The 46,139-nt window shown below is 69.6% G+C and carries 41 protein-coding genes and 2 tRNA genes; 15 read left to right on the top strand and 28 right to left on the bottom strand.

Translation table 11 applies throughout. From position 1 onward, the window contains the following. Positions 1 to 154: 154 nt before the first annotated feature. From AB0F29_RS39105 to AB0F29_RS39080, 6 genes are all read right to left on the bottom strand, one after another. The gene (locus AB0F29_RS39105; RefSeq protein WP_361883053.1) at positions 155 to 895 is read right to left on the bottom strand and encodes a class E sortase; all 741 of its coding nucleotides are present in this window, start codon (positions 893 to 895) and stop codon (positions 155 to 157) included. A gap of 25 nt (positions 896 to 920) precedes the next feature. After that, positions 921 to 2,372: a class E sortase gene (locus tag AB0F29_RS39100; protein ID WP_361883050.1), complete on the bottom strand. Its 1,452-nt coding sequence runs from the start codon at positions 2,370 to 2,372 to the stop codon at positions 921 to 923. Continuing rightward, a complete protein-coding gene (locus AB0F29_RS39095) occupies positions 2,369 to 3,007 on the bottom strand; it encodes an aminodeoxychorismate/anthranilate synthase component II (RefSeq protein ID WP_018957297.1) in 639 nt (212 codons plus the stop codon). The genes AB0F29_RS39100 and AB0F29_RS39095 overlap by 4 nt, the downstream gene beginning before the upstream one ends. Beyond that, entirely contained in the window at positions 3,004 to 3,192 is a 189-nt protein-coding gene (locus tag AB0F29_RS39090) for a hypothetical protein (RefSeq protein WP_003967905.1), read from the bottom strand. Before AB0F29_RS39090 ends, AB0F29_RS39095 begins: the two co-directional genes overlap by 4 nt. An 87-nt stretch (positions 3,193 to 3,279) precedes the next feature. Beyond that, a complete protein-coding gene (locus tag AB0F29_RS39085) occupies positions 3,280 to 4,032 on the bottom strand; it encodes a class E sortase (RefSeq protein ID WP_361883045.1) in 753 nt (250 codons plus the stop codon). A gap of 32 nt (positions 4,033 to 4,064) precedes the next feature. Further along, complete coding sequence (locus tag AB0F29_RS39080) at positions 4,065 to 4,832, bottom strand: DUF881 domain-containing protein (RefSeq protein WP_361883042.1); 768 nt, start codon at positions 4,830 to 4,832, stop codon at positions 4,065 to 4,067. Positions 4,833 to 4,973: 141 nt separating this feature from the next. Here AB0F29_RS39080 and crgA point away from each other — a divergent pair, with 141 nt between their 5' ends. Next, entirely contained in the window at positions 4,974 to 5,228 is a 255-nt protein-coding gene (crgA, locus tag AB0F29_RS39075; RefSeq protein ID WP_265600592.1) for a cell division protein CrgA, read from the top strand. A 281-nt stretch (positions 5,229 to 5,509) separates the two neighbouring features. Here the strand turns inward: crgA and AB0F29_RS39070 are convergent, their stop codons facing one another. Next, positions 5,510 to 6,412: a rhomboid family intramembrane serine protease gene (locus AB0F29_RS39070; protein ID WP_361883038.1), complete on the bottom strand. Its 903-nt coding sequence runs from the start codon at positions 6,410 to 6,412 to the stop codon at positions 5,510 to 5,512. A 129-nt stretch (positions 6,413 to 6,541) separates the two neighbouring features. After that, positions 6,542 to 7,069 (bottom strand): peptidylprolyl isomerase, encoded by a 528-nt coding sequence (locus AB0F29_RS39065; protein ID WP_050359820.1) that lies wholly within the window; start codon positions 7,067 to 7,069, stop codon positions 6,542 to 6,544. Between the two features lie 281 nt (positions 7,070 to 7,350). Between AB0F29_RS39065 and AB0F29_RS39060 the strand changes: the two genes are divergently transcribed. Next, positions 7,351 to 8,070 (top strand): DUF5324 family protein, encoded by a 720-nt coding sequence (locus AB0F29_RS39060; RefSeq protein WP_361883056.1) that lies wholly within the window; start codon positions 7,351 to 7,353, stop codon positions 8,068 to 8,070. Positions 8,071 to 8,219: 149 nt separating this feature from the next. On the opposite strand, the gene AB0F29_RS39055 is transcribed toward AB0F29_RS39060, so the two are convergent. After that, positions 8,220 to 8,804, bottom strand: a complete 585-nt coding sequence (locus AB0F29_RS39055; protein WP_018957304.1) for a TerD family protein — start codon at positions 8,802 to 8,804, stop codon at positions 8,220 to 8,222. A gap of 218 nt (positions 8,805 to 9,022) precedes the next feature. After that, positions 9,023 to 9,095, bottom strand: a tRNA-Ala gene (locus AB0F29_RS39050). Positions 9,096 to 9,273: 178 nt separating this feature from the next. Between AB0F29_RS39050 and AB0F29_RS39045 the strand changes: the two genes are divergently transcribed. Both AB0F29_RS39045 and AB0F29_RS39040 read left to right on the top strand, forming a co-directional pair. Then, positions 9,274 to 9,822, top strand: coding sequence for a transcriptional regulator (locus AB0F29_RS39045; protein WP_026290409.1), 549 nt, complete (start codon positions 9,274 to 9,276; stop codon positions 9,820 to 9,822). Between the two features lie 138 nt (positions 9,823 to 9,960). After that, entirely contained in the window at positions 9,961 to 11,400 is a 1,440-nt protein-coding gene (locus tag AB0F29_RS39040) for a protein kinase (protein WP_361883033.1), read from the top strand. A 20-nt stretch (positions 11,401 to 11,420) separates the two neighbouring features. Here AB0F29_RS39040 and AB0F29_RS39035 read toward each other — a convergent pair whose 3' ends face one another. Together AB0F29_RS39035 and AB0F29_RS39030 are read right to left on the bottom strand one after the other, a co-directional pair. Beyond that, the gene (locus AB0F29_RS39035) at positions 11,421 to 12,755 is read right to left on the bottom strand and encodes a hypothetical protein (protein WP_361883030.1); all 1,335 of its coding nucleotides are present in this window, start codon (positions 12,753 to 12,755) and stop codon (positions 11,421 to 11,423) included. A gap of 333 nt (positions 12,756 to 13,088) precedes the next feature. Beyond that, complete coding sequence (locus AB0F29_RS39030; protein ID WP_003958712.1) at positions 13,089 to 13,223, bottom strand: DLW-39 family protein; 135 nt, start codon at positions 13,221 to 13,223, stop codon at positions 13,089 to 13,091. A gap of 291 nt (positions 13,224 to 13,514) precedes the next feature. Between AB0F29_RS39030 and AB0F29_RS39025 the strand changes: the two genes are divergently transcribed. Beyond that, positions 13,515 to 13,892 (top strand): DUF6344 domain-containing protein, encoded by a 378-nt coding sequence (locus AB0F29_RS39025; protein WP_361883027.1) that lies wholly within the window; start codon positions 13,515 to 13,517, stop codon positions 13,890 to 13,892. A gap of 348 nt (positions 13,893 to 14,240) precedes the next feature. Here the strand turns inward: AB0F29_RS39025 and AB0F29_RS39020 are convergent. The 9 genes from AB0F29_RS39020 to dnaA form a co-directional block, all read right to left on the bottom strand. Beyond that, a tRNA-Ile gene (locus AB0F29_RS39020) sits at positions 14,241 to 14,314 on the bottom strand. Positions 14,315 to 14,385: 71 nt separating this feature from the next. Next, positions 14,386 to 14,976, bottom strand: a complete 591-nt coding sequence (locus AB0F29_RS39015; protein WP_026290410.1) for a DUF3566 domain-containing protein — start codon at positions 14,974 to 14,976, stop codon at positions 14,386 to 14,388. A 93-nt stretch (positions 14,977 to 15,069) separates the two neighbouring features. Beyond that, positions 15,070 to 17,709 (bottom strand): DNA gyrase subunit A, encoded by a 2,640-nt coding sequence (gyrA, locus tag AB0F29_RS39010; RefSeq protein ID WP_361883024.1) that lies wholly within the window; start codon positions 17,707 to 17,709, stop codon positions 15,070 to 15,072. Positions 17,710 to 17,756: 47 nt separating this feature from the next. Further along, positions 17,757 to 19,826 carry a DNA topoisomerase (ATP-hydrolyzing) subunit B gene (gyrB, locus tag AB0F29_RS39005; RefSeq protein WP_361883021.1) on the bottom strand — a complete coding sequence of 690 codons (2,070 nt, stop codon included), beginning with the start codon at positions 19,824 to 19,826 and terminating at the stop codon, positions 17,757 to 17,759. Between the two features lie 448 nt (positions 19,827 to 20,274). Beyond that, entirely contained in the window at positions 20,275 to 20,796 is a 522-nt protein-coding gene (locus tag AB0F29_RS39000; protein WP_361883018.1) for a DciA family protein, read from the bottom strand. Positions 20,797 to 20,990: 194 nt separating this feature from the next. After that, on the bottom strand, positions 20,991 to 22,121 hold the full coding sequence (gene recF / locus AB0F29_RS38995) for a DNA replication/repair protein RecF (RefSeq protein WP_361883015.1): 1,131 nt from the start codon (positions 22,119 to 22,121) through the stop codon (positions 20,991 to 20,993). A 67-nt stretch (positions 22,122 to 22,188) separates the two neighbouring features. Continuing rightward, positions 22,189 to 23,073, bottom strand: coding sequence for a phosphogluconate dehydrogenase (NAD(+)-dependent, decarboxylating) (gene gnd, locus AB0F29_RS38990; protein ID WP_018957318.1), 885 nt, complete (start codon positions 23,071 to 23,073; stop codon positions 22,189 to 22,191). A 161-nt stretch (positions 23,074 to 23,234) separates the two neighbouring features. Next, entirely contained in the window at positions 23,235 to 24,365 is a 1,131-nt protein-coding gene (dnaN, locus tag AB0F29_RS38985) for a DNA polymerase III subunit beta (protein ID WP_018957319.1), read from the bottom strand. Positions 24,366 to 25,346: 981 nt separating this feature from the next. Next, positions 25,347 to 27,218, bottom strand: coding sequence for a chromosomal replication initiator protein DnaA (dnaA, locus tag AB0F29_RS38980; RefSeq protein WP_361883011.1), 1,872 nt, complete (start codon positions 27,216 to 27,218; stop codon positions 25,347 to 25,349). Between the two features lie 381 nt (positions 27,219 to 27,599). Between dnaA and rpmH the strand changes: the two genes are divergently transcribed. From rpmH to AB0F29_RS38935, 9 genes are all read left to right on the top strand, one after another. Further along, on the top strand, positions 27,600 to 27,737 hold the full coding sequence (rpmH, locus tag AB0F29_RS38975; RefSeq protein WP_003967884.1) for a 50S ribosomal protein L34: 138 nt from the start codon (positions 27,600 to 27,602) through the stop codon (positions 27,735 to 27,737). 19 nt (positions 27,738 to 27,756) lie between these two features. Beyond that, positions 27,757 to 28,128: a ribonuclease P protein component gene (gene rnpA, locus AB0F29_RS38970; RefSeq protein WP_007447378.1), complete on the top strand. Its 372-nt coding sequence runs from the start codon at positions 27,757 to 27,759 to the stop codon at positions 28,126 to 28,128. Further along, positions 28,125 to 28,484, top strand: a complete 360-nt coding sequence (gene yidD, locus AB0F29_RS38965) for a membrane protein insertion efficiency factor YidD (RefSeq protein WP_078625761.1) — start codon at positions 28,125 to 28,127, stop codon at positions 28,482 to 28,484. The genes rnpA and yidD overlap by 4 nt, the downstream gene beginning before the upstream one ends. A 3-nt stretch (positions 28,485 to 28,487) precedes the next feature. Further along, positions 28,488 to 29,753 (top strand): membrane protein insertase YidC, encoded by a 1,266-nt coding sequence (gene yidC / locus AB0F29_RS38960; RefSeq protein ID WP_361883006.1) that lies wholly within the window; start codon positions 28,488 to 28,490, stop codon positions 29,751 to 29,753. A 14-nt stretch (positions 29,754 to 29,767) separates the two neighbouring features. Beyond that, a complete protein-coding gene (locus AB0F29_RS38955) occupies positions 29,768 to 30,283 on the top strand; it encodes a R3H domain-containing nucleic acid-binding protein (RefSeq protein WP_361883003.1) in 516 nt (171 codons plus the stop codon). Between the two features lie 109 nt (positions 30,284 to 30,392). After that, complete coding sequence (gene rsmG, locus AB0F29_RS38950) at positions 30,393 to 31,109, top strand: 16S rRNA (guanine(527)-N(7))-methyltransferase RsmG (RefSeq protein WP_026290411.1); 717 nt, start codon at positions 30,393 to 30,395, stop codon at positions 31,107 to 31,109. Positions 31,110 to 31,436: 327 nt separating this feature from the next. Further along, the gene (locus AB0F29_RS38945; RefSeq protein WP_078585112.1) at positions 31,437 to 32,513 is read left to right on the top strand and encodes an AAA family ATPase; all 1,077 of its coding nucleotides are present in this window, start codon (positions 31,437 to 31,439) and stop codon (positions 32,511 to 32,513) included. Next, the gene (locus AB0F29_RS38940; RefSeq protein ID WP_361882999.1) at positions 32,510 to 33,604 is read left to right on the top strand and encodes a ParB/RepB/Spo0J family partition protein; all 1,095 of its coding nucleotides are present in this window, start codon (positions 32,510 to 32,512) and stop codon (positions 33,602 to 33,604) included. Before AB0F29_RS38945 ends, AB0F29_RS38940 begins: the two co-directional genes overlap by 4 nt. A 304-nt stretch (positions 33,605 to 33,908) precedes the next feature. Beyond that, a complete protein-coding gene (locus tag AB0F29_RS38935) occupies positions 33,909 to 34,529 on the top strand; it encodes a GNAT family N-acetyltransferase (RefSeq protein WP_361882996.1) in 621 nt (206 codons plus the stop codon). Positions 34,530 to 34,629: 100 nt separating this feature from the next. Here the strand turns inward: AB0F29_RS38935 and trxA are convergent, their stop codons facing one another. The 7 genes from trxA to AB0F29_RS38900 all read right to left on the bottom strand — a co-directional run bounded on the left by trxA (position 34,630) and on the right by AB0F29_RS38900 (position 44,364). Next, positions 34,630 to 34,962 carry a thioredoxin gene (trxA, locus tag AB0F29_RS38930; protein WP_361882993.1) on the bottom strand — a complete coding sequence of 111 codons (333 nt, stop codon included), beginning with the start codon at positions 34,960 to 34,962 and terminating at the stop codon, positions 34,630 to 34,632. A 45-nt stretch (positions 34,963 to 35,007) separates the two neighbouring features. Beyond that, entirely contained in the window at positions 35,008 to 35,979 is a 972-nt protein-coding gene (trxB, locus tag AB0F29_RS38925; RefSeq protein WP_361882990.1) for a thioredoxin-disulfide reductase, read from the bottom strand. A gap of 126 nt (positions 35,980 to 36,105) precedes the next feature. Continuing rightward, a complete protein-coding gene (locus tag AB0F29_RS38920) occupies positions 36,106 to 37,074 on the bottom strand; it encodes a hypothetical protein (RefSeq protein WP_361882987.1) in 969 nt (322 codons plus the stop codon). Next, a complete protein-coding gene (gene sigM / locus AB0F29_RS38915) occupies positions 37,071 to 37,787 on the bottom strand; it encodes an RNA polymerase sigma factor SigM (protein ID WP_361882984.1) in 717 nt (238 codons plus the stop codon). Before sigM ends, AB0F29_RS38920 begins: the two co-directional genes overlap by 4 nt. 209 nt (positions 37,788 to 37,996) lie before the next feature. Continuing rightward, the gene (locus tag AB0F29_RS38910) at positions 37,997 to 39,727 is read right to left on the bottom strand and encodes a serine/threonine protein kinase (RefSeq protein ID WP_361882981.1); all 1,731 of its coding nucleotides are present in this window, start codon (positions 39,725 to 39,727) and stop codon (positions 37,997 to 37,999) included. 129 nt (positions 39,728 to 39,856) lie between these two features. Beyond that, positions 39,857 to 42,019: a murein biosynthesis integral membrane protein MurJ gene (gene murJ, locus AB0F29_RS38905; protein ID WP_361882978.1), complete on the bottom strand. Its 2,163-nt coding sequence runs from the start codon at positions 42,017 to 42,019 to the stop codon at positions 39,857 to 39,859. A gap of 50 nt (positions 42,020 to 42,069) precedes the next feature. Then, on the bottom strand, positions 42,070 to 44,364 hold the full coding sequence (locus AB0F29_RS38900; protein WP_361882975.1) for a DUF6049 family protein: 2,295 nt from the start codon (positions 44,362 to 44,364) through the stop codon (positions 42,070 to 42,072). Positions 44,365 to 44,544: 180 nt separating this feature from the next. On the opposite strand from AB0F29_RS38900, the gene AB0F29_RS38895 reads away from it, so the two are divergent. Then, a complete protein-coding gene (locus AB0F29_RS38895) occupies positions 44,545 to 45,987 on the top strand; it encodes a CCA tRNA nucleotidyltransferase (protein ID WP_361882972.1) in 1,443 nt (480 codons plus the stop codon). The last annotated feature ends 152 nt before the right edge of the window (positions 45,988 to 46,139 follow it).

Raw genomic sequence — 46,139 nt, 5'->3', positions numbered from 1 at the left:
ACGCTCGGCTGGGAAACCCCAGCCGAGCGCCTGCATAAACTACTCGCGGCCTGACCAACACGACCACGTGTTGCGACGATCCCTAGAAACCGCCTGATGGTGACCGGGGCCCTTCCCGTGGTTACCCGGGCGCGAGCGGCTGTTCCTCGGCGGCTCAGCGCAGTTCGACCGGCTTGGTGCGGTCCTTGTCGACCTTCTCCGTACGCTCCAGCTCGCCCCACACGATGTACCGGTACTTCGAGGTGTAGACCGGAGTGCAGGTCGTCAGCGTGATGTAGCGTCCCGGTTCCTTGACGCCCGACTCCTCCGGGACCGGCTGGATCACGTCGACGTTGAACTTCGACGTCTCGGGGAGCGTCTTGTAGACCTTGTAGACGTACCAGGTGTCCTTGGTCTCGAAGACGACCGGATCGCCGTTCTTCATCTTGTGGATGTTGTGGAACTTCGCGCCGTGCCCGTCGCGGTGCGCGGCCAGCGTGAAGTTGCCCTCGTCGTCCCAGGGGAGGCCCGACTCGACCGGGTCCGTGTAGTAACCCGCGATGCCGTTGTTCAGGGTCTCGGGGTCGGTGCCCTTCTTGACCAGGATCTCGCCGTTCTTCATGGCGGGCACGTGCAGGAAGCCGATGCCGTCCTTGGTGTCCAGGGCGCCCGGTCCGTCCGCCCATCTGCTGCGGACCGTGTCGCCCTGCTTGTCGGCCTCGCGGTCGGCGAGCACATTGGTCCACCACAGGGAGTACGCGACGAACAGCGCGAGCACCAGGCCCGCGGTGATCAGTAGTTCGCCGAAGACGCTGACGGCCGTCGCGACAGGGTGACGGCCTCGCCGGCGCGGGTCCGCGTCCACCGGGGAGGGAGACGTGCCGGCCCGCTCGTCGTGCTCGGTCCTCGCTGCCACCGCACCGTCCCTGTCGTGAGGATGTTCAGCCGACGAGCGCGTCGGGCTTCCCCTGGCTGCGCGGCCGTTCGTCGACCATCTTGCCCCAGACGATCAGCCGGTAGGTACTCGTGAATTCCGGGGTGCAGGTCGTCATCGTGAGGTACCGGCCCGGGCCCTGGAACCCGGAGCCCACCGGTACCGGCTCGATCACCGAGATGTTGGACGGCGCGGTCTGCGGGAGGATGCTGGCCATCTCGTACGTGTAGTACGCGTCCTGCGTCTCGACCACGATCGGGTCGCCGGGTTCGAGCTTGTTGATGTAGCGGAACGGCTCGCCGTGGGTGTTGCGGTGGCCGGCCACGGAAAAGTTGCCCTGCTTGTCGGAGGGCATCGCGGTCTTGAGCCTGCCTTCGCCGTAATGGCCGAGCATCCCCCGGTCGAGCACCTTCTCCTTGTCGATGCCCTCGGCGATCGGGACGACGACGTCCAGCTTGGGGATGTGCATGATCGCGAAGCCCTGGCCGGGTGCGAACACCCCGGGCTTCCGGTCGCCTCTCGCCCACTCGTCCTGGATCCGGTTCGTCTCCTTGCCGGCGATCTGCTCGGCCCGGATGTTGGTCCACCAGAGCTGGTAGGTGACGAACAGCAGCATCAGGACGCCCAGCGAGATGAACACCTCGCCGACCACCCGGCTGGCGACGACCGCCGGGCTGTCCTTGGCCGCCTTCGCCGCGCGCCGGGCCTCGATCCGGGACATCGGGGCGGCCGGGGCGGCCTGTTCGGCGGCCGGTTCCGGGCGCCTGCGGCCGCGCCCCTTGGCCGCCCGCCGCCGCTCGGCCCGCCCACCGGGGGGAGGCGGCCCGGGCCGGGAAGCCGGCTCGGGCCCGGGATCGGGCTCGGCCGGAACGCGGCGGATGACTTCGGTGCGGGGCTCGGCGGGCGGCCCGACGACAGCGGCCATCACTTCGGTGGGCGGTTCGGCCGGGAGGCCCGGGGCCGGGGCCCGCTCCTCGGCCGGAGCCGTGCGCGCAGACGGCTCCTGCGGCCTGTACCAGTCGCGTTGGTACCCGGCGGGGTCATACCACTCGGTCGGGGCCCCCTGGGGCTGCTGAGGCCCTTGGTGAGCCGTGTAACCGGCCCCGGGCGGGGGCGCCGCCGTCGGTAGGCGTCCGAGCACGGGATCCGGTACGTGTCCGAGCACGGGATCCGGTACGTGTCCGAGCACGGGCGCGGGCACCGGCTCCGGCGCTCCGGGGCCTGGTGCGGACACCGGCCCGGGAGTCGGCCCAGGACCCGGGCCCGGGCCGTCCGTCCCCGGTCCGCCCGGGATGTTGTCCGCCCGGAACCACGGCGAGCCATGCCCGCCGGGCAGCGGATCGCTGAGCGGATCCGCGAGGCCGTCCACCGCCGCCACGAACGCGCCGTCGGCCCCGTACGCCCCTTGCGCGTGAGGGCCCTCCGGTCCGGCCTCGTGCCCGGGGCGGCCTACGGTCACGCGGCGGCCTTGCCCACCACCGGCGCGAGCCCCGCCGACCGCGCGACGGCCCCCTGGTCTCCGCACTGCTCCAGCCAGTTGGCGAGCATCAGGTGGCCGTGTTCGGTGAGCACCGACTCGGGGTGGAACTGCACGCCCTCCACCGCCCGGTCGCGGTGGCGCAGCCCCATGATGATGCCGTCCGCCGTGCGGGCGGTGACCTCCAGCTCCGGAGGCAGCGCGCCGGGTTCGGCGGCGAGCGAGTGGTACCGCGTCGCGGTGAAGGGGGACGGCAGTCCGGCGAAGACGCCCTTGCCCTCGTGGGTCACGGGGGAGGTCTTGCCGTGCAGCAGCTCGGGGGCCCGGTCGACGACGCCGCCGTACGCGACCGCCATCGACTGCATCCCCAGGCAGACGCCGAAGACCGGGACGCCGGTGTCCGCGCAGTGACGCACCATCTCGACGCAGACGCCTGCCTGCTCGGGCGTTCCGGGACCCGGGGAGAGCAGGACCCCGTCGAAGCCGTCCTGCGCGTGGGCGGGGGTCACCTCGTCGTTGCGCAGCACCTCGCACTCGGCGCCGAGCTGGTAGAGGTACTGGACGAGGTTGAAGACGAAGCTGTCGTAGTTGTCCACGACGAGGACGCGTGCGCTCACTGGTCTGCTCCTGCTCCACCGGCGCTCTCGCCGTCGACGGTCACATCACCGAACGGGAGCAGCGGCTCCGCCCAGGGGAACACGTACTGGAACAGCGCGTAGACGACCGCCAGAACCAGCACGAGCGAGATGACACCCCGCACCCATGCGTTGCCCGGCAGATGCCGCCAGATCCAGCCGTACATGCTGACCCCTCCATTCGGTACCCGCACCAGACTAGAGGGCCGTGGCCGGGGAGGGGGTCAGCTGTGGAAAAGCGTGGACCCGCACGGTCAGCCGGAGAGCTCCGGCGGCCTTCCGTCGCTCACCGGCCGCGTGGCGTCCAGATACGCCCAGGCGATCAGCCGGTGGCTGCTGCCCCATTCCGGCTCGCATGTGGTGAGCGTCAGATAGCGTCCGGCGTCCTCGAATCCGGAGCCGCGGGGCACCGGGTCGACGACGGCGGTGTCGGTGGGCACGGTCCGGTGAGGCTTCTTCGCGACGCGGTACGTGAACCAGGTCGTGCCGTCGTTCACGACCACCGCGTCCCCGGGCCGCAGCCGCGGGAAGTCCTTGAAGGGGTCGCCGTACGTCCGCCGGTGCCCGGCCACCGCGAAGTTGCCCGTGTCGCCGGGGCGGGCTGTTCCGCTGTAGTGCCCGAGTCCCTTCTGCAGGGTGGTCACCGCGGTGTTCTCCAGGACGGGCCACTCCCAGTCGGCGCCGAGGCGCGGGATGTGCATCGTCGCGAAGGGCTTTCCGGCGCGGTACGGGGCTGGGCTCGCGTCCGGGGCCGGGCTCGCATCCGGGGCCGGGCTCGCATCCGGGGCCGGGGTCTTTGAGGGGGACGTCTCCCGGGAGGCGGGCGGCGGGGCCTGCGCCACGGGCTCCTGGGCCCACTGGCTTTGGAGGGCGTCGATCTCGCCCTCGGCCGCGTCGGCCGCCTTCACCCCTGTCCAGAACAGGAAGTAGACGACGAAGAGGATGATCAGCGCACCCACGGTGACGCAGAGTTCGCTGAAGGTTCTGACGACGACGCGCACCGACACCGGACGGCCTCCCCGGGGCTCTCAGCTCGGGCTCACTCCACGGGCTGTGCGTAGTGCAGATCCACTGTGCCCGAGTACCCGGGAAGAGTCACCGCCTCGTTCTCGTCGACTTTCCAGCCCAGCCCGTACGCCTTCACGTACAGCAGGTAGTTCTGGATCGCGGTGGCGTCGTTGAGCGCCTGCTTGAGCTTGTCCGGGTCGCCGACCGCGGTGACCTTGTACGGCGGGGAGTAGACGCGGCCCTGGAGGATGAGCGTGTTGCCCACGCAGCGGACGGCGCTGGTGGAGATCAGCCGCTGGTCCATCACCTGGATTCCCCGCGCCCCGCCCTCCCACAGCGCGTTCACCACGGCCTGCAGGTCCTGCTGGTGGATGACCAGGTCGTTGGGCTGGGGCTCGGGGTAGCCGGGGTTGGCGGTGGCGTCGGGGGGCGCGTCGTCGAGCGTCACGCTGACGGAGTCGCCGCTGATCCTCGTGGTGCCGGCCGCCTTCTCCAGGGCCTTCAGCCGGGCGTCCTCGGCCTTGGTGGAGCCGTCGTCGCGCTGGGCGAGGGCGTCGACGTCCGCGCGGGCGCCGGCGACCGCGTCGTTCAGCTCGCCGTTGTTCTCGCTGCGCTCCCTGATCAGGTCGGAGAGCTTGAGCAGGGAGGAGTCGCTGCGCAGATTGGTGCCCTTGGCGGTGTTGGCGCTGGTGACGAAGATGAGTCCGGCCAGGGCGAAAACCGCAGCGGTGAGGCCCCGGGCCGCCCACGCGGAGGTGCGCCGGGCCGGGCCTTCTGGGGAGTCGGCGAAATTGCTCAACGTACCCTTATCTCATCAGGCGCCAGAGAAGCACTACGCTAACGGACGCTCGGGGGAGGCAGTATTCCCCCTGGCACCCGCCCCCGGCGCCCGCCACAGATCCCTGCGCGGTCACGCAGCGCATCGACAGGAGAGTCCCTCGTGCCGAAGTCACGTATCCGCAAGAAGGCCGACTTCACGCCGCCCCCGGCGAAGCAGGCAACGACCATCAAGCTGACCAACCGCAGTTGGGTCGCTCCGGTGATGCTGGCCCTGTTCCTCATCGGGCTGGTCTGGATCGTGGTGTTCTACGTGACCGAGGGTGATCTTCCGGTCGACGCCCTGGGCAACTGGAACATCGTGGTCGGCTTCGGCTTCATCGCCGGCGGTTTCGCCGTGTCGACGCAGTGGAAGTGACGGGTCCCTCCTCGGACACCTCCGCGCAAGCCTTGCCCTGAGTTACCCACAGAGTTATCCACAGTCGGGGGAAAAGGTCAGACGATCTGTGGATAACCTCCGCTCATGTTGACGCCGGTGTGACCGCAGCCTCCCTCATCGAGGGGGGCTGCACCCCGTTGCCCAGAAGGAAAGACCCAGCTCAGCGACGAGGGGAACGCATGTTCCTCTTGCCATGCACAAGATTCTGCGCACACTGTGGACAACTTCGGTCCGCCTGGGGGTGGAGGGCCCTATTCCGCTCAGGTGAGCGACATCGTGCGGGCGACGATCATCCCGACCGTCACCAGCAGGACGAGCGCACAGGTCCCGACCTGCACCGTCGTACGCCGCTCGCGCGGGGCATGGACCATGGCGACGGCGATGGCGAGGCCCGCGACCAGGCCGCCGATGTGCGCCTCCCAGGCGATGCCGTCCCAGCGGAAGGTGACGAACAGGTTGATCGCCAGCAGCACGAGCACCGGCCGCATGTCGTAGTTCATCCGGCGCATCAGTACGGCGGTGGCACCGAAGAGACCGTAGACCGCGCCGGACGCCCCGAGCGAACCCTGGTTGGGTGCTTCCAGCAGATACGTCAGCGCGCTGCCCGCGAGACCGGACAACAGATAGAGCGCGAGGTAGCGGCTCCGGCCGAGCGCGGCCTCCAGCTGTCCGCCGAGCCACCACAGCCCCAGCATGTTGAACCCGATGTGCACCACTTCCTGGTGCAGGAACATCGAGGTCACCAGGCGGTACCACTGGCCCTCGGCGACGCCCTCGACGGATCCCGGCGGCGGGCTCGGGTCCCACGCCAGCCCGAGCAGCGTCAGATCGCCCACCAGCGCGGGACGGACGGAGACCAGGAGGAAGACTGCCAGATTGATGCCGAGCAGGATCTTGGTGACCAGGCGCGGGTCGGCGGCCACCGAGCCGCCCGCCAGCGTCCGCGGCCGGCCGGCCGCCGGGTGGTGCCCGGTGCCCGAGCCCTGGCGTACGCAGTCGGGGCACTGGAAGCCGACCGAGGCGCTGACCATGCACTCGGGGCAGATGGGCCGCTCGCAGCGCGTACAGCTGATGCCGGACTCGCGGTCGGGGTGGCGGTAGCAGGTCGGCGTCGGCGCCCCGCTTCCCGTGGCGGCACCGTTCCCCGGCGGCTGCTGGTCCATCGGTCCTGGCCTGCCTCTCGGTCCTCGTCGCTCGGCGGCGCGAACAGGGCCGCCCCGCTGGTCCGCTCTGTATCAGTACGGACGGGCGGGGCGGTTGGTTCCCGCGCGGGTATCCGGCGGGAGCCGTCGTCAGCGGGTCTCGACGACCACGGACTCGATCACCACGTCCTCCAGCGGACGGTCGGTACGCGGATTGGTCGGGGTGGCCGCGATGGCGTCGACGACCTTGCGGCCGGCCTCACCGGACACCTCGCCGAAGATGGTGTGCTTGCCGGTCAGCCAGGCGGTGGGGGACACGGTCAGGAAGAACTGCGACCCGTTCGTCCCCGGACCCGCGTTCGCCATGGCCAGCAGATAAGGCTGCGTGAAGCCCAGCTCCGGGTGGAACTCGTCGGCGAACTTGTAGCCGGGGCCGCCGGTGCCGTTGCCCAGCGGATCGCCGCCCTGGATCATGAAACCGCTGATGACGCGGTGGAAGACGGTGCCGTCGTACAGCCGGTCCGTGGATTTCTCCCCGGTCTCCGGGTTGACCCACTCGCGCTGCCCGGTGGCCAGCTCGACGAAGTTCCGGACCGTCTTGGGGGCATGGTTCGGCAGAAGCCGAATCTCGATGTCGCCCCGATTGGTCTTCAAGGTGGCGTAAAGCTGCTCGGCCACGGTCTGCCTTCCTTCGTCCTTCACCTGACGTCACATCCATCGCTGACGTCCGCCGATCCTCCCACGGACCGGGAAATGTGCGGCCGGATGCCGGGTGAAACGGCGCGTTCGTCGGCGAACCGTGGCATTGTCGTCGGCACACTTCACATGAACCGTTTTGACCTCAAATGGCGACCATGACCCGGATGCCCGTCCCGCATGCCGGGCCTGGATCCAACAGGCATGATTTCGAACTGGGCGGACAGGCGGAGTACCTACCCGCCACCAAGGAGGAGGATCTCGTGACCCGCATCGACAGCGTGCGCGCCGCAACCGACTCGGCGAAGGACAGCGCGCAGCACGCCGCGGAAGTGGTGGCGCCTTACGCCGACACAGCCAAGAAGCAGGCGGCCCACTACGCGCACGAGGCTCGTACGCAACTCGCGCCGAAGGTGACGAAGGCCGCCAAGCAGGCCCGTGTCCAGTACGCGTCCCACCTCGCACCTCGCCTCGAACAGGCCCGTACGCACGTGCCGCCCAGGGTCGACGAGGCCGCGCACCGCGCCGCGGTCTCCACCCGTAAGGCCGCACGGAGCGCCGCCGACTACACCGCCCCCCGCGTCGAGCACGCCCGGTCGGTGGCCCTGCCCGTCGCCGAGCAGGCTTCCGCCCGCAGCGCGGCCGCCCTCGCTGCGCTGCGCTCCCAGGTGACGGCCAAGGAGATCCAGAAGCTGGCCAGGAAGCACCAGCGGCGGGCCAAGGCGGGCCGGGCCGCGAAGGGGTTCCTGGTGCTGGGCGTCCTGGCCGGCGGCGCCTACGCCGCCTGGCGCTGGTGGGACAAGCAGGCCAACCCGGACTGGCTGGTCGAGCCGCCCGTCGCCACCGAGCTGGGCGACGAGCGTTCGCCGCTCAGCTCGGTCGACGGCAGCGACCGGGCCGACCTCGACCCGGAGGTCAAGGCCAAGCAGGCCGAAGCCGAGTCGGGCGAGGGAGACACCCCGGGCCTCGACGACCGGCCCTGACCCGGGGCGTCCCCGGGCCCACCCCCTGAGAGAACGGACGCGGCTGCGGCCGACCGCCCTCCGCGGTCGGCCGCAGCCGCTCGTCCGTTCCTGTCCCCGCCCTGCCCCGCTCCGCCGTAAGACGGCGGCGGAGCCCCGCTCACCGGCGACTACCGGCTCACGGCGAAGCGCATCAGGGCCTGCTCGTCGCCCTGCTTGATCTTCCCGGTCTCGTTGATCACCTGGAGCTTCCAGCCGGCGCCCTCGCGGATCGCCTTGGCCACGGCGACGCCGTTGTCCTGGGTGAGCATGCTCGGCCAGATGTCGGCCACCTGCTGCGTGCTGCCGCCCGTCGCGTCGTACACCTTGAAGCTGATGTTGCGCGCGTTGCTGAACGCGCTGCGCTTCTTGTACGCGGCGGCGATGAAGACGATCGCCGTGATGTTCGAAGGAATCTTGGCGAACTCGACGGTCACCGTCTCGTCGTCACCGTCACCGTGCCCGCTCTGGTTGTCCCCGCTGTGCACCAGCGAGCCGTTGCCCAGCGGGTCCAGCGAGTCCAGACCCGCCAGCCGCACCGGGTCCCCGCCCTGCAGGGCGATGGCGATCAGGTCGAGGTCCGTGCCGGCCTTCTGCCGGAGCTTCCCCATCAGGCCGCCGCTGCTCCCGACGGTGGGGTCCCAGGACGCCCCGATGGACAGATGGGTCACCCCACCCAGGTCGGCCGGGCCGTCTTCCTTCGTCAACGTGATCATGCCTGAGTCCTTTTGTGGCTCGACTGTTTACGTATGAAGTGTGCCTGGTACCTCCGGCACTCGGTTCCCCGCAGGAAGCGCGCCGGTTCCGGATCGTACGAGACCGGCGCCCGGCAGGGGCTCAGGCGCTCGGCGGTGCGCCGACGCGGGAGCAGGACGAGACGAACGAGAAAGACCCCTCCGAACCGCGTTACCGCAGTTCAGAGGGGTCTGAGATGTGGAGCCTAGGAGATTCGAACTCCTGACATCTGCCTTGCAAAGGCAGCGCTCTACCAACTGAGCTAAGGCCCCGGGCCACAACGAACGAGGGCAACGCCCAGCACGTCCGTGCCAGGGCTACCGTCGCAGACCAGAGTACCGGGTGACCCCCGTGATCCTGCAAAAGGATAGGGACTCCCCGTGGACGACCACGCTCCGTAAGATGCTCGCAAGGTTCGCAGCAGCGAAGCGGCAGCGATGGGGAGACGCCATGGACGCAGCGCAACAAGAGGCGACGGCAAGAGCCAGAGAGCTTCAACGCAGTTGGTACGGAGAGCCGTTGGGGGCGCTCTTCCGCCGGCTGATCGATGACCTCGGCCTGAACCAGGCCCGGCTGGCCGCTGTTCTCGGGCTCTCCGCCCCGATGCTCTCCCAGCTGATGAGCGGCCAGCGGGCCAAGATCGGGAATCCCGCGGTGGTCCAGCGCGTCCAGGCCCTCCAGGAGCTGGCGAGCCAGGTGGCCGACGGCAGCGTCAGCGCGGGCGAGGCCACCGACCGCATGGGGGAGATCAAGAAGTCACAGGGAGGGTCGGTCCTGACCCCCACCGGCCAGACCACCTCCACCGGCGGCGCTCCCACCGTCCGCCGTGTGGTGCGCGAGATCCAGTCCCTGCTGCGGTCGGTCGCGGCGGCCGGCGACATCATCGATGCCGCGGACGCTCTCGCCCCGACCCACCCGGAGCTGGCAGAGTTCCTCAAGGTGTACGGAGCGGGACGCACCGCGGACGCGGTCGCGCACTACGAGGGGCACCAGAGCTAGCGGCTCCGGACCACGAAGGACGGCGGATCCAGGGCACGCGCACACCGTGCGGCGCCCTGGTGTCGGCAGGGCACGGGGCCGGACACGGGCCGCGGCAGACGCCGCGGCACCACGGGAACGGGGAGCGGGCGCAGCACAATGGGTGAGGTCTTCGCTGGTCGGTACGAGCTGATCGATCCGATCGGACGGGGCGGGGTCGGCGCCGTCTGGCGCGCCTGGGACCACCGCCGCCGCAGGTACGTCGCGGCCAAGGTGCTCCAGCAGAGCGACGCGCACACGCTGCTGCGCTTCGTCCGCGAACAGGCCCTGCGCATCGAGCACCCGCATGTGCTGGCCCCGGCCAGCTGGGCCGCCGACGACGACAAGGTCCTGTTCACCATGGACCTGGTGAGCGGCGGCTCGCTCGCCCATGTCATCGGCGACTACGGCCCGTTGCCGCCGCGCTTCGTCTGCCTGCTGCTGGACCAGCTGCTCTCCGGACTCTCCACGGTGCACGCCGAAGGGGTGGTGCACCGCGACATCAAGCCCGCCAACATCCTGATGGAGGCGACCGGAACGGGCCGCCCACATCTGCGCCTCTCCGACTTCGGCATCTCGATGCGCAAGGGCGAACCCCGGCTGACCGAGACCAACTACGTGGTCGGCACGCCCGGTTACTTCGCCCCCGAGCAGATGATGGGCGCCGAACCCGACTTCCCCGCGGACCTCTTCGCAGTCGGCCTGGTCGCGCTCTATCTCCTCCAGGGCCAGAAGCCCGACTCCCGGGCGCTGGTGGAGCACTTCGCCGCGCACGGCACCCCGAGCGCCCCCAACGGCATTCCCGAACCGCTGTGGCAGGTTCTGGCCGGGCTGCTCCAGCCGGACCCGCACGCCCGGTTCCGGACGGCGACGGGCGCCCGCAAGGCCCTGACCGCCGCGGTCGAGATGCTCCCCGAACCCGGCCCGGACGACGAGCCGGTGGAGGTGTTCGACCAGATCGGGCCGCTGCCGGCGGGCTTCGGCCCCGACGGGCCCGTGACCGCCCCTCAGGAGCCCGAGAAGCCCGCACCCGCCCCCACGGCCGCACCGGCGCGGCCGGCCGTTCCGGAGCCCGGACAGCAGGCCGACGCACCGCCCCCCGCGTCGATGTCCGAGACGGGCAGCTTCCACCTCGCGCCCCCGTCCGGAGCCTCGCCCCCGCAGCAACCGCCTTACGCACAGCCGGGGTTCGAGCAGCCGTCGGCCGCACCGTTCACCGCGGACGCACCACCCCCGCAGCAACAGCCTTACCCACAGCCGGGGTTCCAGCAGCCGTCGCCCGCACCGTTCACGCCGGACGCGCCACCCCCGTACGCCGTCGGCGCGCCGGACCTCTCCCAGGCGCCGACCTCCGGCGTATCGCACGATCCCGTCGCCACCCGCGCCTACACCGGCCGGCAGCGGCAACCACCGGTGCCGGCCCCGCCGGTGCGGCACGCCGCGCCCCACGCGCCCGTACGGGGAACGCGTCCGGGGCCGCCCCCGAAGGTGGCGGCCGGGGTGCTGGTGGCAGCGCTGATCTGCTTCGCGGTCGGCATCTGGGCCCTGACCCAGACCTGACGGTCCCGCCGCAGGTCCGGCTACCGGCCCTGCGGCGGCTGGTGGCCCCCGGCGACCGGCGTACCCGCCGCCGGGGCCCCGGCGGCGCGGCGGCGCGCCAGCAGCGTCCAGACGCCCAGCCCGAGCAGCAGCACGGACCCCGTGCCGATCCCCGCCGCGGCGACCACCGTCATCGGGCCGCTCCGCGCGGCCTCCCGGGCGTTCTTCCCCTTCCGGGCCACTTCCCGGTCCTGGTCGGTGACGCCGAAGACCCCGGCGTCACCCTCGTACGGGGACGTCTCGGCCTTGTTCTTCACCTGGACCGCCAGCTCGAACGGGATCGGCTCGGCGCCGTAGGACTCCTTGAGCTTCGGGCTGAGGGACACCGACAGGTAGTACCAGCCCGCGAAGCGCATGGCGCTGACCTGGGCCGAGGGGGCGAAACGGTTGCGGTAGGCCACCGGCGGCAGCGGCCTCAGGGACGCGGAAGCAGGCCCTCCGGAGTACGAGAGCGTGGCGTCGGAGACATGTCCCTGGGCGGGGTTGTCCAGCGACAGGGTGAGCGCGTTGCCCACGAACTCCTTGGTGGCTCCCGTGCTGTTGGAGAGCCCCGCGGTGGCGTGGAGCTGCTGGCCCCAGTCGACCGGCACCCGGTAGAAGCGGGTCTGACCCGGGGCGACCGTGTCCTGCCAGCGGCCGTTCTCCAGACTGGTGGCCTCGGAGTACCCGGCCCCGCCGGACCGCTTCTGCTGCTTCCCGGTCAGCGGCTTCGCCGAGGCCGAGGGATAGCCTTCGGGCCCGTCGGTCGGCATGGCCGCCCCGCTCTTCAACCGCGGCTCCTGAAGGAAGCGCAACTCCAGGTCCCAGGCGTCGGAGTTGGACGTCTCCTTGCTCTCGCGCTCGACGAGGACGTCGTACTGGCCGCTCTCCTGGCAGGTGGTGCTGGATTCCTTGATGGTCCGGGAGACGTACGCGGCGATAGGACGCGCGTACCCGCCCGCGCCGAAGTTCGCCTGCTCCGCACCGCATTGGGTGTCGTCGGTCTCCCGGAGACTGACGTTGATGCCGTCGCCGTAGGCGACCGCGCCGCTGTCGCCGGGCACCGCGACCGCCGAGACATAGGCGGCGGAGGCGTCGTCCAGCGTGACCCGGTAGTAGAGCTTCTCGCCCGGCTTGATCATGCTGCGGTACGGGACGCCCTCGTCCAGCGTGGACGCCTCGACGTTGGTAGCCGCCCCCTGCACGTTCTTCGCGTCGGGGTCGAACGCGTACACCCCGGGGCCGGCCGCGTGCGCCTGCCCCGGCAGGGCCGCCGCCGCGCACATCGCCGCGAGTACCGCGGCCACCACCCGGCCCCTGTTGCGCTGCCTCTTCACGCGCTTCCCCTCGTCGTCCTCACGCGCCGGTGCCGTCGACCGCCCGGGCCGCGACGCCGGTCCATCCTGCCCCGCCCGCACCGCCGGTGTCTCCGGCCGCAGCCGCATTGCCCCTCTTGTCCGCGTTCCGTCCCTCGCCGACACCCGGCCGGAGTTCACCAGAGCAACTTATGTATGTGCTCCCGTGAACTCAAGAGGCCAGGAGGCCCCGAGGTACGGGCGTCACGCGCGTCACGCGCGTACGACAAAGGGCCCGCACGCCGACGAGCGGGCCCCGAGCAGCACGAAGCCCCGGCCGCTCAGCGACCGGGGCCCGTAACAGACTGTGCCGTCTCACACACCCGAACCTGCGGGCACGGAGTCGGTCGCCTCCGTCCACAGATCCTGCTCGGCGCGATCCGCCTGGATCTGGCGGTACACGAGGAGCCCGCCGATGGCGGCCAGTGCGACCAGGAGAAGCTTCTTCACCGCGCGACCTCGTCTTTCCTTGGCGTATGGGCCTTCTGTCGCCGACTATACACACCGGCCGATACCGATCGGTTACCTGCCCGGGGGCCCCGGAGCCCCCCTCCACGGCGTCCGGAAAGACCTCCCCGCCCCCTCTTCCGACCGTCCGCGAAGGCCTGTCCACTCCGGTTGCACCATACGAGTGGTGTTCATCCGAAGATCGGCGCAGAGCGGGCGTCGCTCCTCGAAACCACGGCCCGGATCCACATGATCGGAGAAGTCAGCAACCGGACCGTCCGAAAGCGAGGGGCCATGAGCACCTTCCAGCCCAAGAACCTCTGGACCGCCTTCATCACCGCGTTCTTCGCCCTCCTGGCGTCGCTGGGCCTCGCCACCGCCACGGCGGGCGCCGCGAACGCCACGAACGCCGCGGCGCAGCCGAGCACCACGGCCCAGGAGCACACGGCAGCCACCGCGGCAACCCCGATCGCCCCCTCGGTCCGATGGACCCTTCCGCGTGACCGGGCCGTGCCGCCCACCATGAAGCAGCGCATCCGCGCCGAGGCCCACGGCTCCTCCCCGGCCACCCGGCACCTGTCGCTCGACCCCGCGGAGGCCGCCCGCACGACCGGCCCGGCCGGCTCCCACCACACAGCCCCGGAAGGCGACTCCCCGGCGCCACCCCCCTGATCCCGGCCCCCGCCACACTCCGGGGCCCCTGGTCCGGTTCACACCGGCCGGGGGCCCTTTCCGTGTGCGCCCCGAGCCTGTCCTACGCCCCGGAGCCCCCATGGACACGGGGCCTTCGCCATGTCCGGGGCCACCTCCGGTAGTCCCGGGGCCTTTCCAGGGCCCTCAACGCCCCGGCCGTACGCGCGGCTCCCCGACCCGACACGCCCACGCGAACCGACCCGGCCTCCTCAGCCCGACCCGGCCCACCCCGGCCCGGGCCGAGAGCCGACCGACAGCACCAGCACCAGCACCAGCACCCTCAACGCGAAGACCCCCAGCCACTGATGACTGGGGGTCTTCGTTCTGTGGGGCTAACAGGATTTGAACCTGTGGCCTCATCCTTATCAGGGATGCGCTCTAACCAACTGAGCTATAGCCCCGCCGCGCTGTCGCGCTGACTTCTGAAGATTAGCGCACGTCGGGGCCAGTCCCAAAATCGATACCCGGCGCGCTACTCGTCCTCGGCCAGCGTGAGCTCGACGCCGCCCACGAAGCCCGCCGACAGGTTGTAGATGAAGGCGCCCAGCGTCGCCAGCGCGGTGGCCAGCACCACGTCGATCACCGCGATGACCGAGGTGAAGATGAGCACACGCGGCAGCGACAGGAACGACTGCAGATCGAAGCCGTTGCTCTCGTTCGAGCCGGTGGCCTCGCTGATCGTGCCGCCGACGGTCTCGAAGACGCCCATCGCGTCCATGACCATCCACAGCACCGCCGACGCCACCACCGTGCAGATGCCCAGCGCGATCGACAGCAGGAAGCTGACCTTCATCACCGACCACGGGTCGGCCTTGGCCACCCGCAGACGGGCCTTGCGGGTACGCGGAGTGGTCCGCGCCCCTGTGCGTGGCTTACGCGTCGCCTGAGCGCCGCCCACGCCCTGCGCGCCGCCCAGCGTGCCGCCGGCCGGCTCTCCGGGCCCCTGGTACGCCTGGGGCGGGTGGTACGGCCCCGACGGCCCCGGTGCGGGCTCACGCTCGCCGGGCAGGGGCCCGGTCGCGTAACCCTCGTACTGGGGCTGAGGCCCTCGTGTGTCCGTCACAGTGCCCCCTTGGGAGTCCGTGGCAGGGCCACGGGCACCGTTCGCTCCAGCTCCGGAAGCGGCCGAACCGGCGCCCATGGCTCCACTCACGCTCTACTCCTCGTGCTCCCCGGTCGAAGGCTCCGTGCCCTCGACAGTGCCCTCGCTCACGCCCGCGGCGTGAACCTCGGCCAGCTCGCCATCGACGTCATCGGCCCCATCGACCTCTTCCGCCTCACGGCCGGCCTCGGCGTTGCGCGCGATGCCGACGACGGCGTCGCGCTTGCCCAGATTGATCAGTTGAACGCCCATGGTGTCACGGCCCGTCTCCCTGACTTCATTGACTCGCGTACGAATCACACCACCGCCGAGCGTGATGGCGAGAATCTCGTCCGTCTCCTCGACCACCAGCGCACCGACGAGCGATCCGCGGTCCTCCACGATCTTGGCTGCCTTGATGCCGAGGCCGCCGCGGCCCTGGACGCGGTACTCGTCGACAGGGGTCCGCTTCGCGTACCCGCCGTCGGTAGCGGTGAAGACGAACGTACCGGGCCGGACGACATTCATCGAGAGCAGTTCGTCGCCCTCGCGGAAACTCATCCCCTTGACGCCCGAAGTGGCACGGCCCATCGGGCGCAGCGCGTCGTCCGTCGCGGTGAACCTGATCGACTGGGCCTTCTTGCTGATGAGCAGCAGATCGTCCTCGGCCGACACCAGCTCGGCGCCGATCAGCTCGTCGTCGCCACCGTCCGGCATCTCGCGCAGGTTGATCGCGATGACACCGCCCGAGCGCGGCGAGTCGTAGTCCTTGAGCGCGGTCTTCTTCACCAGACCGCCCTTCGTCGCCAGGATCAGGTACGGCACGGCCTCGTAGTCGCGGATCGCCAGGATCTGGGCGATCTTCTCGTCCGGCTGGAAGGCCAGCAGGTTGGCGACGTGCTGGCCGCGCGCGTCCCGGCCGGCGTCCGGGAGCTCGTACGCCTTGGCCCGGTAGACCCGGCCCTTGTTCGTGAAGAACAGCAGCCAGTGGTGGGTCGTCGAGACGAAGAAGTGGTCGACGATGTCGTCTTCCCGCAGCTTCGTCCCGCGCACGCCCTTGCCGCCGCGCTTCTGCGAGCGGTAGTCGTCCGTCTTCGTGCGCTTCACATAGCCGCTGCGGGAGATCGTGACGACGATGTCCTCCTCGGCGATCAGGTCCTCGATGGACATGTCACCGTCGAAGGGCACCAGCGCGGAGCGCCGGTCGTCGCCGAACTTGTCGACGATCGCCGCCAGCTCCTCGCTGACGATGGAGCGCTGCTTGGCGGGCGAGGCCAGGATCTCGTTGTAGCCGTTGATCTTCGCCTGGAGCTCGTCGTGCTCGGCGGTGATCTTCTGGTGCTCCAGCGCGGCCAGCCGGCGCAGTTGCATCTCCAGGATCGCGTTCGCCTGGAGCTCGTCGATCTCCAGCAGGCCCATGAGGCCCTCGCGGGCGATGTCCACCGTGTTGGAACGCCGGATGAGGGCGATGACCTCGTCGATGGCGTTCAGGGCCTTGAGGAGGCCGCGCAGGATGTGCGCCCGCTCCTCCGCCTTGCGCAGCCGGAACTTCGTCCGCCGGACGATGACCTCGATCTGGTGCGTCACCCAGTGGCGGATGAACGCGTCGATCGACAGCGTGCGCGGCACCCCGTCGACGAGCGCCAGCATGTTCGCGCCGAAGTTCGTCTGGAGGTCGGTGTGCTTGTACAGGTTGTTCAGGACGACCTTGGCGACCGCGTCCCGCTTGAGGACGACGACCAGGCGCTGACCCGTACGCGAGGAGGTCTCGTCGCGGACGTCCGCGATCCCGCCGACCCTGCCGTCCTTGACCAGGTCGGCGATCTTCTGCGCGAGGTTGTCGGGGTTGGTCTGGTACGGAAGCTCCGTGACGACCAGGCACTGACGGCCCTGGATCTCCTCGACCGCGACGACCGCGCGCATCGTGATGGAGCCACGGCCGGTGCGGTACGCCTCCTCGATGCCCTTGCGGCCCACGACCAGCGCGCCGGTGGGGAAGTCGGGGCCCTTGATGCGCTCGATCAGCGCGTCCAACAGCTCCTCGTGCGAGGCCTCGGGGTGCTCCAGATACCACTGGGCACCGGAGGCGACCTCGCGGAGGTTGTGCGGCGGGATGTTGGTCGCCATGCCGACCGCGATGCCCGCGGAGCCGTTGACCAGCAGGTTCGGGAAGCGCGCCGGCAGGACCGTCGGCTCCTGGTTGCGGCCGTCGTAGTTGTCCTGGAAGTCGACGGTCTCCTCGTCGATGTCCCGGACCATCTCCATGGACAGCGGCATCATCTTGCACTCGGTGTACCGCATGGCGGCGGCCGGGTCGTTGCCCGGGGAACCGAAGTTGCCGTTGGAGTCCACCAGCGGCATGCGCATCGACCAGTGCTGCGCGAGGCGCACCAGGGCGTCGTAGATGGAGGAGTCGCCGTGCGGGTGGTAGGTGCCCATCACGTCGCCGACGACGCGGGCGCACTTGTAGAAGCCCTTCTCGGGGCGGTACCCGCCGTCGTACATCGCGTACAGCACCCGGCGGTGGACGGGCTTGAGGCCGTCCCGTACGTCGGGCAGCGCACGCGAGACGATGACGGACATCGCGTAGTCGAGGTAGGAGCGCTGCATCTCCGTCTCGAGCCCGACGGGCTCGACACGCATGCCCACGCCGGGGATGATCTCCGCCTCGGGCATCACGGGTTCAGGTGTCACAGGGGTGTTCTCGTCGGCCATTGCTGGTCAAAGTCCTTTCGAGCTGCGGCGTCGCTGGTACGGCCGACTCAGATGTCGAGGAAGCGGACGTCCTTGGCATTGCGCTGGATGAACGAGCGCCGCGCCTCGACGTCCTCGCCCATGAGCACCGAGAACAGGTCGTCGGCCTGCGCCGCGTCGTCCAGCGTCACCTGGCCGAGGACCCGGTGGTCGACGTCCATGGTCGTGATGCGCAGCTCTTCGGCGTTCATCTCGCCGAGGCCCTTGAAGCGCTGGATCGAGTCTTCCCTGATCCGCTTGCCGTTCTGCTTGCCGAGCGCCACCAGGGCGTCTCGCTCCCGGTCCGAGTAGGCGTACTCGAAGTCGTCCCGGCCCCACTTGATCTTGTAGAGCGGCGGGCGCGAGAGGTAGACGTTGCCCTGTTCCACCAGGGGCCGCATGAAGCGGAAGAGGAACGTCAGCAGCAGGGTGTTGATGTGCTGACCGTCGACGTCGGCGTCCGCCATCAGAATGATCTTGTGATAGCGGAGCTTCTCGATGTCGAAGTCCTCGTGGACCCCGGTGCCGAACGCCGAGATCAGCGCCTGGACCTCGGTGTTCTGGAGGATCTTGTCGATCCGGGCCTTCTCGACGTTCAGGATCTTGCCGCGGATGGGCAGGATCGCCTGGTACATCGGGTTGCGGCCGGACTTCGCCGAACCGCCGGCGGAGTCACCCTCGACGATGAAGATCTCGCACTTGGTGGGATCGTTCGACTGGCAGTCGCTGAGCTTGCCCGGCAGCGAGGCGCTCTCCAGCAGCCCCTTGCGCCGCGTCAGGTCACGCGCCTTGCGGGCCGCCACCCGGGCGGTCGAGGCGGCGATGCCCTTACGGATGATGTCGGCGGCCTCGTTGGGATTCCGGTCGAACCAGTCCGTCAGCTGCTCGTGGACGACCTTCTGCACGAAGGTCTTGGCCTCCGTGTTGCCCAGCTTGGTCTTCGTCTGGCCCTCGAACTGCGGCTCGCCCAGCTTCACCGAGATGATCGCGGTGAGGCCCTCGCGGACGTCCTCGCCGGTGAGGTTGTCGTCCTTCTCGCGGAGCAGCTTCTTGTCGCGCGCGTACCGGTTGACCAGCGAGGTCAGCGCCGCACGGAAGCCCTCCTCGTGCGTGCCGCCCTCGTGCGTGTGGATCGCGTTGGCGAAGGAGTAGACGCCCTCGGTGTACTGCGTGTTCCACTGCATGGCGATCTCGGCCGAGAGGAGACGGTCCTTGTCCTCGGCCTCGATGTCGATCACCGACTGGTGAATGACGTCGCCCTTGCGGGAGTTGAGGTACTTCACGAAATCGACGATGCCGTTTTCGTAGTGGTACGTGACCGTGCGGGCGGTCTCCTCCTCGGCGGGCTCGACCGCGTCCGCGCTGTCCGCGCCCGCCGTCGCCTTCGCCGACTCCCGCTCGTCGGTGAGCTTGAGGGTGAGGCCCTTGTTGAGGAACGCCATCTCCTGGAAGCGGCGCGAGAGGGTCTCGAAGCTGTACTCGGTGGTCTCGAAGATGTCCCCGTCGGCCCAGAAGGTGACCGTCGTACCGGTCTCCTCGGTGGCCTCGTGCTGGGCCAGCGGGGCGGTCGGGACACCGAGCTTGTAGTCCTGGGTCCAGCGGTGGCCGTCGGTCTTGACCTCGACGGCGACCCGGGTGGACAGGGCGTTGACGACGGAGACGCCGACGCCGTGCAGACCGCCGGAGACGGCGTAGCCGCCGCCGCCGAACTTGCCGCCCGCGTGCAGCACGGTCAGCACGACCTCGACGGCCGGCTTTCCTTCGGACGGCACGATGCCGACCGGGATGCCCCGGCCGTTGTCGATCACACGCACCCCGCCGTCGGCGAGGATCGTGACGTCGATGGTGTCCGCGTGGCCCGCCATCGCCTCGTCGACCGAGTTGTCGACGACTTCCTGCACGAGGTGGTGCAGGCCGCGCTCACCGGTCGAGCCGATGTACATGCCAGGCCGCTTGCGGACCGCGTCCAGCCCTTCCAGCACGGTGATCGCACTGGCGTCGTACGAGGCGGCGACCTCGCCGTGCTCGCCCGCTGTGGACGGAATGTTCTCGTTGGGGTTGCCGGAATCGGCCACGAAGCGCCCTTTCTGGCACAGCACAGGCCGTTCTCCGGACAGGCGGGAGCGGCTGCGTCGTTCGGCTTGTATCGACGACTCCCGCCTCAGCGGCGGGATTACTCACCAGTCTACCGGTAGCACTGACATGAATGGGGGTTTGCCGGTACCTGAGTACGCATGTGCCGCCCTGAATGAGCGGCTGACGACTCCCCATATTCGGGAAGGGGCTCCAAGAGGCCCTGAAGGGCTTTGAGCGCTTCGGCCTGTCAACCTCTCGCTACGGTGAGGGACGCTCCGGCCGTACCGGCCGGTTTCCTCTCGCGCGAACCCTGACGAACCCACCCATACGCCCGCCCGGTACACGACAAGTTTACGCCAAAAGTGCAGCTCAGCGCGGTGACCGATGATCCTTACGAGTGGGGCGCAAGGAGCGGAGGACCCGACCGCGGGGCCGCGAGGGCCCGCCCCCTCCCGCCGGCGGCCCGCACCCTCACCCGTAGGTGTCGCCAGGACCCTTGCTGCCGGGCGCCCGCAACGGCCCGAACCGGCGCTCCGGGCCCCCCGGCCCGACCACCTTGATCATCCGTACGGTGCCCTGCCCCAGATCCGCGTTCAGCCGGGCCACCAGCTGCGGAGCCAGCAGCCGCAGCTGCGTCGCCCACGCCGTCGAGTCACAGCTCACGGTCAGCACCCGGGCGTCCGGATCGTCGTCGTACCGCAGGGGTACGCAGTGGTTCGCCAGATCGTCGCCGACGATCTGCGGCCACCGCCCCATCACCCCGCCGACCGCGGCGGGCGTCTCCCAGCCCCGCTCGGTGATCAGCCGATTGATCGCGGAGCCCAACGGCTGCGGATCCCGGCCGTCCGACCGGGCGCCCGAGCGCAGCCCGCCGCCCCGCCGGGCCTGCTTCTTCTGCTGCGCCGCCGCACCACGCGCCCTGGCCTGCTCCTTCGCCGCCCGCAACGCGACCCGGGCGAGATCGACCCCGGTCACCTCGGGCGGCTTCGGCACCTCTGAAGGCGCCCCGGAAGCGGCCGCGGACGGAGCCCCGGAGGCCGTCCCGGCCGTCGTCCCGGAAGCAGCCGGATCCGGCAACGCCTCTGCCGGCCCACCTGCCCGGCCCGCGCCCTTCGCGCGCGCCGCTCCCGTACCGCCCGCGCGGGAGGCCGATCCCCGTCGGCCCGCCCCGCTCTCGCCCCGGGTGGTCATACGCGCTCCACCTCGCCCGAGGACACGGCGTACCGCGCCCCCGCCAGCACGCCCGGCACGTCCTCCGCCACCGCGGCCGTCACGAGCACCTGCTCGCCCGGAGCCACCAGCTCCGCCAGCCGCTCACGGCGACGGGCGTCCAGCTCGGCGAAGACGTCGTCCAGCACCAGCACCGGCTCGTTGCCCTCGGAGCGCAACAGCTCGTAACTGGCCAGCCGCAGCGCCAGCGCGTAGCTCCAGGACTCGCCGTGGCTCGCGTACCCCTTCGCCGGCATCCCCCGCAGACCGAGCACCAGATCGTCGCGGTGCGGGCCGACAAGGGTCACGCCCCGCTCGATCTCCTGCTTGCGGACCCCCACGAGCGTCGCGATCAGCTGCTCGTACAGCTCGTCGCGGGTGCGCTCGGGGCCCACGTCCTCGCCGACCGAGCTGCGGTACTCCAGCGCCACCGGACCGCCGCCCGGAGCCACGTCCCCGTACGCCTTGTCGGCCAGCGGCTGGAGCGTGGCGATCAGATCGAGGCGCTGCGCGAGCAGCTCCGCGCCCACCCGGCCCAGGTGCTGGTCCCAGACGTCGAGGGTGGACATGTCCATCGAGCGCCCGCCGTGCCGCCGGGCCATCGCCGCGGACTTCAGCAGGGTGTTGCGCTGCTTGAGCACCCGCTCGTAGTCGGAGCGGACCCCGGCCATCCGGGGCGACCGCGCCGTGATCAGCTCGTCCAGGAACCGCCGCCGCTCACCGGGGTCGCCCTTGACCAGGGCCAGATCCTCCGGCGCGAACAGCACAGTCCGTACGATCCCGAGTACGTCACGCGGTCTGACCTGCGAGGACCGGTTGATACGGGCCCGGTTGGCTCGGCCCGGGTTCAGCTCCAGCTCGATCAGCTGCGAACGCTCGCCCTGGGTGACCGCCGCACGGATAACCGCCCGCTCCGCGCCCATCCGCACCAGCGGGGCGTCCGAGGAGACCCGGTGGCTGCCGAGGGTGGCGAGATAGCCGACCGCCTCGACGAGGTTGGTCTTGCCCTGCCCGTTGGGCCCCACGAACGCGGTGACGCCCGGGTCGAGAGGGACCTCGACCCGGGCGTACGAGCGGAAGTCGGCCAGCGAGAGATGGGTGACGTGCATGGTGGCCGACCTCTCCCGATGGTGCTTCGCAGGTTGTTGCGCTGCCGACGCGTCGCCGGCGGTCCGATCAGTTCTCGGACTTGGACTCGACCGCGTGCCCGCCGAACTGGTTGCGTAGCGCGGCGATCATCTTCATCTGCGGCGAGTCGTCCTGGCGCGAGGCGAACCGCGCGAACAGCGACGCCGTGATCGCGGGCAGCGGCACCGCGTTGTCGATCGCGGCCTCCACCGTCCAGCGGCCCTCGCCCGAGTCGGCGGCGAAGCCCCGGAGCTTCTCCAGGTGCTCGTCGTCGTCGAGCGCGTTGACCGCGAGGTCGAGCAGCCAGGAACGGATGACCGTGCCCTCCTGCCAGGAGCGGAAGACCTCGCGCACGTCGGTGACGGAGTCGACCTTCTCCAGCAGCTCCCAGCCCTCGGCGTAGGCCTGCATCATGGCGTACTCGATGCCGTTGTGGACCATCTTCGCGAAGTGGCCGGCGCCGACCTTGCCCGCGTGCACGGAGCCGAAGTCACCCTCGGGCTTCAGCGCGTCGAGGATCGGCTGGACCTTCGCCACGTTCTCCTCGGTGCCGCCGTACATCAGGGCATAACCGTTCTTCAGGCCCCAGACGCCACCGGAGACGCCGCAGTCCACGAAGCCGATGTCCTTGAGGCCCAGCTCGGCGGCGTGCTTCTCGTCGTCGGTCCAGCGGGAGTTCCCACCGTCGACGACGACGTCGCCGGGCGAGAGCAGCTCGGCCAGCTCGTCGATCGTGGACTGGGTCGCGGCACCGGCCGGGACCATGACCCAGACGACCCGCGGGCCCTTCAGCTTGCCCACAAGCTCTTCGAGACTGTGGACATCGGCGACATCCGGGTTGCGGTCGTAACCGATGACGGTGTGGCCTGCGCGGCGGATGCGCTCGCGCATGTTGCCGCCCATCTTGCCGAGGCCGACGAGACCGAGCTCCATCAGAGATTCCTTAAGCGTCGTGGCGATAAGCGTCGGGGCGTTTGCGCCCAGGACCGAGCCTACGCCCGGCGGGGGACAGCACGGCGGGCCCGCTCCGCGCCGAACGGGCCCGCCGGAAACTGCCGCGGATACGTCCCCCGATCAGCCGGGGGATGCCGGGATCAGCCGGAGAGGCGCACCGGCATGATCAGGTACTTGTACGCGTCGTCCGCCTCGGCGTCGACGGCCGGGCGGCCGCTGAGCAGGGCGGGCTTGGTGGACGTGGTGAACGAGAGCTGGGCGACCGGGGAGTCGATCGCGCTCAGACCGTCCAGCAGGAACGTCGGGTTGAAGGCGATCGAGATGTCGTCGCCCTCCAGCACCGAGTCGACGCGCTCCACAGCCTGTGCGTCGTCACTGGAACCGGCTTCCAGGATGAGGACACCCTGCTCGAAGCTGAGCCGTACGGGGGTGTTGCGCTCCGCGACCAGGGCCACGCGCTTGACGGCCTCGACGAAGGGGGCCGTCTCGATCACCGCGACGGAGTTGAACTCGGTCGGGAAGAGCGTGCGGTACTTCGGAAGATCGCCTTCGAGGAGACGCGTGGTCGTCCGGCGTCCGGCGCCCTCGAAGCCGATCAGGCCCTCGCCCGCGCCGGAGCCGGAGAGCGCCAGGGTGACCGTGTCGCCGCTCGTGAGCGCCTTGGCGGTGTCCAGGAGGGTCTTGGCGGGCACCAGGGCGACCGCGGAGGCGTCGGCGTTCTCCGGCTTCCACAGGAACTCGCGGACCGCGAAGCGGTAGCGGTCGGTGGAGGCGAGGGTGACGGTGTCGCCCTCGATCTCGATCCGCACACCTGTGAGCACCGGCAGCGTGTCGTCGCGGCCGGCGGCGATGGCGACCTGGGCGGCGGCGGAGGCGAAGACCTCACCGGGGACGGTGCCCGTGGCGGTCGGCATCTGCGGCAGCGCGGGGTACTCCTCCACCGGCAGTGTGTGGAGGGTGAAGCGGGAGGAGCCGCAGACGACCGTGGCCCGCACACCGTCGGTGGAGATCTCCACCGGGCGGTTCGGCAGGGCGCGGCAGATGTCGGCGAGCAGCCGGCCGGAGACGAGCACCGTGCCGTCCTCGTCGACCTCCGCGTCCACGGAGACCCTGGCGGAGACCTCGTAGTCGAAGCTGGAGAAGCTGAGAGCTCCGTCCTCGGCCTTCAGCAGAAGGCCCGCGAGAACGGGCGCCGGCGGACGGGCCGGGAGGCTGCGGGCCACCCAGGCCACCGCCTCCGCGAGTACATCGCGCTCCACCCGGATCTTCACCGGAACCGCCTCCTGCTGTTGCTCGCTCGCACTGCTGGCCTTCGTCGTCTGGACCGGAGCTCCCTGCCGAGGGCTGGGGAGGCTCCGGGGTCCAGTCTGACGTACGGCACCGACAGTCGTTGCTGCTCGGGGTCAAGTCGGGCCAAGAGCTTCGCGGCGGTCGAGGGGCGAGTTGTCCACAGCACCCACTTCGAAGCTGATTCCTGGCTAACTCTGGGTGGTAGTAGTAGTAGGCCTTGTGGATACCGTGGATAACGTCGTTTGCGCAGGTCAGCGACTGTTTTTTGTCCACCGGTCCTGTGGGTGGCGCCCGTGGAAAACCGGGGCTTTCTGTGGACGGGCGAAAGTTCTGCACACCCGATGCACAGGAGGGGGCCACTTCTCCCCAGGCCTGTCCCCAGCTTTACCCACGTTCCCCACAGCCCAACCGACCCCCTTGGTGTGACGCCTTTCACTCCGAGCGGTGAGAGCGGGTGTTGCGTTGCCGAACAGTGGACAGGGGTGTGGAGAAGCGGGAAGAAGCTGGGGACAACAAGGCCCAGCCTGTGGGTTGCCGGTGGACAACTGCGACGACCCTCTGTGGACGAAAACTCTGTCCACAGGCTGTGGATGACGGTTTACCACAAATCCCCAGCCGGGTGACCTGGCCTGATGGAGTATCGGCAGCGCGCCCTGTGGACGCAATATGGACAACTTCCCAGTCCCCAGGCTGTGGACGGAAGATTTCTCCCACATCTGTGGAGAAGAGCCTCTGAGCAGCCCGTATTCGAACAGCGCGGGGCCCACGGGGCGTTCGACGCGGGCTCCGAACAGCCCGACAACGGCTCCGGACGGGCCGACAGAGGCTCCGGACGGCCCGGTGGAGGCTCCGTACGGGCCGCTGCGGGGCCCCGAGAACGCGAGAAGCGCCTGGCGCGGACCGTGGAGGTCCGCACCAGGCGCCCCTGAGAAACGCTTCAGGAGAAGTCCTGGAAGCCCGCGTCAGCCGTTCTTGATGCGGTTGGTCAGCTCGGTGACCTGGTTGTAGATGGAGCGGCGCTCCGCCATCAGCGCCCGGATCTTCCGGTCCGCGTGCATCACCGTCGTATGGTCACGGCCGCCGAACTGCGCACCGATCTTAGGCAGTGAGAGGTCGGTCAGCTCGCGGCAGAGATACATGGCGATCTGGCGCGCCGTCACCAGGACCCGGCTGCGCGAGGATCCGCAGAGGTCGTCCACCGTGAGGCCGAAGTAGTCCGCGGTCGCCGCCATGATGGCCGGCGCGGTGATCTCCGGCGCCGATTCCTCGCCGCCCGGGATCAGGTCCTTCAGGACGATCTCGGTCAGCCCGAGGTCCACCGGCTGCCGGTTCAGCGAGGCGAAGGCGGTCACCCGGATCAGCGCGCCCTCCAGCTCACGGATGTTGCGTGAGATCCGCGAGGCGATGAACTCCAGGACCTCCGGCGGGGCGTTGAGCTGCTCCTGCACCGCCTTCTTCCGGAGGATCGCGATCCGGGTCTCCAGCTCGGGCGGCTGGACATCGGTCGTCAGACCCCACTCGAAGCGGTTGCGCAGCCGGTCCTCCAGCGTCACCAGCTGCTTGGGCGGACGGTCCGAGGAGAGCACGATCTGCTTGTTCGCGTTGTGCAGCGTGTTGAAGGTGTGGAAGAACTCCTCCTGCGTCGACTCCTTGCTCGCCAGGAACTGGATGTCGTCGACCAGCAGGATGTCCACGTCGCGGTAGCGCTTGCGGAAGGTGTCGCCCTTGCCGTCGCGGATCGAGTTGATGAACTCGTTGGTGAACTCCTCCGAGCTCACGTACCGCACCCGGGTCCCCGGATAGAGGCTCCGCGCGTAGTGCCCGATGGCGTGCAGCAGGTGGGTCTTGCCGAGCCCGGACTCCCCATAGATGAAGAGGGGGTTGTACGCCTTCGCCGGAGCCTCGGCGACGGCGACGGCCGCGGCGTGCGCGAACCGGTTGGACGCCCCGATGACGAAGGTGTCGAAGAGGTACTTCGGGTTCAGCCGGGCGTGCGGTTCGCCGGGACCGGGCGCGGGGGCGGGCTGGGCGCCCATCGGACCGGGTACCGAACCGCCGGCCCGCCCGGGGCCGTGGCCGCCCTGGCGGGGCCCCGGCTGCTGCTGGTCCTGGCGGTCGGGGCGCTGCTGCTCGTACCCCTGGTGCTCAGGAGGCTGCGACCGGTAGTCGTGCTGCTGGGGGCGCCCGGTGCCGTACGGCTCGCGCCACTGCTCCGGGGGCTGCTCCCGGTACTGCTCGTTCTCGCGCTCCCGGTACGACTCGCTCTCGCGGTACGGCTCGCCGGAGGGCTGCTCGCGGTCCTGGTACCCGCCGTGCCGCGGCTGCTGCCAGGAGAGGTCCTCCTGGGTGCGCGGCCAGGCGCCGGGCTCCGGGCGCTGCTGCTGGTAGTCGGGGTAGGCCGGCCGGGCCGTCGGCATGCCGTCGTCGGAGGGCCGGTGGCCGTAACCGTCGTACGTGTCGCCCCGCGGACCGTCGTCGCGCGGCTGCGCCGGGTAGCGGCGGCCCTGCTGGCTCTGGTGCGACTGGTGCATCGGGGGCGCCGGCGGGGAGGGCGGTTCGCCCGCGGAGTCGTCGACGGTGATCGCGATCCGGATGGGGCGGCCGCACTCACGGGTCAGCGTCTCGCTGATGAGCGGCGCGAGCCGGCCCTCCAGTACGCGCTTGCCCCATTCATTGGGGACGGCCAGCAGTGCGGTGTCGGCGACGAGTGCCAGGGGCTGGCAGCGCTCGATCCACTGCTTGTCCTTCGGCTCGATGCCCTGCTGACCCTCCCCGAGGAGTTGTTCCAGCACTCGCGGCCACACTGCGGCAAGATCGGCAGGTACGTCAGCCACAAGGCACGCTCTCTCGCATGTCCCACGAATGTGTGGTTCTCGGGACGGGATGGGTCGGGTCGGGTGAGGCCCGGCAGTCGGGAAGGAAAAGAACCGGAGTTCAGCCACGGTAGTCAGGCGGAGCCGCGCGGTTCAAGTTGTTGTCCACAGGCTGTGCACAATGAGGGGTCGCACGCAGCCGGTTTGACCGGATGGCGTAGCCGCGCGTACCGTGACCAGGTCGAGTTGTCGATGGCTGCTGCCGCCTGCCTCCGATGGGCAAAGATCACGATCTGTGATTGTGAAGCGGTGCACTAAGGCGTTTACGCGAGTTCCTCGTGGGCGCACGGTGACAGCCAGGCGATGTCCCGCCAACACACGAATCATTTCTGGAGCCCCCGAGTGAGCAAGCGCACCTTCCAGCCGAACAACCGTCGTCGCGCCAAGACCCATGGCTTCCGGCTGCGCATGCGTACCCGTGCCGGCCGTGCGATTCTCGCGAACCGCCGTGGCAAGGGCCGCAGCAGCCTGTCCGCCTGATCGCCAACAGGTCCATGACGTGCTGCCTACCGAGAATCGGCTGAGGCGGCGCGAGGACTTCGCGACCGCGGTACGACGAGGACGTCGAGCCGGACGTCCACTGCTCGTCGTCCATCTACGCAGCGGTGATACGGACCCGCACGTGACGGGGGAGACTGTTCCCCCGCCGCGTGCGGGTTTCGTTGTCAGCAAGGCCGTGGGGGGCGCAGTCGTCCGTACCGCGGTGAAGCGGAAGCTTCGCCACCTGGTCCGCGACCGGCTGGCTCAGCTGCCCCCCGGTAGCCTTGTTGTCGTACGGGCGCTGCCCGGTGCGGGCGACGCCGACCATGCACAGCTGGCCCGAGACCTGGACGCCGCCCTTCAGCGGCTGCTGGGAGGGGGCGCGCGATGAAGTACCCGCTGCTTGCTCTCATCAAGCTGTACCAGTGGACGATCAGTCCACTTCTCGGGCCTGTCTGCCGTTACTACCCGTCGTGTTCCCACTATGGATATACGTCGATCGACAGGCACGGTGCCATCAAGGGAACAGCGCTGACAGCCTGGCGCATCCTGCGGTGCAATCCGTGGTCACCCGGCGGTGTGGACCATGTCCCGCCACGCAGGCGTCCGCGGTGGCACGAGCTGCTGCGCAATGCCCTGCGCGGCGAAAAGGGCGGGGAGTCCGCCGCTGATGTGCCGTCCGGGGGGTCGGTCTCCGAACCTCCGAGCCCGGCCGCAGAGACCTCGCCCAATGCTCAAGGAGCCTGATTAGTGGACACGATTGCCAGTCTGTTCAGCTTTATCACCACACCCGTCTCATGGGTGATCGTTCAGTTCCACAAGGTCTACGGGGCGCTCTTCGGCGACGACTCCGGCTGGGCCTGGGGCCTGTCGATCGTGTCCCTGGTGGTGCTGATCCGGATCTGCCTGATCCCGCTCTTCGTGAAGCAGATCAAGTCGACCCGCAACATGCAGGTGCTCCAGCCGAAGATGAAGGCGATCCAGGAGCGCTACAAGAACGACAAGCAGCGTCAGTCCGAAGAGATGATGAAGCTGTACAAGGAGACGGGCACCAACCCGCTCTCCTCGTGCCTTCCCATCCTGGCGCAGTCCCCGTTCTTCTTCGCCCTGTACCACGTGCTGTCGTCCATCGCCTCGGGCAAGAAGATCGGGGCGATCAACCAGGACCTGCTGGACAGCGCGCGTGAGGCCCACATCTTCGGTGCCCCGCTCGCCGCGAAGTTCACGGACAGCGTCGAGAAGGTCACCTCGCTCGACGCTTCCCTGATGGACGTCCGGATCGTCACCGCGATCATGATCGTGCTGATGTCGGCCTCGCAGTTCTTCACGCAGCGCCAGCTGATGACGAAGAACGTCGACCTGACGGTGAAGACCCCGTACATGCAGCAGCAGAAGATGCTGATGTACATCTTCCCGGTCATCTTCGCCGTGATGGGCATCAACTTCCCCGTCGGTGTCCTCGTCTACTGGCTGACCACGAACGTCTGGACCATGGGTCAGCAGATGTACGTGATCAACCAGAACCCGACGCCGGGCAGCAAGGCGCAGGACGCCTACCTCCAGCGGGTCCTCAAGAGCGTGACCGCCCGGGAGCAGGTGCGCGGCCGCACCCGGCGCAACACCGTCAAGGCCATCGTCGCCAAGGGCCCCGACCGCAACGACATCGAGCGCAAGTTCATCACCGGCCTCGGCAAGCTGGGCTTCGCGGCCCAGGAGGACGGCACGGTGCAGAAGAGCGAGACCGCCGCCGTCGACGCCGAGAGCAGCCAGGCGCCCAAGCGGCAGCAGCCCAAGCGCCAGACCAAGGCGAAGCGCCAGACGGCCGGTGCCACGACCGGTGGAGCCAAGGACACGGAGCCTGCGGACGCCGGCTCCAAGACCTCGCTCGAGAAGCAGGACGCACCGCAGGACGACAAGCCGAAGTCGGCGGGCAAGCCCGCCTCCGGCTCCTCACGCCAAGCCAAATCCGGACAGCGCAGGGGTCCCCAGCGGCCCAAGCACCCGTCCAAGAAGTAAGAAGGAGTCCATCCGTGACGGAAGGCACCACCTCCACGGCCGCCGCCGAGGCCGGCAGCGACACCCTGACCAGCCTGGAGCAGGAGGGTGAGATCGCGGCCGACTATCTTGAGGGTCTGCTCGACATCGCCGACCTCGACGGCGACATCGACATGGATGTCGAGGCGGACCGGGCCGCGGTGTCGATCATCAGCGAATCGGCGCGCGACCTCCAGAAGCTCGTGGGCCGCGACGGTGAGGTCCTGGAGGCGCTCCAGGAGCTGACGCGGCTGGCCGTCCACCGGGAGACGGGTGACCGCAGCCGCCTGATGCTGGACATCGGTGGCTTCCGGGCCAAGAAGCGCGAGATCCTCGCGGCGCTGGGTGCCAAGGCCGCGGACGAGGTCAAGAGCTCGGGCGAGCCGGTGAAGCTGGACCCGATGACACCGTTCGAGCGCAAGGTCGTGCACGACGCGATCGCCGCGGCCGGTCTCCGGAGCGAGTCGGAGGGCGAGGAGCCGCAGCGCTTCGTCGTCGTTCTCCCGGCCTGACCGGATCCTTGTACTGTCGGCCCCGTCTGTTCGCAGGCGGGGCCGATCTTTGTCAGCCTGATAGTCAGCCACCCACAGTGCGCTAGTGCGGTACGGAAGGACGGTCCCCGTGACGGAGGCAGCAGAGCTCCCCCAGGCACCTGCGGAGGCGCAGGCGGTGTTCGGAGAGTTCTTTCCGGAGGCTGTCCGGTACGGGGAGCTCCTGGCGGATGCCGGGGTCAAGCGAGGCCTGATCGGGCCGCGTGAGGTCCCCCGGCTGTGGGAGCGGCACCTGCTGAACTGCGCGGTGCTCTCCGAGGTCGTGCCCAAAGGCGTCACCGTCTGCGATGTGGGCTCCGGCGCGGGGCTGCCCGGCATCCCGCTGGCTCTGGTGCGCCCCGATCTCAAGATCACTTTGCTGGAGCCACTGCTGCGGAGGACGAACTTCCTCCAGGAAGTCGTCGAACTGCTCGGCCTGGACCATGTGACGGTCGTGCGCGGCCGGGCCGAGGAGGTCCTCGGGACGCTTCAGCCCGTTCACGTGGTGACCGCCCGTGCGGTGGCACCGCTGGACCGGCTGGCAGGCTGGGGCGTGCCCCTGCTGAAGCCTTACGGGGAGATGCTCGCGCTCAAGGGGGACACCGCCGAGGAGGAGCTCAACGGTGCCAGGGCCGCGCTCAGCAAGCTCGGTGTCCTGGAGACCGAGGTGCTCCAGGTCGGTGAGGGTTTGGTCGATCCGCTCTCCACCGTGGTCCGTGTCGTGGTGGGAGAGAGCCCGGGCGGTGTGAGGTTCGCCGCAAAGAGGGCCAAGGCCGCTCGGACGGAGCGGACGCGCAGGCGTCGCTGAGGGGCGCCGCAGGACGTTGGCACCGCCCGGTCGGGAGCTCTGCCCGGCCGGGCGATATGCAGTTTCTGTTAGCTCTCGCCCCGCTTAGCAGCGGTTCTGCCGGAAAGTAGCGATACATACCCCGTGCGGAGTGTCGTGGCCTGGTAGTTGCTCCGCGGGGGCATCGTGTTTCACGTGAAACGTCGCTCTCTGTTGCAGGGAATCATCGGCCGTGGTCGTGCGGCTGCCACGCCGCGCGACCGCAAGCCGGGACGGGTTGCCGAGTTGTCCACACGCGCGGATTCATCCACAGAACAGCGGGCCTCGCTGGTTCACGACCCCGAAAGCATGGCAGGCTCTGTTCATTGCGAGCCTGAAGTCGAGGAGAGTGAATCCTTGCGGTCCGACGCCAACATCGCGGGACCGATGACCGACCCGGTCCCCGGTCCCCGAACCGAGTCCGTGGGTGAGGGTGTTTCACGTGAAACACCGCCGCCGATGGACGACACACCCATCGGCCGAGCCGCTCAGCTGGCGGTCGAGGCCCTCGGCCGCGCCGGCGAAGGGCTGCCCCGTCCTGACCGCACCCGCGTCATGGTGGTGGCCAACCAGAAGGGCGGGGTCGGGAAGACGACCACGACGGTCAACCTTGCCGCTTCCCTGGCCCTGCACGGTGCACGCGTTCTGGTGGTCGACCTCGACCCGCAGGGCAACGCTTCCACGGCTCTGGGCATCGATCACCACGCCGATGTTCCCTCGATCTACGACGTCCTGGTGGAGAGCCGCCCGCTCTCCGAGGTGGTCCAGCCCGTGCCGGACGTAGAGGGTCTCTTCTGTGCCCCCGCGACCATCGATCTCGCCGGTGCGGAGATCGAACTGGTCTCCCTGGTGGCACGGGAGAGCCGGCTCCAGCGGGCTATCCAGGCGTATGAGCAGCCGCTGGACTACATCCTCATCGACTGCCCGCCCTCACTGGGTCTCTTGACGGTGAACGCGCTGGTGGCCGGGGCCGAGGTGCTGATCCCCATCCAGTGCGAGTACTACGCGCTGGAAGGCCTGGGGCAGCTCCTGCGGAACGTCGACCTGGTGCGAGGCCATCTCAACCCGGACCTGCACGTCTCGACGATCCTGTTGACGATGTACGACGGCCGGACGAGGCTCGCCTCGCAGGTCGCCGAGGAGGTTCGTACCCACTTCGGCAAGGAAGTGCTGCGGACGAGCATCCCGCGTTCGGTGCGTATCTCGGAGGCGCCGAGCTATGGGCAGACCGTGCTGACCTACGACCCGGGCTCCAGCGGTTCGCTCTCGTATCTTGAAGCCGCCCGGGAGATCGCCCTGAGGGGCGTCGGGGTGCACTACGAGGCACAGCACGCCCACACGAGCAGTCAGAACAGCCAGCAGAACGTTTCGGAGGGCATTCAGTGAGTGAGCGTCGTAGAGGACTGGGGCGTGGGCTCGGTGCGCTGATCCCCGCCGCTCCGCAGGAGAAGCAGGTGTCAGCGCCCGGGGGCGGTGCGGCGTCGTCCGGCGCGGGTCCGGTTCTGACGGCGGAGCGTGGGGTGGCCGCTGCGAAGGTGACCGCGCTGCCCTCCGTCCCGGTGGTGCCGGAGCCTGCGTCCACTCCGGAGGGCCGATCCGAGCAGGAAGCCGGGACGTCCGGTGCGTACTTCGCCGAGCTGCCGATCGGGATGATCACGCCGAACCCCCGCCAGCCTCGTGAGGTCTTCGACGAGGACGCGCTGGCCGAGCTGGTCGTCTCCATCAAGGAAGTCGGCCTTCTCCAGCCGGTCGTGGTCCGGAAGGCGGGCCCGGACAGCTACGAGCTCATCATGGGTGAGCGTCGGTGGAGGGCCTGCCGTGAGGCGGGCCTGGAGCGGATTCCCACCATCGTCCGTGCCACGGACGACGAGAAGCTGCTGCTGGACGCCCTCCTGGAGAACCTCCACCGGGCTCAGCTGAACCCGCTGGAGGAGGCCGCCGCGTACGACCAGCTGCTCAAGGACTTCAAGTGCACCCATGACCAGCTGGCCGACCGGATCGGCCGTTCGCGTCCGCAGGTGACGAACACGCTGCGGCTTCTGCGGCTTTCGCCGCCGGTGCAGCGTCGGGTCGCCGCGGGCGTGCTTTCGGCCGGTCATGCCCGCGCGCTGCTGTCCGTGGACGACTCCGAGGAGCAGGACCGGCTGGCCCACCGCATCGTGGCCGAAGGGCTTTCGGTGCGTGCGGTCGAGGAGATCGTGACGCTCATGGGCTCGAGCCCGACGAGCGCGGTGAAGCCCAAGGGCCCGAGGGCAGGCGGCCGCCTGTCCCCCGCTCTGACCGACCTGGCGACCCGCCTGTCCGATCGCTTCGAGACCCGGGTGAAGGTCGACCTGGGACAGAAGAAGGGCAAGATCGTCGTCGAGTTCGCCTCGATGGAGGACCTGGACCGGATCCTCGGCAGCCTCGCCCCGGGCGAGGGCCGGGTGCTGGAGCGTCGGCTCGCCGAGACGTCCGAGGAGGACGACGAGGGCTGAGCAGCGGGACCCGAGGAAGGGCGGGCCGTGAGCCGGGTACCTACCGGAACACGGCCCGCCCTTTGCGCTCGCCCGGTATCCGTGTCACCCCTTGGTGGATACGATGCGTTCTGGGACGGCGCATACACGGCGGTCGACCTCAGAGGAGGGCGGAGGCCTTGCGAAGAGTGAGCCGCAGTCGGCTCGTCACGGTCGGGCTGAGCCTGGGCGCCGTCGGGGGATTCGTCGGCAGTCTGTTCCATGAACGGAGCACACTGGCAGCCGCACGGGGTGCGGCCGGCGAAGGAAGGGAGGCATCGCTGTCATGGGGCGTCGGCTCGTACCACTCACTCTGGACAACCTCCCGGATCTCCCCGAGCGTTGCCGCTCATGCGTCTTCTGGGAGCTTGACCCGGTCAGTGGGGAAGCCGCGGTAAAGGCGGGCAAGCCGGAGCTGGAGAAGGAAGCCTGGATCTCCGCGGTCCTCCTGGAATGGGGGTCCTGCGGCCGGGTGGTCTATGTGGACGACGTACCGGCGGGCTTCGTGCTCTACGCCCCGCCCGCGTATGTCCCCCGTTCGACGGCGTTCCCGACCAGCCCGGTCTCTCCCGATGCCGTCCAGCTCATCACTGGGCTGATCATTCCCGAGTACCAGGGTCAGGGGCTGGGCCGTGTCATGGTGCAGACGGTGGCGAAGGACGTTCTGCGCCGGGGCTTCAAGGCCATCGAGGCGTTCGGCGATGCGCGGCGGTCCGAGCAATCCACCTGCGTACTCCCCGCGGACCATCTGCTGGCCGTGGGCTTCAAGACCGTGCGCCCGCATCCCGTGTACCCACGGCTGAGGCTGGATCTGCGGACGACGCTCTCCTGGAAGGAAGACGTGGAGATGGCGCTCGACCGTCTTCTGGGGGCTGTGCAGAAGGAACCGGCACTGCGGCCGTTGTGAGGCCGGGACGTCGCGGCCTGCCGCCATGCGAAACGGGCCCACCCCCTGAGGGGGTGGGCCCGTTTCACGTGAAACATCGCGACGGCGTGCCGCTGCGCGATTACGCGCTGATGAAGCCTTCGAGGTCGCGGAGGATCGCGGCCTTCGGCTTGGCGCCGACGATGGTCTTGGCGACCTCGCCGCCCTGGTACACGTTCAGGGTCGGGATGGACATCACGCCGTACTTGGCGGCGGTGGCCGGGTTCTCGTCGATGTTGAGCTTGACGATCTCGATCTGGTCGCCGTGCTCCGCTGCGATCGCCTCCAGCGAGGGGGCGATCTGGCGGCACGGACCGCACCAGGCGGCCCAGAAGTCCACCAGAACAGGCTTGTCGCTCTTGAGGACGACCTCGTTGAAGGTGTCATCCGTAACGTGCTTCAGGGCGCCGGCCACGGCGGCCTCCTTAGTCTCTCGGGGGGTGGGATGCGGTGCGGACGTTCAGACGGCCGGGGTCTTCTCCGGCTCCGCGGGCTCCGCGTCGGCCAGGGCCGCGAGGAAGCGCTCGGCGTCCAGGGCGGCGGAGCAGCCGGTGCCCGCTGCCGTGATGGCCTGACGGTAGGTGTGGTCGACCACGTCTCCGGCGCCGAAGACGCCGGTGAGGTTGGTGCGGGTGGAGGGCGCCTCGACCTTCAGGTAACCCTCGTCGTCGAGCTCCAGCTGGCCCTTGAAGAGCTCGGTGCGCGGGTCGTGGCCGACGGCGATGAACAGTCCGGTCACGGGAAGCTCGGAGGTCTCACCGGTCCTGGTGTTGCGCAGGGTCAGACCGGAGAGCTTCTGCTCGCCCTTGACCTCGGCGACCTCGCTGTCCCAGGCGAACTTGATCTTCGGGTCGGCGAAGGCCCGGTCCTGCATCGCCTTGGAGGCGCGCAGGGTGTCACGGCGGTGGACGATCGTGACGGACTTGGCGAAGCGGGAGAGGAAGGTCGCCTCTTCCATCGCGGTGTCGCCGCCGCCGATCACGGCGATGTCGTGGTCCTTGAAGAAGAAGCCGTCGCAGGTGGCGCACCAGGAGACGCCGCGTCCGGAGAGGGCGTCCTCGTTGGGCAGTCCGAGCTTGCGGTGCTGGGAGCCGGTCGTGACGATGACGGCCTTGGCGCGGTGGACGGTGCCCGCGGTGTCGGTGACCGTCTTGACGTCACCGGTGAGGTCGACCGCGACCACGTCGTCGGGGATCAGCTCGGCGCCGAAGCGCTCGGCCTGGGCGCGCATGTTGTCCATGAGCTCGGGGCCCATGATGCCGTCCTGGAAGCCGGGGAAGTTCTCCACGTCGGTGGTGTTCATCAGCGCACCGCCGGCCGTGACGGCGCCCTCGAAGACCAACGGGTTCAGCGAGGCGCGGGCGGTGTACAGCGCGGCGGTGTACCCGGCCGGTCCGGAGCCGATGATGATCACATTACGGACGTCGCTCACGGGTTTCTTCCTCGTTTCTGCAGACTGCCTAACTGCCTACGGGGTCGGTTCAACGACTCACACCCCACCCAACGGATCCTACGGCTGATGCATTCCCGAACGTGCCGCGGCGGTCGCGGACGGTTTTCAGGGGCGGTCGTAGGCGCGGGTGAGCAGCAGCTGCCCCGTGGACTCCGGGGCGGTGTCCACGCAGGAGGAGGCCACGAGATAGGCCTGCACGCGTGAGGAGTCGCTCGCGTGCGGAAGGACGACGAGATAGGCGTCCGTTCCCTGGTACGTCCCCTTATCCAGGGCGAGGGCCGGCGTGGTGCGGCCGGTGGCCTGCTGGACACAGGGGGGAACAGCGACGGCAGGCGCCTTCAAGGGGCTCCTGGACGCTTCGGCGTCGGGCGTGAGGGCCTCACTCGTCGACTTGGTGTCCGCGCCCGGCGGCACCTTCTTCGCGCCGGGGCTCTCCTGGGCGGTCCCACTCCCGACGAGGTCCTGCACCTGGGATTCCAGCGTGCCGTCGGCGTAGGCGTGCGCACGGCTCTCCCCGGCGCTGACTCCGCTGTCGGCCGCGGTCTTGGATGAGTCGCCGGACGGAGCGATGGACTGGAGGAAGAAGACGCTCATCCCGATGACCGCCGCGCCGAACGCGGTGCCGAGGACCACAGCGCGCCGCCGCCGACGGGAGGGACGACGGCCCGGTCCGGTGGCGGCGGAGGACCGGCCCGCAGGACGATCCTGCACGGAGGCGCCGACGCTCCTGGGAGCGGGCTCGCGCGTCGCACGGTCGGTCGTCGTGTCCTCGGCGGTCGTTGTTTCACGTGAAACAACGACCGGCTCGTCCACGGCGGGAGCGGTGGGGCGGGCCTCCGCCGCGAGAGCCGCGTCGATACGCGCGGCGATGTCCTCGGGCATCGGATCCGGGGCGGGCATCGTTCTGAGGAGCCCACGGATCTCGTCCAGGGAGCCCTGTACCTCCGAGCAGAGGTCGCAACCCGCGACGTGCTGCTGGACTTCCGTCGCCCGGGAAGGGGAGAGCAGTCCCTCGGTGAGATCGGAGATCTCGGAGACCTCCGGGTGCTGAGCCGTGTCGGCCGTGGATGTCACGGGCGCCCACCTCCTCCCTTCGTAGCGGCAGGATCGCCTGCTCCTGCGTCTCTGGGACCTGACGCAGGTGGGACGGATGCTCCGGGCGTCCGGTTCCTTCCGACCGCGCCGTTCTCCCCGTCGGGTGCCTGCCCCCCGGTTCCCGCGCGCAGATGGCGGACCAGGGGGGCCAGTCTCGCCCGGCCCCGGGCACATCGGCTTTTCACGGTGCCGGACGGCACATCGAGGATGCCGGCTGCCTCCGCGACGGAGTAGCCCTGCATGTCGACGAGGACGAGGGCCGCCCGCTGCTCGGCGGGCAGTGTGCCCAGGGCCTCCTGGAGCTGGCGATGGAGGTCCTGCCGGACCGCGGGGGCCTCGGCCGATTCATGGGGTTCCAGGAGCTGATCGAGTCGTTCGGCGTCGTCCACCGGGGACGTCTTGCGTGAGGCGGCCTTGCGGACCCGGTCGAGGCAGGCGTTGACGGTGATCCGGTGCAGCCAGGTGGTGACCGCCGACTGGCCCCGGAAGGTGTGGGCGGCGCGGAAGGCGTTGACGAGGGCGTCCTGGACGGCGTCGGCCGCCTCTTCCCTGTCCCCCAGGGTGCGCAGCGCCACGGCCCAGAGCCGGTCGCGGTGGCGGCGTACGAGCTCACCGAAGGCGTCGGGGTCGCCCGCCACATGCTGGGCGAGCAGGTCCGAGTCGCTCGGTGCCTCGGGTGGAACGGAATCCACCGTGCTCCCCCTCCGAACCGGATCCGATGTCACATGCGGGCCGCACCCGGTGAAGCGGTGCGACGGGGAGAAGCCTGCCGTCACGGGTGTGACGGCCGCAACCCTTGTCGCCGCAGGCGCTCGGTGGTGCGGGCGGTCCGCCCCACAGTAACGGGCGAGTGGGGCCGGTGATCACGGGCCGGCACGGGTGGCCCGGGCCGGCCCGCGCGTCAGCCGAGGACGGAGATGTCGGTGATGCCGCCGCGGTAGCCGCCGGTGCCGTCCGAGGGGAGCTCCGTGACGTGGATCAGGACGTAGCGGGTGCGGACGGGCTTGTCCAGCTTCTCCTCGAGCGCCTTTCCCGCGACCGTCCGCTTGACGATCTGCTGGTCGAAGTCGGCCGTCGTGGACGGGTACGAAGCGTCCGGGGAGGCGGCGAGCACGGTCGTTGTCTGCCCCTTCCGGTACATGGACACGTCGATGCCGGAGACGTCCCGTACCTTGCCGAGGTCGACGATGATTCCGCTGCCCTGCTTGCGCTGGGGGAGGTTCCCGAAGTTGGCGAACCCCTGGTACCGCGGGGTGACCCAGTGGGTTCCGGAATCGCCGTCGATGGTGTTGTGCACCTCCCGCTCCTTGATTCCGGAGCCGTCGGGCATGAACTCGGAGGCCCCCGCGATGTCCAGCGGTTCGGCGGACGGCGCGGGCTTGTCGTCCTTGTTCTTGTCGTCCTCGTTCGGTTCGGTGACGCCGGTGTCGTCGGAGCCCTTGGTGCGGTCGAGCAATGCTTCCGCGAGCTGCCAGCTGCCGAGGCCCAGCGCGGCGATGAGGAGTGCCGAGACGGTCCACTTGAGCGCGCGGCCGGCACGGCTCTGCAGGGGGGCCGGAGGGGCGGGCATCACGGGCTGGGTGACGGCGGACGGGTGGGAGGACGGCCGTCCGTACGTGCCCTGCTGATAAGTCGTGCGCTGATAGGCCGGCGGCGCGGTGAACGTGGGTTCCGGAGGAAGGATGCGCGGCATGGCCGCGACGGCCTTGGCCAGCTCGTCCGGGGTGGTGCAGGGCGGTTCCTGCCGGGAGGCGGTTGCACCGTCGTTGGCGAGCGCCCGCATGGCGAGTTCGGAGAGACCGCGGTGGACGCCGGCCCGGACCTGGTCCGGGGCGATGAGCCCCATGCCCTTGGGCAGCCCGGCGAGGCCGTGGGCGTCGTCCCCGTACGGCCAGCGGTGGGTCAGTGCGGCGTACAGCAGGGCGCCGATGGCCTCGGTGTCCGTCCGGAGGGGGCGCTCCGCGGTGATGCCGCGCAGGGCGGCGTTCACGGCGAGGCCTCGGATGCGGTACTGCCCGGTGGAGCTGCGCAGGACCGCGCCGGGTGTGAGGCGCAGATGGGACAGGCCCTCGCGGTGGGCGGCGGCCATCGCCTGGGAGAGCTGGCTGACGAGCTGGTAGGCGTCGTGGGCCTCCATCGGCCCGGTGGCCAGCAGAGCGGTGAGTTCGGTGGCGTCCGGCAGCCATTCGTGGACCACGTAGACGAGGTCGTTCTCCTCGACGGCATCCAGGACCTGGACGAAGCGGGGGTCGCCGAGCAGAGCTGAGGAGCGGGCTGCGGCCAGCACCGAGCGGGCTCGCGGGTGGTCCGCGGGCAGCAGGTGTACGCCCACCGCGCGCCGGAGCTTCTCGTCGACAGCACGCCAGCTGCTGAAGCCGTCCAGACGGGTGACGCACTCCTCCAGGCGGTAGCGCCCGGCGAGTTTGTGACCGCTGTGCAGATCGGGTGAGGCCGGAACCGCCTCGGAACGCTCCCGCCCACCGTCCGATTTCTCGGTGTCCTTGGGGCTCGCGCCCTCGGTTTCCTCGGCTTGCGCCGTTCCGTCGGTCGTGGCCTCGTCCGCCTTGGCGGTCAGCGGCTCGTCGCCGCTGTTGTCAGCCACGTCGACGGCAGCCGTGCTACGTTCCGCCACCGTCGTTCCTGCCTCCCCATCCGTTGCGCGATGCCAGCCAGCTCTGCACAGTCACGCCAATTGTGCCCACACTCCGGCGCTATGCACGACAAGCGGAGTGCGGCGATGGTTGTGCGGGCGAGCACTCATTCAGCGTCCGAGCCGTCCACGGACCATGCCGACCAGGCCGTTGACCTCTTCGATGCGCATCTTTTTCGCCGCGACGAAGAAGATGCCCAGGAGGATGACGCCGCCGCAGATCAGCGCGGCCAGTGAGCCGAGTGCGCCGGTGCCGACGAGTTCCAGGATCCCGAATCCGACGGCGCCACCGACCAGGGCGGCGGGCACCGCGGCCATGCAGAGGCGCGCGTAGGTCCGCACGATGTGCGCGCCGTCAAGGTCGCCGCCCAGCCGGTTGCGCAGTCGGCGCCAGGCGACACCGACGCCGACCGCGTAGGCCAGACCGTAGGAGAAGGCCATGCCGACGACGGCCCAGCGGGCGGGCAGGACGACGTAACAGAGTGCGGAGGCGGCGGCGTTGACGGCGGCCACGATGACGGTGTTGTAGAAGGGGGTGCGGGTGTCCTCGTAGGCGTAGAACCCTCGGAGGACGACGTACTGCACGGAGTACGGGATCAGGCCGAGCGCGAAGGCCATGAGGATGAAGCCCATGGAGCGGGCGGCCTCGATGCCGCTGGAGGCGTACAGCAAGGTGGCCATCGGCAGGCCGAGCGCGAGGAACGCGAAGGCCACCGGCACGATGGCGACGGCCGAGTTGCGCAGTCCCTGCGAGATGTCGTCGCGGACCGCACCCGGGTCGTTGTCGTGGGCGGCCCGGGAGATGCGGGGCAGCAGTGCGGCCATGACCGAGACGGTGATGATGGCCTGCGGCATGCCCCAGATCAGCTGGGCGTTGGAGTAGGCCAGGAACCCGGTGCCGTCGTGGCCCGAGGCCGCGCCGGCCGCCGTGGACAGCTGGGTGACGACCAGCACACCGGCCTGGTTGGCGAGCACGAAGAGTACGGTCCACTTGGCCAGCTTGATGGTCTTGCCCAGCCCATGGCCCTTCCAGTCGAACCGGGGGCGGAAGCGGAAACCCGTCTCGCGCAGGTAGGGGATCATCGCCAGGGACTGGACGACGAGGCCGAGCAGGGTGCCGACTCCCAGCAGCCGGACGCCCTCCGGCGGGATGGTGTCCACACCCATCTGCGACTCACCGGATGTGCCGTAGACCCAGATGAACAGCCCGAACGTGATGATCATGACGATGTTGTTGAGGACCGGGGTCCACATCATCGCGCCGAACTTGCCGCGGGCGTTGAGGATCTGGCCCATCACCACGTGCACGCCCATGAAGAAGATGGTCGGCAGGCAGTAGCGGGCGAAGGTGACGGCGACGCTGTTGGCGTCACCGTTGTTCGCGATCGTGGGGGACAGCATGTGGATCAGCGCCGGCGCGGCGAAGACCGCGACGGCGACGATCGCGCCGAGCGTGACCATAACCAGAGTCAGCAGTCGGTTCGCGAAGGCCTCGCCGCCGTCCTCGTCGTTCTTCATCGCGCGGACGAGCTGGGGGACGAAGACCGAGTTGAGGCCGCCGCCGACGGTGAGGATGTAGATCATCGTCGGCAGGGTGTAGGCGATGGTGAAGCTGTCGCCGAGCAGTACGGCGCCGAGCGCGGCGGTGATCACCAGGGACCGCACGAACCCCGTGAGCCGGGAGACGAGCGTGCCGGCGGCCATGACCGCGCTGGACTTGAGGAGCCCGGAGACCTTGCCGCCGCCGCCCTTGGCGGGCGCTGGTGCGGGAGCCGGTGCGGGCTGGGGCGGTACCGGGGGCTTCCCCGATCCCTCCTGGTCCCGGAAGAGGTGGGCGAAGGCGTCCGGCTCCTGCCGTTCGTCCGACGCCTGGGTGACGAGCGCGTCGACCCCGACGAACTGCGTGGTCGCCGGGCGGTCCCCGTACGGGAGGTGCCGGGAGGGCCCCGCCGGCTCGGGGGGCGGGGTCTGGGCCCAGATGCGCGGGTCGGGGGCGTAGGGGGCGGCGGGCGGCTGCTGGTAGAGCGGCCCCGGCTCCTGGTACGTGCCGGGAGGCGGCGGCGGGTGCGCGGCGCGGTCGTAGAGCGCCTCGCCCACCGGGTCCTGGGCGGCCAGGTCCTGCGCCCGGTAGGGGTCGTCCTCGTAGGCGTGCTGGAGGTACGGGTCCGGCGGCACGAAGCCGTCCTGGCCCGCGCCCGGGGGAACCGGAGGCCCGCCCGGAGACGCTGCTCCGCCCGCGCCCTGCCCGCGGTCACCGTCGTACGGCGCGTTCATCGAAACCCCTACCTCATCGTCCCCGGCCGACCGGCCACGACAGTCATCGCTCAACGGTCCACTTTCTCACCCGTTCCCGACGGGGCCCCGCTTTCCGGACCGGTGTCCGGAGTCGGGTCACTCGGCTGCTCGGGTCCGTCGCCGTTGCCGTTCGCCGTGTCGCTTGCCACGGCGCGCTTCCGGTGGCTGTACATCCTGATACCCGCCAGCACCAGGAGCAGCAGGCCGCCGGCGATGACGAGCAGCACGGTGGGCGTCACCTCGGAGACCTTCACGGTGAAGGTCATCTCCTCGCCGTACTGGGTGCCGTCCTCCGTGTACAGCCGGGCGGTCACCTGGGCGCGGCCGTTGGCGCTGGTCGCCGTGTCGAACTTCACCGACTGGCTGTGGCCGCCCGCGATGCTGACCGGCAGCTCGGCCATGCTCCCGTCGTCGTTGAACTTGAGCCGGATGTTGTCCGACGTCAGCTGGAGAACCAGCCGGTCCACGCCCTGCACCAGTTTGTTCTGCACGGTGACCGGGATCGTCGCGCTGCGCCCGGAGAGGGTGACGTCGGACTTCTCGATGAGCTGCACCTCGGAGGTGAGGCTCTGCAGGTAGTCGCGGACCGCGTCCCGGTACTGCTGTGCCTCCAGCGACCGGCCGCGCCAGGACGTCGACATCGAACGGTTGACGGCGTTGCCGAAGGGCGTCACCACGCGCTCGGGCTGCGTCAGGATCGTCTCGAAGCTGTCGAGCGAGCCCTGGGTGGTGCGGATGTCCTGGAACGCCTGCGTGGGCAGTTCCTGGGCCCGGAGCTTCTTGGGGTATGCCGAGGCCCGGGGGACCTTGGTGGTGGCCCGCGGGTCGGGCTTCGCCTCGGCGGCGGCGACGAGGTCCAGGGGCTGCGTCCAGCGGTTGCCCGCCAGGCCCTCCAGCGCGCGGGCCATCGTCTGGGCCTGCGCGACGGTGGGCATCCGCGGGGGGGCCACGACGATGCTGCGCTCGTTGTCCGGCGCCTGCTCGGTCAGTGCGAGGGTCTGGGCGAGGAACTTCTGGACCGCGCTGGTGGAGGAGCCCGCCCTCGACATGTCGCCGTCGAACAAGGTCGACAGCCGGGCGTCCGCGACGACCGCGGTGGTGCCCCCGCCGATCGGCCGCGCCGCGGTCGGTGTGTAGGGCAGTTTCGTGGTCTCCCGGAAGCTGTCGCTGCGGGCGATCACGTTGTGAGCCCCCGCCGAGGTCGCCACGTCGACGATGGACGAGTCCACGGCGCCGTTCACGGGCCAGGCGAAGTCGGTGGACGGTTTCACATGGAGGATGGTCTCCACGGTCGTCGCGGCCACGGCGGAGGCGTTCTGCAGATGGCTGAGCGTTCCGGACACGTTCTTGCCGCGGTGCGCGATCGAGGCCAGATCGGGGTCGGCGAACGGCAGCGCGATCACCTTGCCGTCCTCGACCACCTTCTCCAGCGCGCTGAGCCACTGCTTGGCGACCGCCTGGTTCTTGCCCGGGACGGTCGTGTCACCCGACTCGACCTCGTACTTCCCGGCCATCGCCGCGACGCTCGCCAGGAGGTCCGGGTCGACGACCCAGGTCACGGGGAGCCGGCTGCCCAGGGACACCAGCTGCTCCAGCCGGCCACCGGGCGCCAGCTCCTCGGCCAGGCCGTCGTCGGTGAAGACGGGGGTCTGCTGTTCGTCCGAGCGGGTCTCCGCCGTGACGTGGGGGGACGCGATCAGCGGCCAGAGGAAGGTGAGTTTCGTCCTGCTGTCGCTCGCCTCGGGCTGCCAGGGCAGGAACGAGCGCTCGATGCCCAGCACCTGCTCGTAAGGAGTGGTCGTCGTACGGCCGGAGACCGAGACGCCGAGCTGGTAGACGCCGGGGTCGTCCAGGCCGAGCTTGTCGGCGGGCACGGTGAGCGTGAAGTCCTGGCTGATCCCCTTGGCGAGCTTGGGGAACTTCACCGTGTACTTGTCCCCGACGGTGACCGGGTCGACGCCGGGAACGTACGTGGAGCGCTTCGCGGCGTCGTCGACCTCTCCGCGGCCGGAGAGCCGGGGCCCGACCCGTAGATCGACCTCGGCGCTGCTGATCGTCTCCTTGCCCTTGTTGGTGAGCGTTCCGGAGACGGTCAGAGTGTCGCCCTCCGCCGGAACGCCCGGGGAGAGCGTGTTCAGGGACACGTCGACCGTACGGGAGCCGGTGGGGGCCTTGGCGGGCTCGGCGGCCGGGGCGGCACCGGCCGCGGGAACGGCCAGGAGACCGGCCAGCAGCGGTGCTCCGAGCACCGCCGAGGCCGTGCGGCGGAGCCACCGGCGGGCAGGATAGGGACGAGTCCCCTGGAAGTCTGCCGCCTCGGCCACGCGCCTACCCGTCCCTCGTCGTCATCAGATGCTGTCGATCGTTCGGTCCTGCGTCCCCGCATGGTAACGAGGTGCGGCGGGCCGAAGTGCTGGGGTCCATCGCTCATGATCGCGGGTATGCCGCAGGGCCCCCGTAAACGATGACGCCGCGGCCGGTCCGTGCACGTACCCTTTTCTGTTGTGCCGAACGCCAACGAAGAGAACGCCAGTGCACTGAGCCAGGTGCAGCACCGCGCGGTGAGTGAGCTGCTGCGGGTGTCCCCGGTCGCCGACGACCTCGCCCGTCGATTCCGGGAGGCCGGATTCGGCCTCGCGCTGGTCGGCGGCTCGGTCCGCGACGCCCTGCTGGGCAGGCTCGGGAACGACTTGGACTTCACCACCGATGCCCGCCCTGAGGACGTGCTCAAGATCGTCCGCCCCTGGGCCGACTCGGTGTGGGAGGTCGGGATCGCCTTCGGCACCGTCGGTTCCCAGAAGGACGGCTACCAGATCGAGGTCACGACCTACCGGTCCGAGGCCTACGACCGGACCTCGCGCAAGCCGGAGGTCTCCTACGGCGACTCCATCGAGGACGACCTGGTGCGCCGTGACTTCACGGTCAACGCGATGGCCGTGGCTCTGCCGCAGAAGGAGTTCGTCGATCCGTACGGAGGTCTGAAGGACCTCGCCGAGCGGGTACTGCGCACCCCGGGAACACCCGAGGCGTCCTTCTCCGACGACCCGCTGCGCATGCTCCGCGCCGCCCGCTTCGCCGCGCAGCTCGACTTCGAGGTCGCACCCGACGTCGTCACCGCCATGACGGAGATGGCCGCGCGGATCGGCATCGTCTCCGCCGAGCGGGTCCGCGACGAACTCAACAAGCTGCTGCTCTCCCAGCACCCGCGCAAGGGTCTGGGGCTCCTGGTCGACACGGGACTCGCCGAGCAGGTGCTGCCCGAGCTTCCCGCGCTGCGTCTGGAGAGTGACGAGCATCACCGCCACAAGGACGTCTACGAGCACTCGCTGACCGTCCTGGAGCAGGCCATCGACCTGGAGGAGGACGGACCCGACCTCGTGCTGCGGCTGGCCGCGCTGCTCCATGACATCGGCAAGCCCAGGACCCGCCGCTTCGAGAAGGACGGCCGGGTCTCCTTCCATCACCACGAGGTGGTGGGCGCGAAGATGACGAAGAAGCGCATGGCCGAGCTCAAGTACTCCAACGAGTTGGTCAAGGACGTGTCGAAACTGGTGGAGCTGCACCTGCGCTTCCACGGGTACGGGGACGGCGAGTGGACCGACTCCGCGGTGCGCCGGTATGTGCGGGACGCGGGGCCGCTGCTCGAACGCCTCCACAAGCTGACCCGATCGGACTGCACGACCCGGAACAAGCGCAAGGCGAACGCGCTCTCCCGCACCTATGACGGGCTGGAGGAGCGCATTGCCCAGCTGCAGGAGCAGGAGGAGCTCGATTCGATCCGCCCCGATCTGGACGGCAACGAGATCATGCGGATCCTCGACGTCGACCCCGGTCCGGTGATCGGCAAGGCATACGGATTCCTGCTGGAGCTGCGCCTGGAGCACGGGCCCATGGAGCGGGACGCCGCTGTGGCCGCGCTCAAGGAGTGGTGGGCGCGGCAGGACTGAGCCCGGTGGCTGATGTTTCACGTGAAACATCAGCCACCGGATGTGGCGAGGGGCGTTGTTTCACGTGAAACAACCGATCTCGTCGAGCCCGGCCCCGGTACCGGTGCGGCGGTGCGCCGCCGCCTCGCCGAGGGCCCGGAGGGACTGCGCCG

Origin of the sequence: Streptomyces sp. NPDC026589 (assembly GCF_040638385.1) — a bacterium.
GTDB lineage: Bacteria > Actinomycetota > Actinomycetes > Streptomycetales > Streptomycetaceae > Streptomyces.
Note: the sequence above shows the minus strand (reverse complement) of the source record. Positions and strands in the feature narration are given on the sequence as shown.

Coding starts and splice junctions, on each gene's coding strand:
- AB0F29_RS39090 (WP_003967905.1), bottom strand. CDS start 3,192: ATGTACGGCTGGATCTGGCGGCATCTGCCGGGCAACGCATGGGTGCGG.
- AB0F29_RS39070 (WP_361883038.1), bottom strand. CDS start 6,412: ATGGACCAGCAGCCGCCGGGGAACGGTGCCGCCACGGGAAGCGGGGCG.
- AB0F29_RS39055 (WP_018957304.1), bottom strand. CDS start 8,804: ATGATCACGTTGACGAAGGAAGACGGCCCGGCCGACCTGGGTGGGGTG.
- AB0F29_RS39045 (WP_026290409.1), top strand. CDS start 9,274: ATGGACGCAGCGCAACAAGAGGCGACGGCAAGAGCCAGAGAGCTTCAA.
- AB0F29_RS39040 (WP_361883033.1), top strand. CDS start 9,961: ATGGGTGAGGTCTTCGCTGGTCGGTACGAGCTGATCGATCCGATCGGA.
- AB0F29_RS39025 (WP_361883027.1), top strand. CDS start 13,515: ATGAGCACCTTCCAGCCCAAGAACCTCTGGACCGCCTTCATCACCGCG.
- gyrA (WP_361883024.1), bottom strand. CDS start 17,709: ATGGCCGACGAGAACACCCCTGTGACACCTGAACCCGTGATGCCCGAG.
- recF (WP_361883015.1), bottom strand. CDS start 22,121: ATGCACGTCACCCATCTCTCGCTGGCCGACTTCCGCTCGTACGCCCGG.
- gnd (WP_018957318.1), bottom strand. CDS start 23,073: ATGGAGCTCGGTCTCGTCGGCCTCGGCAAGATGGGCGGCAACATGCGC.
- yidD (WP_078625761.1), top strand. CDS start 28,125: ATGAAGTACCCGCTGCTTGCTCTCATCAAGCTGTACCAGTGGACGATC.
- AB0F29_RS38945 (WP_078585112.1), top strand. CDS start 31,437: ATGGCAGGCTCTGTTCATTGCGAGCCTGAAGTCGAGGAGAGTGAATCC.
- AB0F29_RS38935 (WP_361882996.1), top strand. CDS start 33,909: ATGGGGCGTCGGCTCGTACCACTCACTCTGGACAACCTCCCGGATCTC.
- murJ (WP_361882978.1), bottom strand. CDS start 42,019: ATGAACGCGCCGTACGACGGTGACCGCGGGCAGGGCGCGGGCGGAGCA.